The sequence below is a fragment of the Microbacterium sp. MYb64 genome (assembly GCF_002979495.1).
In the GTDB taxonomy this organism is placed as follows: Bacteria; Actinomycetota; Actinomycetes; order Actinomycetales; family Microbacteriaceae; genus Microbacterium; species Microbacterium azadirachtae_A.
Genome location: NZ_PCOW01000006.1, coordinates 111,021 through 168,691, shown reverse-complemented (window position 1 = coordinate 168,691; position 57,671 = coordinate 111,021). Strand labels below are relative to the sequence as shown.

Below are 57,671 nucleotides of genomic sequence, written 5' to 3'. Positions count from 1 at the left end.
ATCGGCTCGGGCAGCGTGCGAATCAGGCCTCGGGCGTGCAGAACAAGAAGTTCACGCACATCAACGAGCAGCTGTTCGGCAATGACGATCCAGGGCATACGCAACTCGATTGGATCCGCGGGCGCAGCCGTCATCAGGTCCTCCTCGTCGATCAACTCCAAACCGTGCGGCCTCATGACCTGGCACCCGCGGTGCTGGAGCAGGTTGTCCACGCGGCGGCGGATCGCGGCCACCACTTCCATCTCATGACGCAGATGCGCGTGAAAGCGGAGGCCGACTACGTCGGATTCATCCGAGCAGCACTTCGCGGCGAAGATCCAGCTCGGCCCGATCTCGGCGACTACGACCTCCACTTCTTCGACGATCTGAGCGAGATGCGCACAGCGATCCGCGCCGCCGACAACCGCTTCGGGTTGTCCCGACTGGTCGCCGGATACGCCTGGGACTGGGTCACAAAACCTGGGAAGAACAAGAAGCGTGTTGCCGACTTCGACATCGAGATCGACGGCGAGCAGATGCGTTGGAATACGGCTGACAAGGATTGGATCAACTCCCCCGGCGCCCCGAACGAGGTCGGCTCGATCCACACCGTGCAGGGCTACGACCTCAACTACGCCGGAGTGATCATCGGCCCCGACTTGCGGCTGGATCCCGCGACCGGGCAGATCATCGCGGACCGCGAGAACTACCGAGATAAGAAGGGCAAGGAGAACACTGGATCCTTCGCCGGCGGGTTCTCCGATGACCAGTTGCTGACGTTCATCCGGAACATCTACGGAGTGCTGCTGACGCGCGGCATGCGCGGGACTTACGTCTACGTATGCGATCCGGCCCTGCGCGAGAGACTCCGGCCGGTCTTCGAGGGCTGATTGGGCGCGACCTCAGCGCCCCGCACCCGATGCGCAAGTATGGATCCATGACCACCCAGCGAACCGTCGTACTGCACGTGTCGGATCGGCCGGAGGACGTCACCCGGGCCATCGGCATGGCCGGCATCCTGCACGGGCATCGCCCGGAGACCCGGATCCGGATCATCGTGAACGGCCCGGCGATCCCCGGCGTCGCCGCCGATGCCGCTCCGCTTCCGGCGACGGACGTCGCCACGGTCGAGGCGTGCGAAGGCGGCCTGCGCAGCCATCGCATCTCCGTCGAGGCGCTCCAGCCCGGCATCATCACGGTGCCGGCCGCCGTCGTCGCGCTGAGCGACGCCCAGTTCGAGGGTGCTGCCTACGTGCGTGTCTGACGCACACCTCGACCGCGCACGCAGAGCAGCGGCGGCACAAACGGCCCCAGCCGCAGAACGACCCGACAGATCGGAGATCGTGTGGACGATGACGAGGTGATCGACGGCGTCGGCGTCCGGCTGCGCGGATTCCGCACCGCCCGCAACCTCACGCTGGCCGAGCTGTCCGCGCAGACCGGGCTGACCCCCAGCACGATCTCCCGCCTCGAACGCGGTCACATCCGACCGACCCTGGAGCAGCTACTCCCCCTCGCACGCGTCTACGCGGTCCCGCTCGACGAGCTCGTCGCGGCGCCCCGGGTCGGAGATCCCCGCGTCCACCTGCGACCGGTGCGACGGCACGGGCTCACCTACATCCCCCTCGGCGTCCACGCCGGCGGCCTCCAGGCGTTCAAGGTGATCTACCCGCCGCAGTCCTCGACCCGGCCGCCGCGTGACAACACGCACCCCGGACGCGAGTGGTTCTACGTCCTCAGCGGCACCGTGAACCTGTCGCTCGCGGGCCAGCTCTCCACGCTCGCGGCCGGGGAAGCTGCCGAGTTCGAAACCCTCACACCGCACTGGATCGCGAACGCCCGAGACGACATCCCGGCGGAGATCATCGCCATCTACGGGCAGCAGGGCGAGCGGGTGCACCTCACTGACGTCTAGTCAGCCAAAATTGCAGATCTGCAACAGGGCTCGCCCAAATCGCATCCCGCGTGGTTCCTTGTCGGAATGAACACCGAATACGACGCGATCATCGTGGGGGCCGGCCCGGCAGGGCTCAGCGCCGCGCACATGCTCGGCAGAGCCCGCCGCTCCGTCCTCGTCATCGATGGCGCAGAGCCGCGCAACAGATTCGCGAGCGCCATGCACGGAGTCCTCGGCATCGACAACCTGCCACCCGCCGAGCTGCGCTCCCGCGGACGCACCGAACTCGATCCGTACGACGTCACGTTCATCGATGGTCAGGTCGACCAGGTCACCGCATCGGACGACGCCGTCACCGCGCACCTGGACGCGCAGACGTTCACCGCTCGCGCGCTCGTCGCGGCCACGGGCGTGACCGATTCCCTCCCCGACGTCCCCGGCCTCGCCGAGCACTGGGGAACCCGCGTGCTGCACTGCCCCTACTGCCACGGCTGGGAGGTGCGGGGGCAGCGTCTCGCGGTCATCGCGACGAGCACGATGAGCCCGTTCCAGGCGCAGCTCGTCCGGCAGTGGAGCGATCGGATCACGGCATTCACCGCCGCCGCCGAACCCCTCGACACGGAGACGAGGCAGCGACTCAGCGCCCGCGGAACCACGATCATCCCTTCGCCTGTCACGTCCGTGACGGTGGCTGCCGACGGCGCGCTCCTCCTCCGCACCGAGGACGGCGTCACGACCCCCGCGGACGCGATCTTCCTCGGAACGGCACTCCACCCGCGCGACGAATTCCTCCCCGAGGATCTTGTCCGCATCGACACCGAGCACGGCCCTCTCCTGCGCACTGACCCGTCGGGCCGCACCAGTCACCCGCGGATCTGGGCCGCCGGCAACATCACCAACCTCGCCGCCAATGTCCCGATGTCCATGGGCGCAGGCTCCGCGATCGGCGGAGCCGTCAACGCCTCGCTCATGTTCGAGGACACCGACCGCGCCATCGCCGAGATGCGCTGACGATCGGAATATCGGATCCGTCCGGCGCGCAGTCGGTTGCCGGGAAAAGTCGGCCGTGCCTGATTGGCTGGACGGATGGAGACATCCACGCTCGCTCTGATCGTCACCGCCGCGGTCTTGTTCATCGCCCTCGTCGCCATCGCGTGGGTGATGAGCCGGCGCACCCGGCGCGCCAAGGAGGAGCTCGCCGCGGCGCAGCAGGCGCATTCCTCGGAGGAGAGCGCGCTCGCCGCTCGGCACGCGGGCGAGAAGCGGGAGCTCCAGCAGCAGCACGACTCGACGCTCGCCGAGCTGGCCGTCCGGAACGATTCGCAGACGCAGCAGCGCCTCGCGGAGCACGAGACCGAGATCACCCGCCTGCAGGCCGAGCGCGATGCCGCGGTCAAGGCCGGGACCGAGTCCCAGCAGCTCGCAGGGCAGGGCATGCGGTGGGAACTCGCCTCACGGGAGCTGCTCGTCGACGCGTGCACTGCCGCAGGACTCGACGCGATCATCGCGACGAACATCGTGTTCTCTCCGCACGACGACGAGGCCACCGCGCCGTACTGCGTGCAGCTCGACCACCTGGTGATCACCGAGAAGGCCGTGGTCCTCGTCGACAGCAAGAACTGGAAGGGGCTCATCTTCGACGGGAAGAAGCCTTCGTCGATGGCCGGTGCGTTGTCCATCCTGTTCGACGAGGCCGCGCTGCCGACGTCGTACGCGATCTCGTTGAAGCGCGACAGCGCCGGATCCGTGATGGTGCGTTCGAAGCTCGAGCACGAGTCGCCGGCGTTCCAGTTGCGGCGGCAGGCCCGGCGGTTCCACGGCCACCTCGCGGCCCGGCACGGCTCCGCCCCGTACCTGCAGACGTGCGTCTTCTACTCGCATCCGGACGCGCGGGTCTGGACGGACGGACTGGATGAGGGCGAGCGCGGCCGGGCGACCCGGATCGCCTCGGCCCGCACGATCCAGAAGGCGCTCATCGACGTGCAGGCGGACGGATCCGCGGCGCCGACGTCGCATCAGCTGACCCAACTGGTCGCGACCGTCCGCGAGCTCGGCGCCGACCTGCACGGCACCGGCCGATTCGCCTCCGAGTTCGCCAGCCCGGTGCCGCTCACGTTCCGTGTCCCCGCGCGCGCCGCGCGGACGACCGCTTCCGCGCCGACGGCGACGCAGGACGGACCGCGGATGGCGACCCGACGGCGCGCGGTGGCCTGACCCGCCGCCGGGGCTTACAGCCCGTCGTCGAAGACCTGCTGCGCCGACGTGTCCTTGGTGGCGTCGGTCTGGGCGAGCCGTTCGCCGCGGAAGAACGCCGGATCCGCCTTGGCCTGCACGAACATCAGGATCACGCCGATCCCGAGCACGGTCACGCCGATGATCCCGACCAGGCCCACCCCGGCGATGTTGCTGCCGGATCCGGCCGACGGGTCCATCGCGTCGATCGTCGTCTTCACGAACACGATGAGCAGCAGGATCCCGCCGATGCCCGGGAGCACGACCTTCGAGATCACGGATCCGAGGCCCTCGCGGAACGCGGACTTGCGGAAGTACCAGGGGCTCGCGAGGGCCGTGATGCCGTAGTAGAAGCAGACCATCATGCCGAGTGCGGTGATGGTGTCCCACAGCACGTCTTCGCTGATGAAGCGCATGACCGCATAGAACACGGAGGCGACGAGCGAGGAGAGCAGCAGCGCCACGTGCGGAGACTTGTACTTCGGGTGCACCTTCTTGATCGCTGCCGGCAGCGCGCCGTAGTGCGACATCGCGAGCAGCGTGCGCGCGGGCGAGATCGCCGTGGAGTTGATCGACGCCATGGCGCTCACCAGGATCGCGAGCGAGAGCAGGATCGCCGCCGGCCCCATGACCGGGTGGGCGAGCGCTGCGAAGACGTTCTCGATGATCTCGGGGTTGCCGAGGCCGGTCGGCCCATCGCCGAGACCCGCAAAGGCGACGGTCGCGGTCGCAGTGCCGACGTAGAGGACGACGAGGATCCCGACCAGGATCATGGCCGCCTTGCTCTCGGTCGACAGGCGACCCTTGGACGGCTTCGTCTCCTCCCCCATGGTCAGCACGGTATCCCAGCCCCAGTACACGAAGATCGAGACCGCGATGCCTGCCGCGAAGGCGCTGAAGCTCGACACCTCGAACGGGTTGAACCAGCTCAGCTCTGGCATCTTCGCCTGCTTGTTGGCGGGGTCGCCCGCGCCCACGAACATCGCGACGACGAACCAGACCATGACGGCCATCTGGAAGATGACGGTGATGTACTGGAAGATCTTCGTCGACGTCATGCCGCGGTACGAGATGTAGGTCGCGAGCGCCATGAAGGCGAGGCACACGAGGATGTTGATGAACTTGTTCGCCGCCAGATCGGCGATCGACGGATCCCCGACGAGGATGCTGATCGACTGGAACAGGAACTCCACCGCGATGCCGGCGAGGTTCGACAGCACGAGGACTGTCGCCGCGACGAGGCCCCATCCCGCCATCCAGCCGATCCAGGGGCCGAACGCGCGCGTCGCCCAGGTGAAGGACGTGCCGGAGTCGGGCATCGCAGAGTTGAGCGCGCGGTAGCCGAGCGCGACGAGCAGCATCGGAATGAAGCCCATGAGGAAAATGGCGGGCGTCTGGTAACCGACCTCGCTCGCCGCCGGGCCGACGGCGGCCGTCAGCGTGTAGGCGGGCGCGCACGTCGAAATGCCGATCACCAGGGCGCCGAGCACGCCGACGGTTCCCGTCGGAAGGCCCTTCTTGCTGATCCCGGTGACCGAGTCGAGGGTTCGCGTCGCCGGATCCGATGTGGCCTGGTCGTACTTCTCTACCATGAGAGTCCTGCTTTCCTGCGTGGGTAGCGCGTGTGCGGCGGCGATGAGCGGATCGGGAGCTCGTGACCGCGTGCCGCGATGTTACGACCTTATGGGTTGGCTGAATGGTTGCGGAATCCCCTTTCAGCAGCCGGGAGCCGACGGGCGCTCATGACAGGTGCCGAGCACGAGAGCCGTATGCGCCTTGACGACACGGATCTCCTGCGCTGCGGGTGGGCCGTTCAAGGTGCCGCGGATCGGGATCCAGCCGCTGCCGAGGTCGACGTCCGCGGTGTAGGTGACAGTGACCGTGGCGGTGTACCGACCGGCTTCCTTGTAGACGTGGCTCGTATTCGTCGGGGTGAACTGCGCCTGGCGGTTGGCATCCCACGCAGTGCCGGGCCCTGCGCTGTCTCGGCGTTCTCCGTCGCCGTAGTCGAAGGCGTAGTTCACCGGAGTGAAGCGGATACTCAGCGCCCGGCCGAGGATCGTGCCAGGGATGGTCTCGGTCTTCGCACTGCTGAGGAAGTTCGCCGGCAGGCCGACGACCGCGACGTTGCCGGGCTCACTGCCGACCGTGGCGGCGGACGGGACGAATCGGGCGAGATCGGTGATGGTGACGCTCCAGCTGCGGCCGCCGGGTATCCGTACGGCGTCCACTCCGCCCACGGGCCTGAGTGAGCGGCAATAGGCGCTCGGCGGCCCTGGGGTTGCCGCGCAGGCTTCCTGCGGGGACGGGGTTGGGGTGTTGCTACCCGGGTTGGGGCCGCCGCCCCCGTTCGTTTGGGGCTCGCTGTCGTCAGTCTCGGAACCTCCGACGATGACATCGCCTCCGCCAGCGACACAATCACCGTGGAGGATCTCCTCGTACGTGCAGACCCGATCCTGCACGACAAAAGGGACATCGACGGTGCAAATTGCTAGGACGGACAACACACTGAAGAGCGCCCCTACATGCGCCGTGCTCGACTTGATGGTCCGACCGAATGTCATGTGCATGGCACAGCACCCGGGGACATCGCGATGATCTTCAGATCGATCCCCTCGGAGAGGAACCGGACATCGAGACTGACAAGAGCAGGCCTGGAGCCGGGTGTGATGTCCTCCCCCTGAGAGCTAAGAATCTTGGTTGTCGAAACGTCTAGACACACCGCAGCACGAACAGACCCGTTGGCGGGTCCAGCACTTTCGCCAGTGAATCTGGCTAGCTTCGTTGCGCCTTCAACCCTGGTTCCGTTGGCCTTTGAGGCGCGCTTCGACTCGATGTCTCGACTGAGGGCGTCGCCAGTCAGATACAGCTCGGGCTTCGCGGACTGGTCGCCGCCCTGCAGCGCATTCTCGGCTGTGACGTAGTCGCGAAACACCCGCTCCGCCGCCTTGAACGCTTCCGCTTCGCTTGCGAACAGCGGGGTGGGTGTCGGTTCGGGAGTCGGGACGGGCGTGCAGGCTGAGAGCCCGATCACGCCCGCGACGACGGCCGTGGTGAGGAGAGCACTGCGCCAGGGAATCATCCCGACACCGTAGCCAGATCCGCCGGAGCGCCGCAGAAGTTATCCACAGGCCCGGCGAAGGACGGGACTCAGCGCACCGCGAGCCCGTGCATCACCAGGTCCACGAGTGCATCCAAGCGGTCCGCCGAGAGCGGGCGGCCGAGCAGCGCCGCGTACGACGTCGCCGCGACGAACTGGTCCGCCACGGCGGCGGGGTCGGCGTCTGCCCGCACCGCGCCTTCCTCCTGAGCACGGAGGATCCGGGCGACGATCCACGACACGATCGGATCCGCGAATCGATGGTTCAGGGCAGCGCCCAGCTCCGGATCCGTCGCGGTCACGGCGATGAGCGCGCGGGCGAGCTCCACGTTCTCTGAGCGGGACAGGTGCTCGCCCGCGGTGGCGAACCACGCCCGCAGGTCCGCCGCCAGGTCCCGCGAGAACGGCAGGGCGACGTCCGCGCCCGGAAGCGAGCCCTCGAGCAGCGCCTCGCCGAGGATCGCCGCCTTCGAGCCCCACCATCGGTAGATCGTCTGCTTCGAGACCCCCGCCTCTGCGGCCAGTCCCTCGATCGTCACGGCGTCGTAGCCGTCTGCGGCGAGCGCACGGCGCATCGCCGCCAGCACGGACTGGCGGGCATTCTCACTGCGCGGACGAGGCACCCTCCGAGGGTAGCGAGGTGTACGCTCTTGAATAAGTGGACGCGCCGTTGCGAAATTCGATCGCAGCCGAACCTACCGGATCCACAAGCGAACGAAGGAGACACCCATGGCCCTGACCGCGAATTCCTCCATCGGCGACTGGCTGGCAGATGCGACCGGCGGCGAGCTGATCCGCGGGCTGCTGGCGCAGTCCGGCGCGAGCGCCGACTCTCTCACCCCCGTGCTCGGCCTTCCGCTGCAGCAGCTCGTCGTGATGAGCCAGGGCGCCATGCCGCAGTCCGTCGTCGACGACCTCGTGCGCGCGGCGAACGGCGGAGTGATCCCCGCGGATGCCGCCCCGCAGGGCTGGACCGAGCAGGTTACGCCCGGACGCTTCGCTGGGAAGACCGTGATCGTGACGGGCGCCGCATCGGGCATCGGCAAGGCCACCGCCTCGCGCATCGCCCGCGAGGGCGGTCGCGTCATCGCGTGCGACATCGCGGCGGACAAGCTCGACGCCCTCGCCGCGGAGCTCCCCGGCATCGTGACCGTCGCCGGCGACCTCACCCAGCAGGGCGCGATCGACCGCGTCGTCGCCGCAGCGGGCGACCGCATCGACGCCCTCGCCAACGTCGCCGGCATCAACGACGACTTCTCCCCCGCCGGCGAGACGCCCGACGCCGTCTGGGACCGCGTGATCGCGATCAACCTCACCGCGCCGTTCAAGCTCATGCGCGCGGTGCTGCCCCTCATGGAGGCGGCGGGACGCGGATCCATCCTCAACGTCTCGAGCGAGGCCGGCCTGCGCGGCAACGCGTCCGGCAACGCCTACACGGCCAGCAAGCACGGCATCATCGGCGTCACCAAGTCGGCGGCCTTCATGTACGGCCCGAAGGGGATCCGCGTGAACTCCGTCGCTCCCGGCGGTGTCGCGACCGGTATCCCGATGCCGCCGCACATGTCCGAGTACGGATCCGCCCGGCTCGCGCCGTTCCAGCAGGCGATCCCCACGGTGGCCACGGCCGAGCACCTCGCCGCGTCGATCACGTTCCTGCTCTCGGACGACGCCGTGAACATCAACGGCGCGATCCTCGCCTCGGACGGCGGGTGGTCGGTGCAGTAGCGAGTCGCCGCACGCGCCCGACAGCGGGACACCTGCACGACGCGGGACCGTCTGCACGACGCGATCGCCGGATCCGTCGTGCAGGCGTGCCGAAGTCGTGCAGACGTGCCACGCGGAGGGAGCAGCCCGGGCTACTTGCGGCGCCGCACCACGAGCACGATGAACAGCGCGACGAAGACGGCGACGAGCGCTCCTGCGGTGATTCCCACGGTTCCTCCCCAGCGGCGCGGCCCGACATGGGCGGCGGGCTTGGATTGTCGCACACGGAGTTCGGCACAGGCATCGCGCGGCACGGCACGGGCGCGGCACTCGCGCCCCACGAGCGCAGACGTCTACCCCGATCTCCACAGCCGGTCAACCCCCTGTGCACAGCACCGGATCGTGCCTACCGTCGTCCTCGTCACCGGGAGATGGATACGGGAGATCCCGGCGCATGCGGGGCTTCTCTGGGCTTCAAGTCCTCGCCAAGCCGCGGAACTCCCAGGGTCCGGGCCGGATCACCACCGGCCCGGGTCCTCTCCCGTCGGCGCCGAGCGGATCGCCACACAGAAGAGCGGTGTTCGCATGCAGGATCCGGTGGAAAGGCGTAGCGTCCGGACCATGGCCATCCTCTACTACGGCGGCGCCGAGCACTCGATAGAGATCGAGGACATCGCCCTCGCCCATCTGAAGATCGTGATCGCGACGAAGCTCCGACGCAATGAGAGCTTCACCCTGTCCTGGCGCCATGACAGCGACCAGCCCCGCGGGCGCTCGACGATCTGGCTGCACCCCTCCATCCCGCTGCGGTTCGAGTTCGACGATCCGACGCCGCCGGAGATCGACCCGCGGCGCATCCAGGCCTATGCGAACTCCGCCAACACCTCCGGCGGGATCCTGCTCCCCGACGAGGCCACCCTGGCACTCTGAGCACCCCTGAGCCCTTCGAGTGCGAGGACGAGCGGCCCCGAACGGGGCGGCGGACCGACCAGCCCCGCCGCAAGTAGACTGGGTCCTGCCCCGCCTCCCCTCGCTCCAGGAGCCCGCGTGACCTCTCCGAACACCCCCACCGACCACGTCCCCGACTCGGTCGCCAACGCTGAAGCGACTCCGGAGAAGGAGCAGCCGTACGCGGCGCTCGGCCTCAAGGACGACGAGTACGCGCGGATCCGCGAGATCCTGGGCCGCCGCCCCACGTCGGGCGAGCTGGCGATGTACTCGGTCATGTGGAGCGAGCACTGCTCCTACAAGTCCTCGAAGAACTACCTGCGCCGGTTCGGGCAGAAGGTCTCGGATGAGATGAAGAAGCGCCTCATGGTGGGCATGGGCCAGAACGCGGGCGTCATCGACGTCGGCGAGGGCTGGGCCGTCACGTTCAAGGCCGAGTCGCACAACCACCCCTCCTTCATCGAGCCGTTCCAGGGCGCGGCGACCGGCGTCGGCGGCATCGTCCGCGACATCATCTCGATGGGCGCCCGCCCTGTCGCTGTCATGGACGCGCTGCGCTTCGGGGCGATCGACGACCCCGACACGGCCCGCGTCGTGCACGGCGTGACCGCCGGCATCAGCTTCTACGGCAACTGCCTCGGCCTGCCGAACATCGGCGGCGAGACGGTGTTCGACGCCGTCTACCAGGCCAACCCGCTCGTGAACGCGCTCGCGGTCGGCGTGCTCCGCCACGAGGACCTCAAGCTCGCGAACGCCACCGGCGTCGGCAACAAGGTCGTGCTGTTCGGCGCCCGCACCGGCGGCGACGGCATCGGCGGCGCGTCGATCCTGGCCTCCGACTCCTTCGACTCGACGGGCCCGACCAAGCGTCCCGCCGTGCAGGTCGGCGACCCGTTCGCCGAGAAGGTGCTCATCGAGTGCTGCCTCGAGCTGTACCGCGATGAGCTCGTCGAGGCGATCCAGGATCTCGGTGCCGCGGGCATCTCCTGCGCCACGAGCGAGCTGGCCGCGAACGGCAACTCCGGCATGCACGTGTCGCTCGACAACGTGCTGCTGCGCGACCCCACCCTGACCGCTGAGGAGATCCTCATGTCGGAGTCGCAGGAGCGCATGATGGCGATCGTCGCCCCCGAGAAGCTCGACGCGTTCCTCGCCGTCGTGAAGAAGTGGGACGTGGAGACCTCCGTCCTCGGCGAGGTCACCGGCGACGGCCGCCTCATCATCGACTGGCAGGGCGAGCGCATCGTCGACGTGGATCCCTCCACGGTCGCCGTCGATGGCCCGGTCTACGACCGCCCGGTCGCCTACCCGACCTGGATCGACGCGCTGCAGGCCGACGCCGCCGAGCTGCTCCCCCGCGACAACACCCCCGAGGCGCTCGAGCAGCAGTTCCTCGCGCTGCTGGAGAGCCCGAACCTCGCCGACACCCGCTGGATCACCAACCAGTACGACTACTACGTGCTCGGCAACACCGCCCTCGCCTTCCCCGACGACGCCGGCATGATCCGCGTCGACGAGGAGTCGGGCCTCGGCTTCTCGATCGCGACCGACGCGAACGGCCGCTACAGCCAGCTCGACCCGTACGCGGGCGCGCAGCTCGCCCTCGCCGAGGCGTACCGCAACGTCGCCGTCACGGGCGCGGAGCCGACGGCCATCACCGATTGCCTGAACTTCGGATCCCCCGAGAACCCCGAGGTCATGTGGCAGTTCGGCCAGACGGTCGACGGCCTCGCGGACGGCTGCTTCGAGCTCGGCACCCCGGTCACCGGCGGCAACGTCTCGTTCTACAACCAGACCGGCGACGTGCCGATCCACCCGACCCCGCTGGTCGGCGTGCTCGGCATCATCGACGACGTCTCGCGCCGGATCCCCTCCGGCTGGCAGGACGAGGGCCAGAACATCTACCTGCTCGGCACCACCTCGACCGAGCTGTCCGGATCCGCCTGGGCCGATGTCGTCCACGGTCACCTCGGCGGTCTGCCGCCCAAGGTCGACCTCGCCGGCGAGAAGCGCCTGGCGGGCCTGATCGGCGCGGCGCGCGACGAGTGGCTGATCTCCTCCGCACACGACCTGAGCGAGGGCGGCCTCGGCCAGGCTCTCGCCGAGGGCGTCATGCGCTTCGGCGTCGGCGCCCGCGTGTGGCTGACCGAGCTCATGGAGCGCGACGGCGTGGACGCCGCGACGGCGCTGTTCTCCGAGTCGGCCGGCCGCGTGATCGTGACCGTCCCCCGCGAGGACGACGTGAAGTTCCAGGGCCTCTGCGAGGGACGCGGATACCCGGTGCTGCGCATCGGCGTGACCGACAGCGCCCCGCAGCTCGAGGTGCAGGACGTCTTCACGGTCTCGGTCGACGAACTGCGCGCGACCTCCCAGGCGACCCTGCCGGCCGCGTTCGGCCCGACCGTCGCGGACACTTCGACGGGCTCAGTGGTCGAGGCCTGACGGCCCGCGAGGAAGCTCATGAACAGCACCCCCGACCCTTCGGCTGGCTCAGGGACCGACGAGGACCTCTCGATCTACAGCACCCGGCGGCAGCGCCGGATCCGCATCACCGCGTGGGTCGTGATCGTCGCGCTCATCCTGGTGGGCGGCGGATCCACCGTGCTCGCCGTGCTGCTCGGCTGAGACGCCGGAACCATTCAGGGCGCCGGGGTTCATCTCCGGCGCCCTGCGGCGTACCCTCGGGCAGGGAACGGAGGCGCCATGACCGTCCAGCCCATCGACGTCGCCCTCGACGCGAGCATCGAGGGATTCCTCATCGGATCTCCGGTGAGCATCATCCGCGAGTACGCATCGACGCCGGGATCCGGACCGCGACTGCACCGGCATCCCTACGTCGAGACGTTCGTGATCCACCGCGGTCGCGCCCTGTTCACGGTCGGCGAAGAGCAGGTCGTCGGCGCGGGCGGGCAGATCCTCGTGGTGCCGGCACTCGTCGCGCACCGGTTCGAGGTACTCGACGGCGGCACGTACGAGGCCACGCACGTGCACGCGAACGATCGGTTCGTGACGGAGTGGCTCGAGTAGAGGTCCGCGGATGTCGGATCCGGCCGCTACCGTGTCGGCATGACCCCCGACGCCCGCGTGCTGCTCGAGGAGCTCCGCGTGCGCGCCGCGGCGCGGGCCGCCTCGGCATCGCATGCGCTCGACGAGCTCGTGCACGACAGGGAGAGCTCGAACGACGACGACGAGCACGACCCGGAGGGCGTGACCCTGTCGTCCGAGTGGTCGCGGCTGTCCGCGTTGCAGGCCGATGCCGCCGCTCAGCTGCAGCAGGTCGACGACGCCCTCACCCGTCTGGCGGCGGGCGTCTACGGGGTCTGCACGTCCTGCGGGCGACCGATCCCGCCCGCCCGGCTCGAAGCGCGCCCGTTCGCCGAGCACTGCGTCGCCTGCGCCGAGCGCCTGGGACGTTGAGGGCGGCGATCGTGGGAGTGCGCGTCACCCAGGGGTGCGGCCGTGCGGCGACCAGCGGCCGGGTCGTCAGAGCTCGCCGTCGCGCAGGAGGCCGCGACCTCGGGCGACGGCGATCGCATCTTCCCTGTTGGTCACTCCGAGCTTGCGGTAGAGACTCCTGACCTGCGACTTGACCGTGTTCGACGAGACGTAGAGGGTCGACGCCACGGCTTTGATCGATGAGGTGCGGACGAGTTCGCCGAGCACGACGGCTTCGCGCTCGGTCAGGTTCGCCTCGTCTTCCCCGTGCAGCAGGAGCGATCGCGCCGGGAGGTCCTGAGCGATGTCGGCGCGACCGGCGTCCGCGAGCGCTCTTCGCACCCGTTCCAGGTCGGAGGGCGGGATCAGCACGAGTGCCAGACGCTGACCGCTGTGCACCAGCACGGCGGCGAGCTGGAGAGCGAGCCTTGCGCTCCGCACCGACGGCGCGGACCGCAGCAGGGCGGCCAGTTCGATCGTCAGCCGTTCCGCCTCCGAGCGGGAGGAGAGTCCCGTGCCGGCGGCGCGCCGCGACTCGCTGAGAGCCGTGTCGATGCGCCCGAGGACCAGAGCGACCCGCGCCCGCTGGACGTGCGCGTCCGCGTCGGAGCCCGGATCGTGACGGAGGGCGACCGAGGCGGCATCGGGGTCGCCGAGGGCGAGATGGATCACTCCGCGTATGCCGGCGAGCCGATGCCGGGACGCGACGGATCGTCCCTCGGCGCCTCGCCTCGCGACGAAGGCGTCGAGCCGCGCGATCGCTTCGCCCGCTCTCCCGTCGACGAGCTCCGTCCAAGCCTCGACGATCGCGATCTCCACCCAGAACTCGATCGTGTCTGGGTCGTTGACCATGCTCGCCAGATGCTCGCGCGCCGTGGCGGTGTCGAAGCGCTCGAGGGCGATCATCGCTTCGGCCAGGCGGTAGAAGGTGCCGGGATACATCGACCTCTGGACGTCCGTCCAGGAGTCTTCACGCGCGAGCGCGGTGTATCGCGCGGCCAGCCCCATGTCGCCGCGGAAGGCGTGGATGCCCGCCAGCATCGAGATGTTCGAGAACCCGTTCTGCGGGCGCTCCGGCGCCGCTTCGGCGTAGCCCTTCTCCAGGGTCCCGAGCGCTTCGTCGACGTTTCCCGCGCGGTAGAAAGACGTCCCGATCTGGCTGTAGATCCGGGGGACGTCACCGACCTCCTCGCGCTCGGCGTCGCTCAGGCCGTCGAGCGCGCGCACGGCCGCCCGCGCAGAGCGGAGCCCGAGGCGGGGACGGCCGAGGAGGCGATACGCGACCGCTTCGCTGGCGCGGATGAGAGCGCGATCGATGGCAGGGAGCTCGCGCTTCCTGCCATGCGCCGCCCGCAGGACGGAGAGGAGGAGGCGGGCGGACCGGAGGCGGTGGTGCGGGAGGCCGTAGAACGACAGGCCGTACACGAATCCGAGAAGCGGACGGCTCTGGAGATCGGACGGCGGCAGGTCGCGGAGAAGTTCGCGAAGATCGTCCGAATGGGCAGCGATCAGCGCGAACCACTCGGCCCGGAGCAGATCCATGACGGCGTCGTAGTCCTCGATCGCGACGGCGTCCGAGATCTGGTGCACGGTCGCCGGCACGGCCAAGCCGGAGTGGTGCCGGACAGGATCCTCCGTGCTACTCGTGTCGCTCGTCTGTCCGTCTCCCAGAGCCGGCGTGCTCTCCATATCCGATATTCTGCCGGAGTCGCCGCACCCCGACCGACAGCGGGCGCGGCGCCATGCTCCGCGCGCCGATGCGCCCGCCCGACCATGCCGCCCAGGCCAGAGGTGGCACGCCGCACGAGAGGCTGTCATGACGCATGTCGCGGGAGAACCGCTACCCCGTGATCGCCAGGAAGCACCGGCCGACGAGTCGCGGATGCTCGGCCTGCAGGCGAACCTCGCGAAGTTCTTCCTGCTGGCCGCCCTCGTTCCTCCGGCGACCGTGGCGATCGCGCGACGAGCGTCGGAGCTCGAGGGAACGGACGCCGCCGCAGGCTGGACGGCGGCCACCATCGCCGTCGGCTCCGGCAGCGCGATCGTGGGCGCGCTGCTCGCAGGGCGGGCCGCCGACCTCGGAACGCGCTCGGCCCGTAGCCGCTGGTGGGTGCTCTTCGGCGGAACGGCGCTCGGGGTTCTCGCGCTCGCGTGGATGAGCCTCTCCCGTTCCGGATGGGAGCTCGCCGCCGGCTGGGGTCTGGCACAGGCAGGTCTGTCAGGAGCGATCGCCGTATCGCGTGCTCTGCTGACGCACGTGCCGGGCGTTCGGCGAGAGCGCAGTGCGGTGGTCATGATCGCGGTGTCGTCGGTGGGGCTGTTCATCCCCATCGCGTTGCTGATACTGCTGCCCGGATCTGCGTGGGCTACGTCGATCTGCCTCGCGCTGTGCGCCGTGGCCGTGGCCGCGATCGCACTGGTGCGGACCCCTGCGCCGGCAGCTGTCCAGCATCGCCCGAGGGCCTCCGCGCCCGCCCCCGAGGCGGAGTCATCGGGGGCGCCGCAGATGTCCTGGGGCGCCGTTCTCGTGCTCGGCTTCAGCTCGCAGGTCGCCTTGTCGGCGTACCTGACCTACCACCCGCTGGATATCGTGACGCGTCTCGGTCTCGAATGGGATCAGGCGACGCAGGCGGGGACCCTCGTCCTGGCCGTGGCACTCCTCGGCCTCGTCGGAGCGTCCGTCGTCATGCTGATCTTCCCCCGCGTGCTGAGACGCACGCTGCCCCTCCTGACGATCGCGGGTGTGCTGCTCGTGTCGGGATTGGTCCTCCGGGCGATGACGACCTCCCTCGTGCTGCTGGCGATCGCGGGCCTTCTCAGCGGGATCGCGATCGGCATCAGCACGACATTGCTCTTCACCGCAGCGTTGGCGCTCACGACATCGGAACGGGCGGGCTGGAGGCTGGGCGTGTACAGCGCCGTCACCGGCATCGGCTCGCTCATCGGTCCGTCGCTCGTGCTCGGGGCCGTGATCGCGATCAGGGGCGTTCCGGACTACTCCGCACTGTTCCTGCTGCTCGCCCTCATCCCGTCGAGTTGGATCGCCGTCGCACTCACGGCGATCCTCCGCCCGCGACGCACAGAAGCACGGTGATCCGGCCCGTCGCCGAGGCACGGTGACCCCTTTTCACCCCCGTTTCACCCCGGAATCCGTCGCTTCCTCCGAGCCGCTCGGACAGTCTGTTCAGTATCCGATACCTGCCGAGCGCGGGGAGTGCGGCAGCTCCGCCGGCGTGAGCGGAAGACGTTCATGCCTGATTGCGGGATGCGATCCTCGCGCCTGCTGTCCGCGCCGTGAATCCGGATTCCAGAGCGCAAAAACGAAGGAGACATGCCGAGATGGTGCAAGGACGTGCAGGCGAATCGCTGGAGGCCACGGACGACGGCGGCGCCGTTCGGGACGGCCGGGTCAGTCGGCGCACGGTGGTCCGGGGCGCGGCGTGGAGTCTCCCCATCATCGCCACGGCTGCGGCGATGCCGCTGGCTGCGGCGTCCGTGGCCGCACCGGCCCTGAAGTTCGTCAACGGCCCTTACACGGCGACCGGGTGCGGGCCTCTGGGTGACGTTGTTCTGAATCTGACGTCGAACGGCGCGACGCCCGACGCCGGAAAGACCGTGACGGTCACGCTCCCGGCTGGGCTGCGGTGGGCGGATGGGTCGACCGCCCCTAGATCCTTCTCTCCGACGGACGCGACCGGCAGCATCACCATCCCCTCCGGACAGATCCTCGGCGCATCCGCAACCAACGCTGTGCTCACCGCGACGTCCAGCACCGGCGCCACGGCAACCGCCCCAGCGACCGTCACCCCGAATCTCGTAGCCCGGGACTGGCGTGCCGGTGATGGGACGATCGTGACGTTCGCGAACCCGGCCGCGACGTCGGCCGGGTGGAACTTCTTCTTCGGCCCCGGCGGAAAGCTGTATCACGGTGACACGCTGATCGCATCGAACGTCTCCAGCGCCGTCGGCGACACCCAGGGCGACGCGACCAACGGGGTGTTGGACGGCGTCGCATACGTCGACGAGAACGGCGTCGCACACATCTGGAGCTGGGATCCGGCGACCAACGCGATCAGTGCAACCGCCCTCACCGGCGTTCCCACGGGGGCGCGCGCGGTGGGCTGGAACTTCTTCCTCACCCCGGCCGGTGCGCTCTACCACGGCAACGACCTCATCGACACGGGCGTCACGAGCGCCGTCGGCGAGCAGATCGTCGGCGCCGAGTCCGTGACCTATGTGACGAACGGCCAGGCGCGGATCTACTTCATCAACCCCGCAGACCCGTCCAGCGCGATCCAGCGCGACTTCCCGGCCGTCCCCAACGGCGCAGGAGTGAAGGCGGTGGGCCACAACTTCGTCCTCACCGCCGGTGGAGACCTGTACCACAGCTCAGGTGAGCTGGTCGGGACCGGCATCAGCGCCGCCGTCGGCGACCAGCTGGGCGACCTGACCACCGGAGCCAGCGACGGGGTCTCCTACGTCGAAGGAGGAGTCGCCAAGTCGTACCAGTGGTTCCCCGACGGGTCGACTCCGATCACAACCACGTTCGCCACCGTGCCGGCAGGCGCCACCCCGGTCGGCTGGAGCTTCTTCCTCGCCCCCGACGGCGGGCTCTTCCACGGCAACGACCTCGCGGCGTCGAACGTGGTCAGCGCGGTCGGCGGCGAGTTCACCGCCGGCGTCGACGGCGTCACCTACGTCGAGGCCGTCGCGTGCTGATGCCCGCAAGGCGAAGCCAAGAGATCACAGCGAAAGGAAGCATCACGATGGTGCAAGGACGTGCAGCGGGAAAGAACCAGGAGCCGAGCGCGCCTGGGGGTGGGCCGTCGACTGCCACGGCGGGACGGATCAGCCGGCGTACGATCGTTCGCGGTGTGGCCTGGAGCGTCCCCGTGATCGCGACCGCCGCCGCCATGCCGCTGGCTGCAGCGTCGGTGGGCGCTCCGACCTTGAAGTTCATCAACGGCCCCTACTCCGTGGGCGGCTGCAGCAACCTGACCGACGTGACGCTCGCGGCGACCACGAACGGCACGACTCCCGCAGCGAGCACGACGGTGAGCGTCGTCCTGCCGAGCGGCCTCACCTGGGCGGACGGGTTCACCGGCCCCCGCAGCTTCACCACCGACCAGAACGGCAAGGTCGTCCTGCCCGCGATCACCGCGAAGCCCAACGCGGCCTCCGTTCCGACGATGGGCGCGTCGATGACCGGGGCGAACGCGACCGCGCCGGTGGCGGTGACGGCTCAGGTCGGCGCGAAGATCTACGACGTCGTATCGAGCGGGAACCCGCCCGCGACCGGGATCCCGCTCGGTTCCGTCGCCGTCGGCCACGGAACCTTCCTCAACCCCGACGGCAGCCTCGTGTACTTCAACACCGTCGCAGGGAAGGCGATGCCGCTCGCGACGAACGTCACCAGCGGCACGACCGTTCTCATCGGCGGCACCCAGTCCTACTCCACGTACGTGTCGGGCGGGGTCGCCATGGTGCAGGACGTGGCGACGGGCACCACGATCACCGCGGCCGGTGTGCCGAACGGATCCACCGCCGTCGGTCACGCGACGTTCCTCGCCGCCAACGGCGACCTGTACTACTTCAACTCGGCCACCAACACGTCCGTCCTCGTCGCGTCCGGGGTGTCGGGCGCGAAAGTGTCGCTCTTCGCCGGCACGCAGCCCGTGCTGACGTTCGTCGCGGGCGGCGCCGCGAGGGCGTACAACGCCACCACCGGGAGCTACGTCACCGCGATCGGAGTCCCGGCCGGAACCACCGCGGTCGGCCACTCCACGTACCTCGCACCCGACGGGCTCCTGTACTACTACCGGGCCGCGACCGGCACCGCGATCGTGGTCAGCTCCGGGGTGTCCAGCGCGACGACGGCGCTCCACGGCGGCACCGATCCCTACGTGACGTACGTGACCACCGGCATCCCCGCGGTCTACAGCGTCACCAACGGCACGTACCAGACGGCGACGGGCGTCCCCGCGAACTCCGTCGTCGTCGGGCACGCGACCTACCTCGCCCCCGACGGCCGGCTGGTCTACTACAACGCCGGAGCCAACGCCCCGATCGTCCTCGACACGGGCGTGACGAGCGCCGTCGTGCACCTCTACGGCGGCACCGACCCGATCGCGACCTACACGCACAACCTCGCCTGCTGACGCGGCGACGGAATGGCGGCAGCGCGTATGCCGCCATTCCGGCCGGCGCCGCGAACGGGCGGCGGAGCGCCTCGCCGACCGTCTGGGGAACGGCCAGCCGTCTGGGGAACGGCCACTGAAGGTCGAGGCGCCCCACCCGGCCCGAGTCCCGCTGGGCCGATCGGGGTCGTGCACAACCCCGTCCGATGATGATGCAGCCGATATACCAGTTAGGCAACCCCACCGCGCCGCGTCATCGATCTCGAACGGTGCGCGGCAGTGCCCGGCAGAATGGATCCATGACCGCCGACGCCGACGTCCTCGCCCGCGCCCTCTCCGCAGACGCCCCGCTCACCTGGGTGCTCACGGGAGATTCGATCACGCACGGGCTCGTGCACACCCAGGGCGGACGCACCTACGCCGAGCACCTGCACGAGATCGTCCGCGGCGAGCTCGGGCGGGTGCACGACGCGGTCATCGACACGGCGATCAGCGGCTGGCGGATCGTGCAGATCCTGGAGGACTTCGACCGACGGGTCGCGACGTGGCACCCTCAGGTGGTCACACTCATGATCGGAACGAACGACTGCTCCGACGGGGGCGTGTTCCCCGTGATCACCGCTGCGGACTTCGCCCTGTCGCTCACGGAGTTCGTACGGCGCGTGCGTGCGCTCGGCGCCATCCCGGTGCTGCAGACGCCGCCTGCGGTGGACGTGCCGAACGCTCCGGAGCGCGCCCGCATCGGCGCGTTCGCCCAGGCGGTCCGCGATGTCGCGGCGGCCGAGCACACGATCCTCGTCGACCAGTTCGCCCGCTACGCCGAGCTCGGCGGCGGCGGGGTGCCGTGGGGCCTCATGAACGACCCGTTCCACCCCAACGCCGCGGGGCACCAGGCCCTCGCCCTCGAGCTCGCCACGGTGCTCGGACTGGACCCGGCCGGATCCCGCGTGCTTCCGAAGCTCCGCGCCGACGTCGCCGCCGCGCGACTCGACTGAGCCGCGCAGCGCTCGCGGTGCGCTGTCCGATTTCCGCCAGACCCGCGGAGCGGATCCGCCGAGACTGAGGACATGGACTTCCTCACGGCGCTCGATCCGCACACCACGATCTCCCCGGCGATCCTGTACTTCGGCACGCCCGTGTCGCTGCTGTCGACCGTCGACGAGCAGGGGCACCCGAATCTCGCGCCGAACTCGTCGCTGTGGTGGCTCGGCCAGAACGCGGTGATCGGCATCGGATCCCGCAGTCAGACGGCGCAGAACCTGCTCGCGACGGGCGAGGTCGTGATCAACCTGCCCTCCGAGCACGAGGTCGACCACGTGGACCGGCTCGCGCTGACCACCGGACGCCGGGAGGTCTCGGCTCGGCGGCAGGCGGCCGGCTACCGGCACGTGCGCGACAAGTTCGCCGAGGCGCGGGTCACGCCCCTCGATTCCGAGACCGTCGCCCCGCCGCGCATCGCGGAGTTCCCGGTGCATGTCGAGGGCGTCGTCGCGAAGGTGCATCCGCTGGGCGGCGCCGCGAACGCCGCCGAGGCCGACCTGCTCGCGGTCGAGGTCGCCGTCGCGCGTGTCCACGTGCGCGAATCGCTGCGCCTCGCGGGGCATGCCAACCGCGTCGATCCGGAGCGTTGGGATCCGCTCATGCTGAGCTTCCAGCGGTTCTTCGGGCTGGGTGCGGAGACGCGGCCTTCGCGCCTGGCCACGATCGACGAGGAGTGGTACCGGGGGTCGTCGGCGCCGGTGGCGGCCGGGTGACGGACGCACCGGTCCTGACGAGGCTGCTGTGACCTGTGCCGCGCCGATGACGGGGCGGATCCGACCGGCATAGGCTGTGGATCATCATGGACGCTCTCAACCAGATCTTCGCGTGGTTCGGTGGCCACTGGTGGATCATCTTCCCCCTCATGGGCGTGGGTGGCGCCATCGTCGGGCGGCTGCAGGGCCTCTCCCGCCAGCACCACAAACAGAAGCTGGAGACGCTGCGACTGAAGGGCGAGATCAAGGCCGCCCAGCTCGCCGCGCGGGGCCAGATCGTGCCGCAGCTCTCTCCGCGGGAGATCGCGCAGCAGCAGGCGAACTCCTCCAAAGAGCTGCTCGAGCGCCTGTTCGCCGAACACGACGAGATCACCGCCCGCTGGCTGGACTACGAGCTCGATGTCGCCAAGATGATCGCGTTCCCCGCGATGAGCGACGGGCGCCAGCCGCTGACCGCCGCCTTCCTGCGCGCGAAGAAGATCGCCGACGCGCTGCGTCCGAGCTCCTCCGACGCGAAGATCACAGAGCAGCAGGTCACCGAGTACCTCGACGCCGTCGGCAACTACGCCGTCGCGTTCGAGATCGCGGAGAAGGACGCCCGCCGCCTGCGCGACTCGACGTTCACCGACGACGAGCGCAAGCGACTCGAGCGCGCGCAGCACATGCTCAAGGTCGCCGTCGACCAGTCCGCCACGCCCGCCGAACGCCAGACCGCCTACCGTCGCGTGCGCGAGGAGCTGGACGGCCTCATCGACCTCTCCGACGCCGCCGTCGAGAATCTCGAGAAGAAGGTCGCACTGCAGCTCGAGCAGGGTCGTGCACCAGAGCCCGTGACGACGACCGATCCGATCGCCGCTGCGGATCCGCTCGCTTCGGTCCCCATGCCGGAGCCGGTCGCAGATCCGATCCCGGTGCGGGATCCTCTCGCGAAGGCCGATCCACTGCCGCAGACCGCGCCGTTGCGCAACCCGGAGCACTGACCCGGGCGGTCTCAGACCGGCGCCCAGCCGTCCTCGGCGATGGTGCTGTCGACAAGACAGGAATAGACCGCGTCCTCGCGAAAAGGGAACTCCTGCTCGATCTCGGCCGTGAGTTCGATCCCGAGTCCGGGCTTCTCGCCGAGCGAAACCAGGCCATCCTCCACGGTCACGACGCCGCGCAGCAGCTCCGCCCGCAGCCCGAAGCGCGGCAGCGGCCACTCGACGACCTCGCCGCCGCCGGCGGATGCCGCGTGGTAGTTGGCGAGGACCCCAACTCCCGCACCCCAGCAGTGCACATATACCTCGGTCGCCATCTCACGAGCAGCAGCGAAGACGTCGAGGACAGGGCCGACGCCGCCGATCACGGTGGCATCCGGCTGGACGATGTCGTATGCCCCCGCACGCACCCGGTCGCAGAGCTCGGCTTCCGTCGTGACGATCTCGCCGCCGGCGATCGGGATGTCCGTGCGCGCTCTGAGCTCTGGCAGGCGGTGGATCTGGTCGGGGCCCAGCACCTCCTCCAGGAACACGGGCACCGCTTCGCTCTCCGCGCCCAGCTGTCTCACGAAGCGGAGCACGTCCTCCACGGTCTGCGAGGGCACGACGAGATTCTGGGTCATGTCGATCGCGATGCCGACCCCCTTCTCGGCGGCGGCGACCTGCGTCCATCGCACCTTGTCCGTCCGGGTCCCGCGGGCGCGGATCTTGAACACGTCGATCCCCAACTGCGAGACCTGCTCGATCTCCGCCCGCATGGCCTGCGGAGTCCGAGAGTCGCCACCGCTGGCATACGCGCGGAGAGGCCGATCGCTCGCCCCGCCGAGGAAGCGCCAGAGCGGCACACCCGCCGATCGGGCGGCGCAGTCCTGCAGGGCGATCTCGATCGCGCTGATGACGTGCCGCGCCGCTCCCTGAAGGCTCCAATAGCCCGTCGCGGTGACGAGATCCCGGATGCGGGATCCGAGCGGCTCGGACTCCGCGCCGACGAGGATCGGCTCGAGGAGCTCGACGATGCTGCGGAAGACCTGGGGAGCGAAGACGGCGAGGTATCCTTCGCCGATTCCGACGGTGCCGTCGCTCAGCGTGATCTCGACGAATCCCGCGGTCCGTACACCACCAGGAAGATGCAGGATGTTCTCCATGCTGCTCCCCGGCTCCCCGCACGGGGCGCTCAGCAGGATCGGTCGGACTCTTCGGATGGTGGCCATCGGTCCTTCTTCTTCGTGGTCGTGGACGTACGGGTGTCTTCCGGGCGCACTCGTCAGTATCCGAGCCGCGCATCGACCTGGCCGTCGAGCGGCTCGCCCGTCTTCCACCGCGCCAGGTTCGCCAAGAAATACGCAGCCTTGTCGGCGAGCTCGTCGCGATGCCCGCCCCCGGTGTGCTGGGTGAGGACGGCGCCCGGCGCGGCCCACAGTCGACTCGTCGGGGGCAGAGGCTCCTCCTGCGTCACATCGAGCGCGCATCCTCCGATCTCGCCGGCTTCGAGAGCGTCAGCAAGGGCTTCCTCGTCGATCAGGTCCCCGCGACCGATGTTCACGATGACCGCCGATCGGGAGAGCCTCGCGAGCCGCTCACGATCGAACAACAGCCGCGTGCCCGGCGTGCTCGGCAGGCAGCTGATGATCAGATCGGCGCCGGGCAGCGCGGCGTCGAGCGATGTCAGATCGTGCAGCTCAGCCCGCGGTGAGCTGCGGGCGAAGCTCTGCACGCTGGCGCCGAACGCCTCGAGCAGATGCCGGACGTGCCCTCCGATCGCGCCCGCGCCGAGCACGAGTGCGTTGCTGCGTGCGAGGAGGGCCGTGTCGGGTCTCACCTCCAGGCTCTGCCAGCGTCGCTCGTGCTGGCCGCGGGCGAGGGCGCTCACCCCGCGCATCAGGCTCAATGCGCCGGCGAGAGCCGTCTCCGCGGCAGGCTCGGCGAACTGTCCCCGGAGGTTGGTGACGAGGATCCCGCGCTGTGAGATCTCGGCGGCACTGTCCCGGTAGTACTCGAAGCCGGTCGATTCCAGCTGCAGCCAACGCAGAGCGGTCAGGCGCGGGATCCAGGAAGCAGGAATCGTGCCGAAGACGATCTCGCAATCCCGATAGACGTCGCGCCACTCCGGCGCCTCTGCATCGGAGACTCGCCACTGGACTACCTCGTCGATCAGCCCCTCACGGCAGAGTGAGCGCGCACGATCGTCGAGATGGGCGAGCACAGCGACATTCATGGAGCTCCTCGAGGAAAGATCAGATATCTGACAACTAAGCTAGAGAGAGGGGGCATTCGAGTCAAGCGCGAACCGTTCGCGTACGCTCGCACATTTGACGAGTTATCAGATATCTGATCTACTGCTGCTCGCATCCGAACGAAGGGAAGGCGCATGAGCCGATTCGAATTCTGGGCGGCGGCCCTCGCGCCGTACGACGGCGCGGGGCGGGTGGACGTCTCACGAGTGCCCGAGCAGGCCGAGCACTTGCGCGCGATCGGCGTCAGCGGCGTGTTCGTCAACGGCACGACCGGCGAGTTCCCGCTTCTCACGATCGAGGAGCGGGTGGAGATCCTCGAGGCCTGGATCCGAGCGCGCCCGGACGGATTCTCGATCGGCGTGCAGGTGGGCGGCCTGCCGATCGAACCGACGAGAGAGCTGGCAGCCCACGCCGCGGGACTCGGCGTGGACCTGATCTCGAGCGTCGCGCCGTACTACGGGCAGGCGCCGACGGTCTCGCACACGATCCGCTGGCTTGCCGAGGTGGCGGACGCCGCAGGGGCGACACCGTTCTGCTACTACCAGATCCCTTCCATGACGGGGTCTACCCAGCGTCCGAGCGAGATCCTGACGGCGGCGAAGGCGGAGATCCCGACGCTCGATGCCGTGAAGTACACCGACGAGGACCTCATGGAGCTGGATGCGATCCAGCGGGCCCGTCCGGACGTGCGCATCTTCTTCGGACGCGACGAGCTGCTCCCCGCGGCGCTCGCCACGGGGGCGGAGTCGGCGATCGGGAGCCTCTACAACGGGCTGGCTCCTCTCGCGCACGCCGCCGTGGACGCGTTCGACAGCGGGGACGTGCAGCGCGCGCACGCGCTGCACAAGCCCTTCCGCGACATCGCGCGCGTCGCCACCGGCCCCGGCTTCGTGAAGGAGCTCATGAACGAGCTCGGCCCTGACGTCGGCCCTGCTCGGGGAGTCTGGGGCCCGGTGAGCGCCGACGACCGTGCGGTCATCGATCACCTCGTCCCCTCGCTGCGCGCCATGATCGCGGAGGCATCCGCGTCCCGGGACACGGCGGACGCCGCGTGAGCAGTACCGTCGGAGCATGAGACCAGACGGCCCGATCTATCTCGTCGCACAGCGCAGGCTGCGCGACTACATCCGCGAGCACGATCTCGCTCCGGGAGACCGGCTTCCGAGCGAGGCCGACCTCGCCGCGGAGCTGGGTGTCAGCAGGCTCACGCTGCGGGAGGCGACCCGCAGCCTGCAGACGCTCGGCGTCATCGAGGCGCAGCACGGGAACGGCCTCTTCGTCTCCGAGTTCTCGTTCCGTCCCATCATCGAACAGCTCCCCTATGGGATGGCGGGCCTGGGGTCCGCCATCCAAGAAGTGCTCGTGGCTCGCGAGTCGATGGAGGTCGGCCTGATGTCGGCCGTCGTGCGCGCCGGCCTCAGGGAGGAACTCGAACGCTGCGCGCTCATCGCGAAGGAGATGGTGGCGCGCGATGAACGGGGCGAGGACTTCCGTGATCTGGACGAGGAGTTCCATCGCACGCTGTACTCGGGGCTGAAGAACTCCCTCGTGGACAATCTCATCGACATGTTCTGGCATCTCTTCGGCGAACTCCGGCGCGAGATGGGGGACCGGATGCCCGCACCGTCCCCGGGACGTGGCGCGGTGCACGCCCGCATCGTGGAGGCGCTGATCGCAGGAGACGAGGCTCTTGCGATTCGGCGGATGAGCGAGCATTTCGAGGACCTGCGCCGACGAGTCGGCGAGTTCGACGCCGCCTGAGGCACCGCCGAAGCTCGGGTCGCCTGCGACGTCAGTCCAGCTGCAGCACCGCAGCACCGCGTCGCCGCACATCACCGTCGCCGTCGAACTCGACATGGTTGAACACGACGGCCGTCCCGTCGGGGACGAAGGACGGGTGCGGGTGGTACGGGTGCGCGATGAATCCGGTCTCCGCCAGCACCCGACGCCGACCCGTGAGCGCGTCGATCATCACGATCGAGCTCGCCCTCCCCGCATCGGACCACCCGCGGCCCCGGGCGAGAGCGGACCCGGTGGTATCGACGATGATCGCACTGCCGTCCCGCGAGATGCCGCAGTGCCAGTCCCGATCGCCGGGAGACACGAGACGAGGTGCGCGACCATCGACGTACGTCTCGTACACCCCGCGCGGGCCGGCCGGCGACTCGCCGTAGGCGATCACGACCGCACCGACATCGTGGAACTTCCAGCGCTCGTGGCCGATCGCGACCGCGGCCCCTGGAGTATCGGAGATCTGACGCTGATCGACGACCTGGCGACCCGACGGCGCGTGCTGCGCGTGCCAGGCCCACATCCGATCGTCGACCGAGGTCGACGCGCCCTCGTGCGAGTAGCCGACCCACGACTCGTCCGCCGGCGCGACGTGGAAGTGGTTCGCATGCCAGGGGTGCCGCAGGATCTCTCTCGTGTCGCCTCCCGCGAGATCGAGCAGGAGCGCACGGTAATCGCCCTCGCACGACTCGCTGATCAGCGCCGTCCGCCCATCGGCGCTGACACTTGTCAAGCCATCGAGCTTCCACCCCTCGGAGACTCGATAGGCCACGCGAGGCCTGGGGGTCGCGGCGGAGAGCTCGACCTGGAAGACCGCACCCCCTCGCGCGCACACCATGGTCTGCGCCTGCAGGGCGATGTCGAACCAGGGGACGGAACGGTGCGGCGAGTCCTCCGTCCACGGCTCCACGACCTGATCCGACTCGGACGCGAAGAACTCCGCGGAGAGCAGCACCTCGGGCCCGCCCTCACCGTCCCATCGCACTCCGATGATCTCCTCAGTGCCGTCGGCCCTTCCGAGCGCGACGCGTCTTCCCTCGTCGTAATAGCCGTTGCTGTGCGGATAGGTGGCGTACGTGTCCTCGAGCAGCACTCGCGGCGTGGTCATCGGTTCTCCTCGTGCGGTTGTACGGCGTTCTGCGGTTGTACGGCGTTGTCCGGTTGTACGGCGTTCTGCGGCTGCGCGCGTCGATGCGTCACGGCTCGTGCGGGCACATCGCGGGAGACGAAGGATTGCGCGCCGATGGTCGCGCCCGCTCCGACGCGGACGGCTCCGGCGACGATGCTCTGGGGGAAGATCCTGACGTGCTCGGCGATCACGGGATAGCGACCCGCTTGATTGGCTCCCAGTGTCACCCCCTGATAGATCGTGACGCGATCGCCGATCACGACGCCGATCCCGATCGTCACGCCGTGCGGGTGCGGCAGATGCAGCGCCCCCAGGAACCGGGCCCCCGGCGACACATCGCATCCGTGCCAGCTCAGGAGAAGATTGCGCGCGACCCTCCCCATGGCCCCGCCTCCGGACGCCACTCGGAACAGCCATCCGGCGCGCAAGGACGGATGGGCGAGCCCTTGGAGAAGCGACGGGCTGCGCGCAACCTGCCCGCCGGCGAGCTCGCTCAGAAACCGGGCGTCGTCGTCGAGACCGCGCCGCGCATCCCGCAAGCGCCGGCGAATGCCGGGAGTCGTCATCGCACGCTCCATGATCCGCATCCCTAGTAGGGGTGCGCGCCGTCCTGCCAGTGCCGCTCGACTCCGGCGGCCTCGAGCTCACGAAGGTAGTCCGCCCGCAGCGCGCCGGCCTCGTGCACGGCGTGCGCAGGCGATCCCGTCGCGAGACAGTAGGCCGCCAGATGACCGGCGGCCTCGCCGATGTTCCACTCCACGGGATGCAGCCGATAGCAGCCGTTGGTCAGATGCGTCGTGCCGATGTTCTTGTTGGCTGCGAGCAGATTCGTCGTGCGCTCGGGGATCAGTGCACCCAACGGAATCTCGAACGGAGTCGAGGCGACGTCGATGTACGTGTCGCCGCCGGTCGACGGGTGGAGGTCGATCCGGTACATGCCCACCCCGACGGACTCCTCGTAGCGCGTGGCGCCGCGGTCGCCGCGCACCGCGTACGAGACGTCGTTCTCGGTGATGCGGGTCAGCGGACGGATGCGGCGCGACTCGCGGTGATACGGCGCCTGGGCCAGTCCGTCGGCGGATCCCATCACGTCGGGGCGGAGTCGCAGCCCTGGATAGCCGGTGCCGCCGTCGGCCCGCGGCGCCTCGGTCTGCATCCAGTACAGCATCGAGAGGCTCAGCTGCCGGGCGTCCGCGTACCGCTGCAGCTCCACATCGCGCGGGACGTCGAGCACCGGCGCCAGGAAGTAATCGATGCTCGGCCAGTTCACGAGGCAGAGGTCGCTGGAATAGAAGCCGGGTGCGAAGAGGTCTCGCGCGGCGATGCGCCGGAAGATCCAGAGGTTGTCGTCACCGGCGTTGCGCGATTGATCGGCGTCGACGGCGAGCGCGTCGTCCGCGGGGTTGGGTCCGAAGTCGCGAGCGCCCATCTGCAGCGTCCGCGGATTGGGAGCCGACCACGACAGCATCGGCTCCCCCTGCCACGCCGGAGGAGTGAAGGACCGCCAGAAGTCGTACCGCGCGGGCCGGTCGATCGTGTGGTCCCCGTCGACATGCTCCATCGCGAAGCACACGCTGAGCGCCTGCACGTTGTCCGGCTGCGCCTGGTCGGGAGCGCTGGGCTCTCCGGTGTCGTCCCGGGATTCGAAGCCGGTGACGTACTCGGTGCCGGTCAGCGGCAGGAGCTCTCCGGTCTCGGTGGCGTCGATCACGAATCGGGCGGTGACGACGCTCTGTACCCCGTCGATCTCCGAGGCGACCGTCACCGAGACGATCCGATCTCCGTCGACGGAAGCCGCCACCGGCCTCACCCGCTCCAGCAGCCGGATCCGTCCGGTCGATCGGTAGGGGGCGAGCATCTCCTCGAGCACGCCGTGCGCGACCCGGGGCTCGACGCAGAGCTTCGACACCCATCCGGCTCCGGGGTTCAGGGCGACGCGCTCCCGTGCCGCCCCGACCAGCGGGTAGCGCCGGCGATAGACGTCGCGGATCCCATCGCGAAGCGCGCGGTATCGAGCGGTGATCCCGAACGACTCCACCCAGGGGTGCTCGTCGGGAGGGACGGCCTGCGAGGTCAACTGACCTCCGATCCAGGGAAACTCCTCGGTGAGGATCACCATCGCCCCCCGTTCGGCCGCGGCGAGCGCTGCCGCGACCCCGCCGAGGCCTGCCCCGACGACGAGGACCTCGGTATCCAGATCTTGAACGGTCATGTCGTCCCCTTCGGTGGCGGAAAGCGCGTGAGAACCAACACTAGACTAATTCCATTAAATTGAAATAGGCTGATTCCAACACCTGTCGACCGCAGAAGGGGCGAGGACGTGGCACCCATGGCCGTCATCGATGACGGAAGGATCCGGGCATGACCGGCCGGCTGGCTCTGACCTTCGACGACCGCCATGTCGACAGCTGGGTGTCGGCGCGGCCGCTCCTCGATGCCGTCGGCGCACGAGCGACCTTCTTCCTCGTCGAGGCCGACCTGCTCGACCGTCGCGAGCAGTCCGGCATCCGCACCCTCCTCGCCGACGGACACTCGATCGGCTCGCACGGCGCCCGGCACCGCAACGCCGACGAGACGATCGCCCGCGCCGGCGCGGCCTCCTACCTCGCCGACGAGATCGATCCGAGCGTGCAGGCGCTGCGCGCCCTCGGCGCATCCGCCCAGACGTTCGCGTACCCGAACTCGCGCCGCGACGAGGCGAGCGACGACATCCTGCTCGCACGATTCGACCATCTGCGCACCGGTGGCCCGCGTACCGACGACCCCGCCGTGGCAGCCCGCGCGATCAGCGCGCCCGGTTCATCGGTGCGCGTGCATCCCGGCCGCGGCATCGACACCGCGCGCGGTGAGCACGCGCACCCTGCCGACGCCGACGTCTTGAGCGGGATGATGCGTCACCTCGCCGACCGCGGCGGGACCCTGGTGCTCTATGCGCACGACATCGCCGCGTCGTCACCGGCGAACCACATTCATCCCGATCGACTCCGCCGCATCCTGATCGAGGCCTCCGGCCTCGGCCTGGACCTCGTCGGCATGGACGCCCTCCCCGATATCGAAGGACATCGTGAACACTGACCCCCTCGCACTCGACGCTGCCCGACGCGGCGGCGACGCCGGCTACGACCCGAAGCGCGACCTGATCCTCGCCGACGCGACCCCGAATCCGATCCACACCAGGATCGTGAGCGGACGCGCACACCGCATTCGCGACAGCCTCGCCTACGTGCTCGCGCTCTGGGAGCTCCATCGCACGGGCGACACCGTCATCGACGGCGAGGCGCGCATCGTGCGCGCGGCGCGCGTGCTCGACGAGGTGCTGGCGCTGCAGGACACAGATCCCGCCAGCGCGACGTACGGGCTCTGGTCGTACTGGGCCGAGGAGCCGCTGAGCGAGATGTCGCCGCCGGACTGGAACTGGGCGGACTTCCTCGGCGAGTTCCTCGCGCTGCTCCTCCTCCGTCACGGCGACGACCTCGATCCCGCGCTCAGCGGTCGCGCCCGCGCGGCTCTGGGCCATGCCGCAGCCTCGATCGTCCGCCGCGACGTCGACCTCGACTACACGAACATCGCGGTGAAGGGCGCCTTCGTCATGCTCGCGACCGGGAGCCTCCTCGATGACGAGAGCATGACCGCGCGCGGGCGAGACCGTCTGCGTCGTCTGCATGCCTCCCTCACCGAGAGCCGGAGCTTCGCCGAGTACAACTCCCCCACGTACTGGCACGTCGTGATGGCCGCGTTCACCGGCATCCGGCAGTACATCGCCGACGCCGAGCTCGTCGGTCTCGCCGAGGACCTCGAACACGTCGCCTGGGAACACTTCCTCGCACGCTGGCACCCTCCGACGGGTCAGCTCGCCGGCCCCATGGCGCGCTGCTACGCCACCGATCTGCACCGGCGGCCAGGTCCCCTCCTCGTCGTGCAGCGCGTGGCCTCCGACACCTGGCGCTTCTTCGATGAGAGCACATTGCCCGCCGATGTCCAGGCCTCCCACGACGCCGTGCTCGACTACCGCATCCCCGACCGGCTTCGGCCGCTCCTGCACCGTCCGGCCGGGACGTCCACCGTGACGGAGACGTTCGCCGAGACGCACTACATCCCCGGACAGGTCGCCGGGATCTCCGCCGCGGCGGCGGCGGGGCACCCTCCGATCGCGGTGCCGACCATCGGCACCAGCTGGCGCGAGGGCAGCGTCACCCTCGGCAGCGTGAACTTCGGCGACACGTGGGTCCAGCGACGGCCGTTGCTCGGCTACTGGGCAGAGCCGGGCGACGATCCCTCCGACGTCGAGGCGGTCGCCCGGTACGTGTCGGTCGAGGTGCTGCGCGACGGGCACGGGTTCGCGGGCGGCTCTTTCAGCTCGGCGCAGGACGGCGGCGACGTCCTCTGGGCCTTCAGCTGCGCAACCCCCTCGGGTGATGCGCACATCCACCTGGACACGATCCCGGCGGGCGAACCCATCCGCACCACGACCCTCACCGTGCGGTTCTCGATCAGGGGGCTCGACGGCGCCGAGGTGCTGGTCGACGATCTCCCGCTGGGCGACGCCCCTCGCGACGGCGTGCGCCTCGTCCGCGTGCTGACGCGCTCCGTCCGGCTGGAGTGGCAGCTGGCCGCCGCACGATTCGACGGATCCGAGCGCTCCGCGCGCGTATCGAGGGTCGAGGGAGGGATCGACATCGACATCGACTGGATCGACGGCGACGAAGCGCAGGATCTCGTCTTCTCCGACCTCGCCGACGTCTTCGCCTCCGGGCTGCTGCGGCTCCGCAATGGCGCACTGGACGAGGCCCGCGTCAGCGTCGAGCACGCCGACGGCGTCGTCCGGCTCCGCACTTCCACCGATGGCGGAGACCTCGCGCTGCTGGCCCCCGCCATTGCGGGCTCACGCCTCGATCACGCACTCATCGCCTCGCGCAACCTCCGCTGACGACCCGACCCGACGCCCGAGACCAAGGACAGCACCATGGCACAGTTCGACCTCCCCCTCGATCAGCTCCAGAGCTACCAACCGCCGCGCGAGGAGCCCGCCGACTTCGACGGCTTCTGGACCGAGACGCTGCGCGCATCGCGTGGCCACGGCGGCGCGCGATTCACCGCAGCACCATCGCCCCTGCGCAGCATCCTCGTAGAAGACGTCACGTTCCCCGGCTTCGCGGGCCAGCCGATCAAGGGCTGGATGCTGCGGCCTGCGGACGGCGACATCCGCGGGACGGTGGTGCAGTACATCGGCTATTCCGGAGGACGCGGAGTGCCGGAGCAATGGACGCTGCTGCCGAGCGCCGGCTACGCGGTGCTCGTCATGGACAGCAGAGGACAGGGCAACAGCGGTGCGGCGGGCGACACCGCCGACCCGGTCGGCAGCGGCCCCCAGATCGCCGGCCGGCTCAGTGCCGGCATCGAGGATCCACAGGACTACTACTATCGGCGGATCTTCACGGACGCCGCGTGCGCCGTCGACGCCGCCCGCAGTCACGCCATGGTCGACCCGGATCGCGTGGTCGTCGCCGGCGGGAGCCAGGGCGGCGGCATCGCTCTCGCGGCGGCCGGGCTCTCCGACGGCCTCGCCGGGGCGATGATCGACGTGCCGTTCCTCAGCCACTTCCGGCGCGCACTGAGGATCACCGACGCGGCCCCTTACAACGAACTCACCCGCTACATGCAGACCCGACGGGGTGAAGAGGACGACGTCTTCCGCGTGCTGTCCTACTTCGACGGGGTGAACTTCGCCGCGCGCGCCACCGCGAGGGCGCTGTTCTCCGTCGCGCTGTGCGACACGGTGTGCCCGCCCTCCACCGTCTACGCCGCGTTCAACACGTACGCGACCGACGACAAGGAGATGGCCGTGTACCCGTACAACGGCCACGAGGGCGGCCAGTGGAACCAGACTCTCCGCCACCTCGCCTTCCTCGACGACGTGTTCTCCTGAGGGGCACTGTGACTCTGCACTGGACTCCGGGCCGTCTGGCTCTCGAGTTCTCCGGAACGTCGCCGGGCGCCGAGGCGCCGGTCGGTCTCTCTGGACTCGCTCTCGGCGCCGGCCCCTCCGCGGTGCGAGATCACCCGCTCGTCGACCTGTTCACGGCCGGCGAGCAGCACGGGCGCACCAGCCAGGCGTTCGTCCTGTCCGCGGTCGGGCAGCATCTGCGCTACGTCGACCACACCGCGCAGGCGGAGATCCTGCGCATCCGCCAGCGTGATGCCGCGACCGGCCTCGAGGTCGTCAGCGAATTCCGGGTGCGAGAGGGAGCGGATGCCGTGCAGTGGTCGCACACGGTGCGCAACGGCGGCGAGCGCGCGGTCACCGTCACCGCCGTGAGTTCGCTCGTGATCGAGCTCGCCGACCGCGACGAGGTCACGGCGTTGTGGGCCGAGAGCGAATGGCTCGCGGAGAACCGCTGGCAGGAACAGGCTCTCGCCGAGGCCCTTCCCGAGCTCGGACTCGTCGACCACGGCCAGGACGGTCGGGGTCGCTTCGCGCGCTCCAGCCACGGCTCCTGGTCGACCGGGGAGCACCTCCCCGTCGGGGTGCTCGCCCGCGAGGGAGGCCCCTCGCTCGCCTGGCAGATCGAGACGAGTGCCGGGTGGAGCTGGGAACTCGGCCAGACGCAGAGCTCGGTGGTGCTCACCGCGAGCGGACCGGGGGACCTCGAGCACCAGTTCGCCGAGCGCCTGGAACCGGGGGCGGAGCTCCATTCCGTACCGGCCGGCCTGGCCATCGCAGCGGGCGGGCGCGACGACGCCTTCGCGGCCCTCACCCGGTATCGACGTGCGCTGCGCGTGCTCCGCCCGATCGACGAGGCACTCCCGGTGATCTACAACGACTACATGAACACGCTCGACGGTCAACCGTCGACGCCCGCGCTGCTGCCGCTGATCGCGTCCGCCGCCCAGGCCGGTGCGGAGTACTTCTGCGTCGATGCCGGGTGGTTCACGGATGCCACCGACTACTGGTCGTCGATCGGCGTCTGGGAGGAGGCGCCGAGCCGGTTCGCGGGAGGCCTCGTCGAAGTGATCGACGCCATCCGCGCTCACGGGATGAGCCCTGGTCTCTGGCTCGAACCCGAGATCGTCGGCGTCGACTCCCCCGCGTCGCGCAGCCTCCCGCATGACGCGTTCTTCCAGCGCTTCGGCGAGCGCGTGATCGAGGCGCAGAGGTACCACCTCGATCTGCGGCATCCTGCCGCCAGGGCGCACCTCGACGAAGCCGTCGATCGGCTCGTCCAAGAGTTCGGGATCTCCTACTTCAAGCTCGATTACAACATCAACCCGGGGGTCGGCACCGACCGTGACGTCGCGGGCGCGGGCGCCGGCCTCCTCGGCCACACCCGCGCCCTGCGGGAGTGGCTCCTCGCCGCCCAGGAGCGGCATCCCGAGGTGCTGTTCGAGAACTGCGCGTCCGGGGCGATGCGAATGGACTACGCCCTGCTGTCCGTCGCGCATCTGCAGTCCACCAGCGACCAGCAGGATTTCCGGCTCTATCCGGCGATCGCCGCGGCCGCGCCGGCCGGAGTGCTCCCGGAACAGGCCGCGAACTGGGCCTATCCGGCGACCTCGATGACGCTCGCCGAGACTGCGTTCGCCCTGCTCGGCGGTCTGGCCGGTCGCATGATGCTGTCGGGATTCCTCTCCGACCTGCGCCCGGAGCAGCGAGAGCTGGTGCACGAAGCCGTCGCCGTCCAGAAGCGGTGGCGGCGGCGGATGGCGACCGCCGTGCCGCTCTGGCCGCTGGGCCTTCCCGGCTGGGACGACGAGGTGATCGCGCTCGCTCTGCGCTCGGACGACAGGGAACCGGACGGGGCCGAGACGCTGCTCATCGTCTGGTCGCGCGGCCAGGCCCGCCGCATCGCCCTCCCCGGTCTGGGGTCGGCGTCCGTCACGTGCGCGTTCCCTGCGGCATCCGACGCCTGGTCCGTCACGAGCGACGGGGACGACCTGGTGATCGACGTCCCCGCCGGATACACCGGCCGTGCATTCGCCCTCCACTCCACCCCTGAAAGCAGAGGCTGACCATGTCCCCCTCCCCCTTCCGCGCCGTCCTTGTCGGAGCAGGCGGCATCGCCGATGCCGTGCACATGCCGTCGATCCATGAGATCGGCCCTGAGGAGCTGATCGTGGACTCGGTCGTCGAGATCGACGATGATCGCCGAGCTGCGTTCGCCGCTCGCTGGGGGATCCCCCACCACACCGCGTCGCTCGACGAGGCGCTCGGACGGCGTCCCGACCTCGTGATCCTGTGCACTCCGCCGTCCTTGCACCGGGAACAGGTGATCGCCTGTCTGGAAGCCGGTGTGACCGTCTGGTGCGAGAAGCCGCCGGCGCTGAGCCTCGCCGACTACGACGCGATGACGGCCGGCGAACGCGACGGCGGTCCATGGGCGCCGATCGTTTTCCAGCAGCGCTACGGCTCCGGCGCACGGCATGCCCGCGAGCTGCTCGCATCCGGCGCGCTCGGGCGGCCGTTGCTCGCCCACTGCCAGACCACCTGGTTCCGCGGCGACGACTACTTCGCACAGCCCTGGCGTGGCAGCTTCTCCGGCGATGGCGGGCTGATCATGGCGCTCGGCATCCACCAGATCGACCTGATGCTCATGCTGCTGGGGGACTGGGAGGAGATCTCCGCGCAGGTCGCCCGGCGCCTGCGGGACATCGAGACCGACGACATCGCGACCGCATGGGTGCGATTCGCCGACGGAACCCTCGCGACGATCGCCAACAGTGCGGTGTCGCCCGCGCAGACGAGCCGCATCCGGCTCGACACCGAGAAGGCGACCGTCGAGCTCAGCCATCTCTACGGCTACGACAACGACGACTGGCGCTACACTCCCGCGCCCGACGCGAGCGCGGAGCTGGCGGCATCCTGGGCGAACCCTCTGCCGAACGAGCGCAGCACGCACACTCCGCAACTGAGGCGCCTCGTGGCCGATCTGCGTGCCGGCCGTCGCCCGGAGGCCAGCGGCGAAGACGGCCGTCGCGCTCTGGAGCTCGTCACGGCCCTGTACAAATCGGCGCTCACCGGAGAGACGGTGGCCCGCGGGAGCATTCGCCCCGGCGACCCCTTCTACTCCGCCCTGAACGGCGGCATCGGCATCAGAGCGGAGCACGCATGAACATCGTGGACCACGGAGATCTCGTCGTCGTCGAGCACGACGATGTGGACCTGGCGCGCTACGTCGTGGTGTCCGATGCCCCGGCGTTCGAGGCGCCCAAGCCGTACCTGCATCCGCTGCGCACGCTCGCCGGCGACGTGGTCACGAACTTCCGTCCGCACGACCACCGCTGGCACAAGGGATTGCAGCTGACGTGCACCGACCTGTCGGGTCATAACCTGTGGGGCGGCCACACCTGGGTCGACGGCACCGGCTACACCGCGCTCGACAATGTCGGCCGGATGGATCCGGCCGGGCCGGTCACAGTGACGAACGACGAGATCGCTCATGAACTCGTCTGGCGTTCGGCCCGCGGAGAGGGTCTCATCGGCGAGCACCGATCGCTGCGATTCGAGCTCCTCGACGACAAGACCTGGGCGCTGACGTGGACGGGAGAGCTGCGCAACCTCACCGATGAGAGTCTCTCGTTCGGGAGTCCCGCCACCCGGGGACTCGCCGGCTCCGGATACAGCGGGCTGTGGTGGCGGGGACCTCGGAGCTTCACGGGCGGCCAGGTGCTGCTGCCGACCGGCTCGACCCCGGCGTCCGAGGCCAGGGGTTCGGATGCGGAATGGCTCGCCTTCATCGGCGCACACGACGGCGTCGACCGCTCGTCGACCCTCGTATTCGAGCAGGCCACGCCGACCGAGAGATTCCGCACTCGGTGGTTCATCCGCTCGGAGGAATTCGCGGCGGTCAATCCCTCGTGGGCCTTCGAACGCACCTTTCCGCTCGAGCCCGATGAGACGGTGCGCATCGGCTATCGGGTGACGATCGCCGATGGCGCCCTCTCGCTCGAGGACATCGAGCACCTTCGGAGCCTTCGGTGACCGACCTGTTCCCCGGTGCGGTCGGCATCAGCCGACTGCGGGTGTACACGGACCGCGCGATCGACGGCCTGCGGGGCGGCAGCCCGCACCTGCACACGGTCTGCTCGGAGGGCTATCTCGTCACGAGCGGAACCGGACGGGTGCAGACACTCACCCTCGGCGAGGGTTTTCGGGAGACGGCGCTCGCCCCGGGTGCGCTCCTCTGGTTCGGCCCCGGCACCATCCATCGCCTCGTGAACGACGGTGATCTCGAACTCGTCGTGATCATGCAGAACTCCGGCCTGCCGGAGGCCGGAGACGCCGTCCTCACCTTTCCCGACGTGCACATATCGGCCGCCACGGCCTACTCGGCCGCCGCGCGCATCGACGGGCCGGATGCCGCTTCTCGCCTCACCGCGGCGATGATTCGCCGAGACCGCGCCGTCGAAGGCTTCTCGGCGCTGCGGGATGCCGCGGCATCCGGAGATCTCGATCCGCTGCGCCGATTCCACGCCCGCGCCGCCGCGCTCGTCGCCGATCACGCCGACACCTGGCGCGAACGCTGGCGCACCGGCGCCTGGACGGCCGCCGCGGCGACCTCCCGCCAACTGGACGCGCTCGCAGCCGCCGACACCGCCCACTTCGCGGATGCATCCACGCACCGAGCCGAGCCGGTCGAGCGGTTGGGCATGTGCGGCTGGTTGCGCGCATACTGAGCCGGGCCCGCGATCCGCCTGCGCCGCTCAGCCCTTGATGGCGCCGGCCTGTCCCGCGCTCTTCAGGAACTGCTTCTGGAAGATGAGGAAGAGCACGATCGGCAGCACCACCGAGATGAACATGCCTGCCATCAGCAGACTCATCTCCGCACTCGCGGTCACCTTGTACAGCCCGACGGACAGCGGCTGCAGATCGGGCTTGGGGAGGACGAGCAACGGCCAGAGGAATTCCTTCCACGCGCCGATGATCGTGATCAGCGACGTGACGCCGATGATCGGCTTCGACATCGGCAGCACGATCCGCCAGAAGATCTGGAACGGCCCTGCGCCGTCGATCTTCGCCGCCTCGAAGACGTCCTTGGGCAGACTGTCGAAGAACCGGGACACCAGCAGCACGTTGAACGCGTTCGCCGCGCCTGGCAGCCAGACCGCCCAGAACGTATTGATGAGATTCCAGTGCAGCAGCGGCATGTCCAGCACGGTCACGTACTGCGCGATCAGTGAGACGATCCCCGGGATGAACAGCGTCGCCAGCACTGCGCCGTTGATGATCTTCGCGTAGCGGGGCTTGAGGATCGAAAGACCGTATGCGCCGGTGAGCGCCACCAGCATCCCGAAGAACCAGACCCCGACAGCGAGGAGCACGGTGTTGACGAGGTACTTGCCGATGTCGATCTTGAACCACGCGTCGACCAGGTTGTGCCACTGAACCCCGCTCGGCCACCACGCGAAGGGCTCACGCAGGATGTCCTGGGTGGTCGACAGCGCGGCCTTGGCGAGCCACAGCAGCGGGCCGGCGGAGATGATCACCAGCAGCACGATCAGGATGACGTTGAGGATCCCGAGGCCCACGCGCACCCGCCTGCTGCGGCGGTCGAGCTCGGAGACGTTGGTCCGGTCCTGGGGCTCCTGCGTCCTCCTGCGCCGACGACGGGGCTGCAGGATCGCTCCGGATTCGCTGGCCACGCCGGTGACGACCGCCTCGGTCGTGGGAGCACCGGATTCGATGGTGGTCATGACTTGCTCCAGCTCCGAGTGAGACGCAGGTAGATCGCGGAGACGATCGTGAGGACCACGGCGAGCAGCAGGCTGAGCGCCGTCGCCTTGCCGTAGTCGCCCTGCATGAAGGCGTAGTTGTAGATGAGCATCAGCACGGTCGTGGTGCGGTTCACGGGTCCGCCGCCTGTCATGACGAACGGCTCCGTGAAGACCTGCATGGTGCCGATGACCTGCAGCAGCAGCATGAGCAGCATGATGCTGCGCATCTGCGGAAGGGTGATGTGCCAGAACCTGCGCACGACCTTCGCGCCGTCCATCTCGGCCGCCTCGTACAGCTCGGACTGGATCGACATGAGCGCGGCGAGGTAGATGATGGTCGACTGACCGAATCCCGCCCACGTGGCTTGGACCACGATCGCGGGCATCGCCATGTTGCCGTCCTGGAGCCACGGCAGCGGACCGACGCCGACGGCGCCGAGGAGGGTGTTGAACAGGCCGTTCGCCGAGGGGTCGTAGAACTGCTTCCACAGCAGCACGGACACCACAGGGGGGATGATCACCGGCAGGTACACCAGCACGCTCGCGACCTGACGGGTGCGCCGCATCTCGGCCATGAAGGTCGCGAACAGGATGGGCACGGGGAAGCCGATCAGCAGCGCCAGGCCGGCGAACAGCAGCGTGTTCGCGACGGCCGTGCCGAGCAGCGGGTCGGCGAGGACGCGCTCGAAGTTGTTCAGACCGACCCACGTCGGCTCGGTGACCAGATTCGTCTTCTGCAGCGACAACACGAGGCTGCGCAGGATCGGCCACCAGGCGAAGTAGCCGAAGGTGAACAGCAGGGGCACGAAGAACAAGAACGTGCTGATCCCGCCTCCGCGCACCCACGTGATGAAGCGTGCGCCGACGGGCTTCGCGCGTCTGCGCTGCGCGGCGGTGACCTCGGCCATCGATCGGTCCTCTCTGAAGGGGTGGACGGGTGCGGGGGCGCGTCTGCCCCCGCACCCGCGAGTGCGTCAGCCGGCGTCGATGACGCCCTGCACCGATGTCTGCGCCGCACTCAGCAGCTTGTCGATGTCGGCGTTCTGATCGGTCAGAACCGCCTGGACGATCGGATCGAGAGCGGCGTACAGCTCCTGAGCCTTGACAGCCGGCTCGGCGTTGACCTTGAGCGTGGAGCTCAGATAGTCGGAGTAGAGCGAACGATCGACATTGACCGAATCCTTGATCCAGCCCAGGTACGTGTCGTACTGCTTGTCGCTCACCAACGGCAGTTCGGGGGCTCCCACCGGCTTCTTGTCGGTGGCCGCCGCGGAGGCGAGAGCGACGGCGTTGTCCTTGTCGAAGTACCTGTCGAGCCAGTAGAACTCCGTCCACTTGAGCGCCGCGGCCAGTTCGTTCACGTCCGCCTTCGGGTTGAACCACTGAATCGCACCGCCGCCCAGGGTGCCCAGACCGTCCTTGCCCTGCGGCATCGGAGCGATGCCGATGTCGGCGCCGTTCATGCCGCGGTTGACGACGACATCGGCGTAGATCGGCCCGTTGATGGTCTGGGCGACCGTTCCGGCCGCGTACTGATTGCGGATGTCATCGCCGTTGAGGAGGAAGTTGGCGCCGGCCGCGTTGGCGTCCCATCTCAGGTCGTGCAGGAACTGCAACGACTTCTTCATCGCGGCCGTGTCGACCGAGACCTTCGGCTTGCCGTCCTTGACCGACTCGACAAGAGAGCCGTTCGAGTACGACATCGCGGCAAGCAGCCAACCGCCCTGGTTGCTCGTGGTCGGGATGATGAATCCGGTCTTGCCGGTCTTCTCGGCGATGGTCTTCGCGTTCTTCAGCACGCCCTCCCAGTCCGTCGGCGGGGAGTTCGGGTCGAGTCCCGCCTCGGCGTAGAGGGCTCGGTTGTACATCAGCGCCATCTCGTAGGCCTGCCGGACGACGCCGTACTCCTTGCCATCCTTCGTCACGGCTTTGACCAGGTCGGGGTTCAGTCCGGACAGCACGGAGCTCTCCTTCGCCAGCTGCGTGATGTCTGCCGCCTGACCGCGCGCGATCAGCGCCTGCATGTCGGTGAACGGGATGGCGAGGGTGCTCGGCGCCGTACCTCCGACGAGCAGCGCGTTGAAGCTCGACGGGTCGTAGCGGGTCTCCTCGCCCTTGACGGTGATGTTCGGGTACTTCTTCTCGAACTGGGCCACCCGGTCGTTGAACGTCTTGAGGGCGGCGGGCTGGTCCGCGGTGGGCATCTCGCCTACGGTGATGGTCACCTTGGCCTTCGGGTCGGCCGTCGGGCCCTTCTCGGGTGCTGTGCTCGAGCATCCGGCGAGGGTGAGGCCGGCGATCGCGGCCACGGCCGCGATCGCGAGTGCGCGGGGGGAACGTACCTGCATTGCTGCTACTCCTTCGTAGTGGGCGCATGTTCGCCCTGGGTTGGTGCTTCCGGGTGGTCCGCCGCGACGAGCCGATCGTGCCGCGACGCGATCCTCACGTGTCCTGCGGCGCCTCCTTCGAGACGCGCGCAGCCTGCTTGACACGCAGAGTGAGGAGCTGGAAAGGCCGGAGGGTGATCCGCACTCCGGCCGCGGTCATCGTGGCCCCCGCCGGCGATTCGATCTCCCGCTCCAACAGGTCGACGAAGCCGACGGATCCGGCCTGGTCGATCTCGACGTCGGCGACGGCGCGGGCGCCCTCGGATTCGTACAGCCGCACGATCAGATCGCCGCTGCGGTCTTCCGCGAGCTTGATCGATTCGATCCGCACGGCAGGATGCGAGACGCGCACGAGCGGAGCGACATCACGGGCCCCGTCGACCGTACGCAGAGGCAGGTTCATTCGGTACCCCTCGTCGACCGCCTCGCGGATGCCCGCCCCGGGTCGCACCGACACTCGCAGGTGATGGTGGCCGAGATCCGCATCGGGATCGGGGAAGACCGGAGCGCGCAGCAACGAGAGCCGAACCGTGGTCGTCGTGCCGCCGTCCTCGCGAGTCACCCTGCCCACATCGTGTCCGTAGGTCGACTCGTTCGCGATCGCGACGCCGTATCCGGGCTCCGCGACATGGATCCAGCGATGTGCGCTGATCTCGAAGCGTGCGGCGTCCCAGGACGTGTTGACGTGCGTGGGCCGGAACACATGACCGAACTGGGTCTCGGCGGCGGAGCGATCGGCGTGCACAGCGAACGGGAACGCGAGTTTGAGCAGATGCCGGGTCTCCTGCCAGTCGATCTCGAAGTCGAGGTCGAGAGCGGCGGATCCCGCACGCAGGCGCATCGTCTCGACGAGGCGGGATGTGCCGAAGGCCCGCACCACGATGATCGCGGCGCCTTCCGCGTCGACGACGGATCGTACGGATTCCACGTCGACGAGGTCCTCGCCGACCCGGCGGTAGTGCTCGTCGATGTCCCACGCGTCCCACTTGTTCGGGATGTCACGGAACAGCTGCAGCAGGTTCCCGGCCGATCCGGGTGCGATCGCCTCACGGCCGGATGCGCTGTCGATCAGGGAGGTCACCAGACCCCTGCGATCCACCACGACCCGGACGAGGCCGTTGTCGAGCACGAGATCCTCACCCCGGGTGCGGACCGTGGGAGTCCCCTCGGCCGGCTCCGCCGCAGCGATTCCGAGGGCGGGCACGTCGCCCGCCGCCTGCGGACGGGCGTTGACGCTCAGGACTCGATCGCCTGTACCGGCCAGCGCCTCGAGCGATCCTGCGACGATCCGCTCGGCGGTCGCCTCGATCTCGGCGTACATCCGCTGGACGTCCTGATACACCCAGGCGATCGAACAGCCGGGGAGCACATCGTGGAACTGGTTGAGCAGCACGTCGTGCCAACTGCGTTCGAGGTCGTCGTAGGGATACTCGGCGCCCTCGCGCCATGCCGCGGTCGCGGCCCACAGCTCGGCCTCGCGCAGCAGGTGTTCGCTGCGGCGATTGCCCTGCTTGGTGCGATGCTGCGAGGTCAGCGATCCGCGGTGCAGTTCCAGGTACAACTCGCCCGACCACACCGGCGGGTTCGGATACTCCCGCTCGACCCTCTCGAAGAAGGCCTGCGGGGTGTCGATCTCCACCTTCGGCGAACCCTCCAGAGACCGCACCCTGGCTGCTGCGGCGATCATCTCGCGCGTCGGTCCGCCACCGCCGTCGCCCCAGCCGAACGGGATCAGCGAGACGGACGACCCGCCGACCTCGCGGAAGCTGCGCTCGGCGTGCGCGAGCTCAGCTCCGGACAGCTCGGAGATGTAGGTGTCGGCGGAGGGGAAATGAGTGAGGATGCGCGTGCCGTCGATGCCTTCCCAGAGGAAGGTGTGGTGCGGCATCTGATTGGTCTGATTCCAGGAGATCTTCTGCGTGACGAACCACTTCGATCCACTGGCCGCGATGATCTGCGGCAGCGCCGCCGAGTAGCCGAACGTGTCGGGCACCCACACCTCGAGCGTGTCGACGCCGAACTCCTCGAGGAAGAACCGCTTGCCGGTGACGAACTGGCGGGCCATCGCCTCACCGCCGGGCATGTTGATGTCCGGCTCGACCCACATGCCGCCGACGGGGACGAACTGCCCCGTGACGACCTTCGCCTTGATGCGGGCGAACAGCTCGGGATAGAAGTCCTTGACCCATTTCAACTGCTGCGCCGAGGAGCACGCGAACCGGAACTCCGGGTGCTCGTCCATCAGGGCGACGACATTGGAGAAGGTTCGTGCGCACTTGCGGATGGTCTCGCGGAACGGCCAGAGCCATGCCGAGTCGATGTGCGCGTGACCGATCGCGACGATGTCGTGGCTCGAGGGATGGGCCGGGCTGGTCAGCACGTCGGCGATCTCCGCGCGAGCGGCCGCAGCGGTGCCGGCGATGTCGTGAGGGTCGGCGATGTCCATCATGCGCTCGAGGGCGCGCAGGATGTGGTGCCGCCGTGGGTTGTCGGCACTGAGCTCGCGCATCAGCCCGTCGAGGGTCCAGACGTCCCGGGTCAACTCCCACACCGTCTCGTCCAGCAGCGCGACCGAGAAGGCACGCATCGTGTAGAGAGGAGCATCCGGAGCGGTCTCGCGCGTGCCGAACGGCGTCGGCAGGAAGTCGTACTCGCCGGCGACATCGGGGTTGGCCGCGGCTTCGACGTAGACATCGATCGGACTCCCCGCAGCCCCCTGCCAGGGCAGGTAGGAGGCTCGAGGCGAGACGGCTTTGAGGATGGTGCCGTCCGGCAGATAGCCCAGTCCCTCGGCCTGGAAGCCGGGCCGGTCGCCGAAGAAGCCGAGGTCGACGACGAGCTCGATGCGCGTGCCGTCGGGCAGGCTGCCCGAGGTGTCGAACCACTCGGCCGGCACGAACCCCGATCCCCGGAACCACACCGTCGACCACGGACGACCCCAACGGTGCGGCAGAGCGATCGCGTGATACTCGGCGCCGATCGCCGCGGCGGCGGGGATGGGCTCTCCGTCCACCTCGAAGGCGGACACGTCGAGCGCACTCACCCTGCGATACAGCGCGGGCGAGAGGAACTCCGCCACGAACCGGTCGAGACGCGCCTCGGTGATCAGCCTGTTGTCGTGCACGGATGTCCTCTTCGTCATACCTGCGTCAGCCTCCGGACCGGCTTCGACCCGTCGGCTGTTCTTGTTCCGGAGCTTAATTCAACTTGATGGACTTTGTCAATCGAAGAGTCCTCGCGACCGTGGCTCTCGGATCGGAAGGACGCCGGCCGCCAGGAACAGCTCACCCATCACTCCGGGCCGTCGGCGACGACTCGAACGAGTCCGCCGCCGACGGCATCGACGTGATGGGTGAGCTGGCGAGGATGCGCCTCCTACTCGGCGCCGACCAGCTGCACCGATTTGAACAGCGCCGGGTTCTTCGGCGCCGCGCCGACGCCGGATCCCCACTCCAGGTACCCAGAGCGCGAGTCCGCGCCTGCGACGTCGCCGTCGGCGTCGTTCACCAGGAACGACAGCCCCCACACGCCGGTCGGCGCGGCGGCATAGCCCAGCGATGACCAGGGGACGGAGACCTCGTAGGTGGTCGTCCCCGCAGCATCGTCACGAACGATCGTCGCATCCGCGCCCGGCGTCAGGCCGGGCGATTGTCCGGCGGGCGGTGCGAACGTGTAGACCACAGGCCCGGTGTTCAGCAGCGCCGCCGCGATCTCCACCCGCTCGCCGCCGAGCACGGTCGGGAACTGGTTGTAGGTGTTGAACTGGATCGAGTCCGCCTGCCAGCTCAGTGCCGGATCTGTGCGGTCCGCGAGGTGGACGTCATCGGTGATGACCGCCCTGAGCTCCAGCGCGTCCGCAGTGGCCGTGTACTGCAGAGTGCCACCGAGGTCGGCCGGACCGGTGCGCGTTCCGCCACGGATCGGAACCCACTTGCCGAGAGCGTTGAGATCGATCGGCGCGAGTGCCGCCTGGCCGTCCGGCTCGATCGGCGAGAAGCTCAACGGGCCGCTCGAGGATCGGGACAGGTCTCCGGACCTCGCCGTCACCGTGTAGTTCTGCGTCGCGTAGGCCTTCGGATCGGCGATCGGCACCGAGACCGTCGCCGTGTCGCCCCCCGCCACCGTGAACGCGTCCGTCAGCGCCCCCGAGGCGGTGCCGAGCTTCCAATCCACTCGGTCGATGTCGACCGCGAGATCCGGCGCATTGTTCTGCACCGTCACGTCGACGGAGTAGGCGTAGTCGCCCGCCGCTCCGGTGATGTGGGGCCGCGCGGAGACGACATAGGGGTCGACGACGCTGCTCGCTCCGCGCACCTGCCCGAGCAGGTTCCCCTTCTTGTCGTCGACGCTGACCGTGACCTGGCGCTGACCCAGCCGGGTGACGCCGGGAAGGTCCAGCGCGACCGAGCCGTCCTTCTTGAGTGCGACCTTCTTGGTGACGCCGTCCGCCGAGACGGTGAGCTCGGTGCCGTTCAGTTTCGCCCCGGGCGCCGTCTTCAGGGTCACGGGCAGGGAGTGCGTGAGCACGGAGGACGCCGGCACGTCGAGGACGAAGAGCGGATCGGTTGCCTGCACGTCGACCTCACCGCGGACGAAGACCGGTGATCCGGTCAGCTCGAGCATGGTGGTGCCCTTGGCGATCTGACGCTCGCGGCCGAACTCGTCCGTCAGGGTGAAGCCCTTCTTCGAGCTTACGGAAACGGTGTCGGTGCTCGTGCTCCACATCGCGCGGGTGGTCTGATCCGCAGCGGATCCCGTGTACTTCAGGCTGTACAGCGAGTCGCCGCCGATGCTCTCCCGCCCGGCGAGCGCGAGCCCGGTCGTCTTGCGGATCGCGACGGCCTGGGTCACGAAGCCGGGCTTCGGCGAGATGCCGTGCACGGCCCCGTAGGTGTAGTTGTCGCCGGGGCACTTCCAGAGGAAGCATGCGGTGTCGTCGGCCCGATTGATCAGGCCGAACCTGTCCTCCCGCTCGCCGCCGTTGAATCCGTCGTCGTACAGGTCGTACCAGAGGTACTCGTCTGCGCCGGCGAGCTGGGCGAGAAGGGGTCCGCGGATCGCGTAGTCGGCCTGCTGCGCCTGCGTGGATCCTGCGATGTGCGTCGGCCAGCCGTTCTCGGTGATGCGGACGGGGATGTCGCGGCTCCCATCGGCCTGATCGATCAGGGTGGTGAGCTGCTTCAGGTTCGCGAGTTCCGTCGTCGCCTCGGGAGGAGTGCCCGCCCCGTTCTGCGCATAGCCATAGAAGTTGGTCGCGTAGGTGTCGAGATGGTCGAGCCCGCCCTGGGCGATGAAGTCCTTCGCCCAGTCGAGCTGCACGCCCGCGGTGATCGGTCCGATCACGTTGGCATGGGCATCCGCACCGTGCGCCGCCTGATAGGTCGGACGCAGGATGTCCAGGTAGCACGCCGCGGTCAGGCCGCAGCTGCCGTTGTTGAAGCCGGTGGAGTTGTACTCGTTGAGGACGCCGATGTCGTGGGACGCACCCTGAGCGCTGTAGTGCGCCGCGGTGGCGCCGACGTACGCCGCGAAACCGGCGATCGCCTCGGGACTCGCCGGCGTGTGATCGTTGTCGTAGAGCGGGCTCGTGAGGCCCGCGTTCCACATCACCTTCTGTCCGCGGCTTGCGAGCTCCTTCACGACGCGCACGCCTTCGCCGGTGAAGTCGTAGGAGCCCTTCTGCTTCTCGACCTCTCCCCAGGTCGTCTCGATGCGGCTCTTGCCATAGCCGGCGAGCGTCATCGCGTCGATCAGCGCTGCGGTGCTCTGTGCCGGCTGATGTCCTCGATGGATCTGCGTCCCCCAGAACGCGTTCGCGTCATTCCAGCCCGCGGGCGGCGGATCCAGCACGGCGAGCGATGTCGTACGCGTGACGGGGGCGCCCACGTCGGCGGTGACGTTCAGCGTGTAGTAGCCGAACGGCAGATCCTTGAGGTCGATCGCGGCCTCCCCGCCGCTCACGGTGGTCGTGCCGGTGCGCAATTGCACGTCGTCGGCGTCGCCGAGCCGCCAGGTGACCTCGTCGGCCGGAGTCGCGACCTTCACCGAGGTCTCGCCCTGCGCGAAGATCAACGAGGGACTCATGATCGCCAGGGAATCGAGTGCAGCGACCGGCTGATCGGTGAACGTCACCGCGATCTTCGAGAAGCAGACGGGCGGCATCTCCCCTTGCGCCGCCTTGACGTTGAGCCGGAAGTCGTAGCCGTTCGCGCGGTTCGCGAAGTTGATGTCGGTCAGCTCGAAAGTCGTGTGCTTCCAGTTGTCACCGGCCGTCAACTGCTGATTGCGCGATCCGCTCCAGGGGCTGCTCTTGGAGTCGTAGTGGATGTCGAAGCCCTTGTCGCCCGCGTCGTAGTAGTCCACGGTGACCAGAGCGCGCTTGGCGCCCTGAGGGATGCGGCTCTGATCGACGTCGACGTAGAGGTAGCGCACATAGGGATCGTTCTTCATCTGCCAGCACTCGACGCCGTCCACGGTGGTGGACACGGCGGCGGGATCCTTGCCCGCATCGCCGGGTCGCACCTTCACGATGCCGTCGAGTTGAGGGGTGGCCGTGAGGACGGCCGTAGCGGCGGGGGTGTCGGCCGTGGCGGTCGCCGCGGCCCCTCCCGAGACGAGGGCGGTGGCGATCAGGCCGACCGCGGCGACAGCGCCGAGCGATCGTGATCTGTAGGGGGATGTTGAGGGCATAACTCCTGCTCCGGTTCAGCGGACATCATCGTCATGACTTACTAACTCAAATGTATGGAGTAACTTGAAGGGCCCGCAAGCCCAAACGGAAGATCGATTCCCGCCCGGTTCTTCAAGACGCGGGATAAAGTATCCAGTCAGGGTCGAACAATATGAACGAGGAGGATGCGTGGCACAGGCGCCGCCGGAACATCCGAGCCAGCATCGCGGCACCAACATGCCGCGCGTCGCCGACTTCAACGAAGGCGTGGTGCTCAACTCGATCCGCCGCTCGGCAGGTGGCCGCAGCCGCGTCGAGCTGACGACCGAGACCGGGCTCTCGGCGCAGACCGTCTCCAACATCTGCCGCCGCCTGCTCGATCAGGGACTGATCCTCGAGACGGGCAAGCAGGCCGTCGCCTTCGGCAAGCCGCGGACCATGCTGGAGCTCAATCCGGCCGGCAGCTATGCGGTCGGCGTGCACATCGATCCCGCGGCGATCACCTACGTGCTCCTGGACTTCACCGGAGCCGTCGTCGTCGACGCCTCCCACCCGACGCCCGCGGCGCAGGATCCCGACTCGGTGCTCGCTCTGATGAGCGAGCAGATCGAGGCGCTGATCAGCCGTGCGCCCATCGACCGCAACCGGATCCTCGGTGTCGGCATCGCCTCGCCCGGTCCGGTCGACGTCGAACGAGGTCTGGTCCTCGATCCGCCTCATCTGCCGAACTGGCATCGCGTCCCGCTGTGCGATCATCTCCGCGCCGCGACCGGTCTGCCCGTGCTCCTCGACAAGGACGTCATCGCGGGCGCCGTCGCCGAGCTGTGGGCCGGCGGCGGCGAGGGCCCGAGCGACTTCCTGTTCCTCTACTTCGGCACCGGAGTGGGTGCGGGAATCGTGATGGACGACGTCGTGGTGCGCGGAATCTCCAGCAACGCGGGAGATGTCGGTCTCCTCCCGGTGACGGCTGTGGAGTTCGGCGACCACTACCGGCATCCGTTCCGCGCATTCTGGGAGACCGGGTCCCCACACATGCTCGCCACCGAGGCCGTGTCCGCCGGCGTGCTCCCTCCCGATACGGATCTGGAGACACCGGCGGCCGTCGTCACGGCGTTCGAACGGCTGAGCAGCCTCGCCGATGACGGCGACGAGGGCGCAGTGGCCATCGTCGAGCGGGCGGCCCGTTTCACGGCATCCGCCATCCTCACCGTGACGAATCTGCTCGATGTCGGCAACGTCGTCATCGGCGGCGCGACATGGGAGGCGATCGCACCCCATTTCCTGAGAGTGATACCCCCGATCGTCTCCGGCGGTTCGATCTCGCACCAGCTTCACGGGATCACGATCACCGGGACGACGCTGGGCTCCGACGTGGCTGCGATCGGTGCGGCCTGCCTCGTGCTCGACGACCGGTTCTCTCCTCGCCCCTCCACACTGCAGGTGGGGCGCTGACCAGCGCCCCAGGACGGAGGTCATCAACCCATGAACCCGGGCAGACCGGCACGACCTCGGCAGACCCCGCGCGTCGGGCTGATCGGCGCGGGCGCCATCGCCGCCGCGCACCTCGACGCCTGGCAGGCGCTCGGCGCGGAATGCGTGATCTCCTCGCGCACCCGGCCGACCGCGCTCGCGGAGCGCTTCGGCGTGGAGATCGCGGACGACGCGGACGCGCTCATCGACCTGGTCGACATCGTGGGCATCCTCGCCCCCACCCCGACGCACCTCGACCTCGCCCTGCGCGCGATGGCCCGCGGACGGCACGTCGTGTGCGAGAAGCCGCTCGCCCTGACCTCGGCCGAGGCGCAGCACCTGGCCGAAGCTGCGGATGCGGCGGGCGTGCGGCTGCTCCCCGCGCACGTCGTGCGGTACTTCGCGGCGTACCGACAGATCCAGCAGGCCGTCGCCTCCGGCGGGATCGGGGCGCTGCAGACCCTGCGTCTGAGCCGTGCGGGCGCGGGTCCGACGACCGCGTGGTTCTACGACGAGAACGCCGGCGGCGGGCTTATCCGCGACCTGCTCATCCACGACATCGACCAGGCACTGTGGCTCGCCGGGCCCGTGACGTCGGTGAGCGCGAGGCAGGATCCGCCCAGCGTCGACGGACGCCTGTCCTCCCCGGTGACGGCGACGGTCGAGCTGACGCACGCGAACGGCGTCGCCTCCCGGATCGACGGCGGCTGGCTGGGCGAGGGCGTGCCGTTCCGCACCACGATCGAGGCCGTCGGCGCCACCGGCGCACTCGCGCACGACAGCGCCGGGGAGACCGGCGACGCTGCGCGCGCCTCCTCGGTCGACACCGATCCCGGATACCTCCCGCCGCAGACCGAGGACCACCCCTACCGCGCCCAGATCGCGGACTTCGCGGAGGCGATCCGCACCGGGCGCCCTGCACGGGTGACCCCGGCCGACGGCGTCGCGGCGGTGGCGATCGTGGACGCCGCGTACGCCTCGCTCGCGGCAGGCGGCGCAATCGTGCCCGTCCCGGCGTAGCGCGGCGCGGCGATCAGGGGATCAGGACCCCCACGGGGTCCGATAGTCGAACCACCAGCCACCGCGGAACGGGAAGCAGGAGCGGTGTACCTTCGTCCACGACGAGTTGTAGGTCCGTTCCGCCGCCTTGCATTTCGCGTAGGTCGAGTACGGTCCCATCGAGGTGACGGCGTACGCGTTCGCCGGGACGACCGTCCCCAGGACCAGCGCGCCCGACAGCGCACCGGCGAGAAGCAGCTTCTTCCCGAGTCCGAACTTCTTCATGATCTCCTCCGATCCTCCGGACGGACGCGTTCCGCGTCCTGCGCAGAAGCCTGGCCCCCGGAAGCGGGACGTTCAATGGGGAGGATTCCCCATCTCCGTCTAGGGCACGGCGATCACGCCGTCGGGGCCGACGCGCGCCGCGGCGCCGCGGAAGTCGCGGTGCCCGCGCTGATCCATGAGCCGCGCGGCCCCGCCCTCGGGATCCGGCTCGGGGATCCCCTCGGGATAGTCGAATCGTACGGACTGCACGCGGCCGGCGATCACGATCCCGTCGGCGCGCAGGCGGACGGAGAGGTAGGCCCCGTAGCGCGTGGCCGGATCCTTGCCGAAGACGCCCCCGCCGCCGAAGTTGCCGAGGCTGTAGGCGATGAGCCGGCCGTGGTACCACTCCATCCCGCGCAGCACGTGCGGCCCGTGGCCGAGCACCAGATCCGCCCCCGCATCGATCGCCGCATGGGAGAACGCGACAGGATCCCCGCGGTCCTCCCCGTACATGGTCTCGGTCCCCGGTGTGACCGCATCCGCGTTCGCCCCTTCCGCGCCCATGTGCGCCTGCACGATCACGACATCCGCATGCGCGGCGGCGGTGCGGACGATGGCGCGCACTCGCCGCAGGTCGGTGACCCGGTTGAACTCGCCGTAGGGCGCGAAGCCGATCATCGCCACGGTGACCTCGCCGATCCGCGTGTAGACGACCTCGTCCCGCCCGCCCACCGCGTGGATTCCCGCACCGGCGAGAGCCGCTCTCGTGTCGTCGTAGCCGGCCTGCCCGAAGTCGCGGCTGTGGTTGTTCGCGAGGTTGAGGACGTCGAAGCCGGCGAGGCCCGCGACGGAGTCGGGATCGCTGCGGAACGCGAGGCACTCGGCGTCCGTGCCACACTTGTCCTCTCCCGTGTCACGGGAGATCGCCTGCTCGAGGTTGCCGGTGACGAGATCCTGCGTGAACCAGGGGCGCACCCGGTCGAAGTGGCCGGCGCCGTGATCCGCCGGCACCGTCCCGCTCGCGTCGTAGAGCAGGATGTCGCCGGTCGCACCGATGCTGACCTCCCCGGCGTGCTGGGCGGACTGCTGCGGGATCCGCGCCGGCGTCGCGGGGAGCGCCGCCGCCCCCGTGGCGGCGAGGCCGATGGCCGCCAGCGCGACCACGGCGACGGGCGTGCGCCACGGGAGACGGCGGCGATGCCCGATCTCGGCGCGGGCGCGCCGTCGCGGCAGGTCGAACAGCCAGGACAGGCGGTCGCGGGTGATGAGGTCACCGATCACCAGGCTGGCCGCGATCACGACGGCCGTGAGGACGACGGGGAGGACGACGGCCGCGACCAGCTGCACGGCCTTCCCCGCGTCCGACACCCACCCCGCCACGAGCGCGTCGGCGAGCGCGAGCACCGGCATGTGGATCACGTAGATCTGCAGTGTGCGCGTCCCGAGCCGGCTCAGTCCGGTGCCGAGCCGCCGCGACCTCGCCAGAAGCGGCGCCACGGCCATCCCCGCGCCGAGTCCGATGAGGGCGACGGCGGGCCACACCCCAGGGATCTCCTCCGCCCCGGTGACCCTCACGGCGGCGAAGGCCGCCAGATAGAGCACGACACCCACGGCCGCGAGCACAGGGCGCGGTCGGGCGGCGAATCCGATGATCTGCCGGGAGAAGGAGGTGCCGATGAGGAAGTAGAGCAGGTTCGCGAGCAGCGATCCGCGGTTGCTCACGACATCGATGAGCCCCGCTCCCACGGCGGTCGTCAGCGCCGCGGCCGCGGCCAAGGGGATCCAGACGGGCAGCCGGCGCAGTCCCTTGACCACGAGGAAGTAGAGCGCGAGGGCATAGAGGTACCAGGCGTTCGGCGGGCTGATCGTGATCGCTTCGATGAACTCCGCGACGGATCTCGGGACCAGCGTCGGGAAGTCGGGGAACGCCCACATCGTGGCCATGTGGATGAGCGTCCAGAGCAGATACAGGTAGAGGAAGCGCAGGACGCGGCTTCGGAACACGGCGGCCCACGGCCGGGCGACCGCGTTGGCGGCGAAGCAGCCGGAGATGAGGAAGAACAGCGGCATCCGCACCGGGTAGGCGATGTCGGAGATCAGGCCCCAGGCGCCGGGGATCGGCAGGCCGATGCGCCAGTCGATCGTGAGATAGCTCTTCATCACGACGTGCCAGAACACGACGAGGACGATCAGCAGCCCCTTGGCGGTGTCCGCCCAGGCCAGTCGGGGTTTCGGAGCGAGTTCGGCGGCCGTCACGCGGTCGCCCCGGCCCGCTGCGGCGCCTCCCCCTGGTTCGGCGACGGCACGGCGTCGAGGAACACCGCGTCGAGGAGCTCGGCGATCAATCCGGTGTAGTCGAGGCCGGTCGCCGCGTACATCAGCGGAACCTGCGAGCGCTCGGTCATGCCCGGCGCCGTGTTCACCTCGTTGAGCACGGGGCCGTCGGCGGTCACGAAGAAGTCGAAGCGCGCGACCCCGGCGCACCCGAGCGCCTCGTAGAGCCGCGCCGCCGCCGACCGGACTGCCGCCTCCTCGACGTCGCCGATCGGGGCGGGCACCGTGAACCGGGCGCTGCCGTCGTACTTCTCGGCCGCGCCGAAGACGCCGCCGGACGACACTCCGATCTCGAGGGCGGCGCCGAGCCGCAGCGCTCCGTGCCGATCCCGGAAGACGGCGACGTCCACCTCCCGCCCCGCGACGTACTCCTCGATCAGGACCGGATCCCCGAACGCCCTCGCCCGATCGACCGCGTCGGCGACGCCCTCGGGATCAGCCACGACGAAGACCCCGTTGCTGGATCCGCCGCTCGCGGGCTTCACGACGAAGGGCGGTGTCAGACCGGCGACCATCGCCGCGGATCCGGGCTCGATGAGACGCCCGTTCGCCGTCGCGATGCCCAAGGATGCCGCGACCAGCTTCGTGGCCTGCTTGTCCATCCCCAGCGCGCCCGCGCGGACCGGCGAGCCCGCCGAGGGCACACCGCAGAGCTCCAGCAGACCCGCGATCGCACCGTCCTCGCCCCGCACGCCGTGCAGCATCGGGATCGCCGCATCGCACCCGGTCAGCAGCTCGATCGCGCGATGGGCGGGCAGCACCGTGTCCTGCTCGTCCCGCCACGCGCCGTCCTCGCCGATCGTGAGCGGGACCGCGGTGTGCCTCAGCGCCCGGACAGCGCGTGTGACGGCGGCCGCCGAGGCGAGGGAGACCGTGTGCTCGTCGTTCGCGCCGCCTCCGATGACGGCGATCCGGCGGGTGTGCTGAGGCATGCGGTCTCTCCAGGGAGCGAGGTCGTGGGGTGGTTCGAGGTGTCGAGGGTGCGGCGGATCCGGGAGGTCCGGGAGCCCACCGCGGTCACGATCTCGTGCTCGATCGTGTGCGACCAGGCGGCCCATTCGGCGACCGTCGGTTCGCCGTCCCGGCCGGGGCCGAAGACCGTGACGCGCTCCCCCGGTCGCAGGAGCATGTCGCCGGTGTCGACGACGACCATGTCCATCGAGAACCTGCCCACCAGCGGCCGGCGCTCTCCGCGTACGAGCACCTCTGCCTGCCCGGACGCCGCGCGGGGGAGCCCGTCGGCGTAGCCGAGCGGCAGCAGCGCGAGGTGGGTGCGCTCCGGGGTGACGAAGTCGTGACCGTATCCGACGCCGGTGCCCGCCGGTGCCTCGCGGGACGACACGACGGTCGAGGTCAGGGTCAGCGCGGGCCGCAGGACATCGCTCGTGCGCGACGGGTCGATGCCGAACAGTCCTGCGCCGATGCGGTGCGGGCCGTATCCCGCTCCTGCGCCCGTGATCGTCGCGGCCGTGGCGGCGAGGTGCAGGACGTGCGGGCGCAGAGCGCGACGACGCGCGGTGCGGATCGCGTTCTCGAACACCAGGCGCTCGCGCACGTTCTGCCCGCTCAGGGGGTCGTCGGCGCAGGACATGTGCCCCATCACCCCGACCACGCGGATCGCGCCCGCCGCCTCCTGCTCGCGGGCGAGGGCGCACAGCGTCGCCCAGTCGCGCGGCGGGCAGCCGTCCCGGCCGGTGCCGACGTCGATGTGCAGGTGCACGCGGGCCGCCGTGCCCGCGGCCCGCGCGGCGCGTGCGATCTCGAAGAGCAGCTCGAGACCGGGGACGGCGAGGTCGATGCGCTCGCGCACCGCCGTCTCGAAGTCGGCGCCCGGCGGGTTGAGCCAGCTCAGGATCGGCACGCCGACATCCGCCTGCCGGAAGGCGAGCGCCTCGTCGACGCTCGTCACGCCGATCGAATCGGCACCCGCCTCGAGCACCGCGGAGGCGACGTCCCCGTGACCGAACGCGTCCGCCTTGAGGACGGCCATGAGCCTTCCTCCGGACAGCGCCCGCAGGCGAGCGGTGTTCTCGCGGAGCGCGTCCTCGTGGACGACGAGCTCCGAGGCGGATGTTCGCATGGATCGAGTCAAGCGAGCGGCGGGTTGCCGGAGCGTATCCGGATTTCGATACAGGCACGATATGGCGGCGGGGGCGCGTTGCTCGGCCAAGGACGCAGCGGCGGTCGCCTTCTTTGCCAGGATGGGATCCATGGCCCCGAACCCGCTACGCCGCACCGGGGTGCCGGTCGAGAACGTCACCGGCCCCGTCGCGCACCATGCCGAGGGCCCCGTCTGGTGGCCGGGGTGGGGCGGTCTGCGCTGGGTCGACGGCGAGGCGGGCGACCTGCTGACGCTGACCGACGACGGCGTCGACCGGATGCACCTGGACGACGCGTATCTCGCCTTCGCACGCCCGCGGAGGAACGGAGGATACGTCGCCGTCGGCGCGCACGACCTCTACCTGGCCGCGGCTCCCGACGAGATCCCGCATCGTGCCGCGCGACTCGTCGACGACCCTGCGGTGCGGATGAACGACGGAGGCTGCGACCCGCAAGGACGCCTGCTCGCCGGGTCCATGGCGTACGACGCCTCCGCTGGAGCAGGCGCCCTGCTCCGCGTCGGCGCCGACCTCGCGGTCACGCCGCTGCTGCCCTCCGTGAGCGTCTCCAACGGCATCGCGTTCTCCCCCGGCGGAGAGCGCGCCTACTACGTGGACAGCATGTCCCACCGGGTCGACGTTCTCGAGTTCGCGGACGGGGAGCTGGTCGAGCGTCGCGTGTTCGCCGAGGTGCCGGCCGCGGAAGGTGTTCCCGACGGCCTCACGGTGGCCGCCGACGGCAGCGTCTGGGTGGCGGTCTGGGGCGCAGGACGGGTGATCGGCCTCGACCCTTCCGGCGCCGAGATCGCCCGCATCGCCCTCCCCGTGCCGCAGGTGAGCGCGTGCACGTTCGGCGGGGACGACCTCGGCACCCTCTTCATCACGACCTCGGCCCAGGGGCTGCCCTCGGGCCACGGGACCGAGGCGGGAAGCCTCTACGCCGTGCGCCCCGGCGTGCGCGGACTTCCGGTCCTCCCGTTCGCGGGATGACCGGAAGCGGATCCGCTCAGTCCTCTCGCGCCCGCCGCACGCGCTGCCGCTGGGAGCCGAGCCCGTCGATCTCGATCCTCATCTCGTCGCCCTCGCACAGGTAGGGGAACCGTCCGGACAGCGCCACGCCCTGAGGGGTGCCGGTGTTGATCACGTCCCCGGGCTCCAGGACCATGAACCGGCTGATCTCGTGGACGAGCTGCAGTACCGGGAAGATCATGTCGGCCGTGGACGAATCCTGCCGGGGCTCGCCGTTCACGAACGAACGGAGACGGAGACCCTGGGGGTCGATCTCGTCGGCGGGCACGAGCACCGGCCCCAGCGGGTTGAACGTCTCCGCGCACTTGCCCTTCGACCACTGCCCGCCCGACACCTCGAGTTGATAGGCGCGCTCGGAGACGTCGTTCGAGACCGTGTATCCGGCGATCACGGCACGTGCGCCCTCCGGAGACGACAGGTATCGTGCCGTGCGCCCGATCACGACGGCGAGCTCGACCTCCCAGTCGACCTTCTCGGCGCCCGGCGGAAGCAGCACCACGTCGTCGGGCCCGATGATCGTGTTCGGGTGCTTGAAGAAGAGCACCGGCTCCGACGGCGGGGCAGACCCCGACTCCGCGGCGTGCGCGGCGTAGTTCTGCCCGACGCAGATCACCGCGGTCGGCCGCGCGACCGGCGCACCGACGCGAAGGCCCGTCGCATCCACCGCGGCGAGCGTTCCCGCGGCGAGCGCGGCGCGCACCCGGGGGATCCCGTCCGCGGCGAGGAACGCGCCGTCGATGTCATCGGTGAGCGAGGCGAGGTCGCGCACGACGCCCTCGTCATCGCGGACGAACGGCCGCTCGGCTCCCGGCTCTCCCAGGCGCATCAGTTCCATGAGGATCCCTCCGTTCCCGCGCGTCAGCGCGCCGCGTACGCGCGGTTGACGATCGCGGGCACGTCGTCACCGGCGAGGAAACGCACGACGTTGTCGGCGGCGTGCACCGGAAGATCCTCCAGCGCCTCGGGCGAATACCAGGCGGCGTGCGGGCTGAGCAGCACATTCGGCGCGATGCGCAGGGGCGAGTCGACGCCCAGGGGCTCGGTCTCGAAGACGTCGAGCGCTGCGGCTCCGAGGTGCCCCGACGTCAGCGCGTCGACGAGCGCCATCTCGTCGATCAGCGCCCCACGACAGGTGTTCACCACGACCGCTCCCCGCTTCATGCGCGCGAGCGCGGCGGCATCGATCAGGTGCCTCGTCTCCTCCGTGAGCGGCACGTGCAGTGTCAGGATGTCGGCCGCGGCGATCGCGTCGGCGAGCGAGGCCGGTTCGCAGCCCGCCTGCCGGACCGCGTCCTCCGAGGCGTACGGGTCTGCCACCACGACGCGGAACCCGAGACCGCGCAGGCCCCTCGCCACGAGTGATCCGATCCTGCCGAAGCCGAGCACCGAC

The 57,671-nt window shown here is 69.4% G+C and carries 51 protein-coding genes (2 of these 51 cut by a window edge); 29 read left to right on the top strand and 22 right to left on the bottom strand.

The annotated features are described in order from the left end of the window. The 5 genes from CQ044_RS08195 to CQ044_RS08175 all read left to right on the top strand — a co-directional run. Positions 1–869: the 3' end of a DUF2075 domain-containing protein gene (locus tag CQ044_RS08195; RefSeq protein ID WP_105688010.1), read on the top strand. 886 nt of this gene lie to the left of the window's left edge; 869 of the gene's 1,755 nt are visible here — the last part of the coding sequence; its start codon lies off the left edge, out of view; it ends in the stop codon at positions 867–869. Between the two features lie 47 nt (positions 870–916). After that, complete coding sequence (locus CQ044_RS08190) at positions 917–1,243, top strand: hypothetical protein (protein ID WP_105688009.1); 327 nt, start codon at positions 917–919, stop codon at positions 1,241–1,243. A gap of 81 nt (positions 1,244–1,324) precedes the next feature. Then, positions 1,325–1,894 (top strand): helix-turn-helix domain-containing protein, encoded by a 570-nt coding sequence (locus CQ044_RS08185; protein ID WP_105688008.1) that lies wholly within the window; start codon positions 1,325–1,327, stop codon positions 1,892–1,894. A 66-nt stretch (positions 1,895–1,960) separates the two neighbouring features. Continuing rightward, the gene (locus CQ044_RS08180) at positions 1,961–2,887 is read left to right on the top strand and encodes an NAD(P)/FAD-dependent oxidoreductase (RefSeq protein ID WP_105688007.1); all 927 of its coding nucleotides are present in this window, start codon (positions 1,961–1,963) and stop codon (positions 2,885–2,887) included. 75 nt (positions 2,888–2,962) lie between these two features. Next, complete coding sequence (locus CQ044_RS08175) at positions 2,963–4,090, top strand: nuclease-related domain-containing protein (protein ID WP_105688006.1); 1,128 nt, start codon at positions 2,963–2,965, stop codon at positions 4,088–4,090. 14 nt (positions 4,091–4,104) lie between these two features. On the opposite strand, the gene CQ044_RS08170 is transcribed toward CQ044_RS08175, so the two are convergent. From CQ044_RS08170 to CQ044_RS08160, 4 genes are all read right to left on the bottom strand, one after another. Then, positions 4,105–5,700, bottom strand: a complete 1,596-nt coding sequence (locus CQ044_RS08170) for an APC family permease (protein ID WP_105688005.1) — start codon at positions 5,698–5,700, stop codon at positions 4,105–4,107. 123 nt (positions 5,701–5,823) lie between these two features. Further along, positions 5,824–6,348 carry a hypothetical protein gene (locus CQ044_RS08165; protein ID WP_146116760.1) on the bottom strand — a complete coding sequence of 175 codons (525 nt, stop codon included), beginning with the start codon at positions 6,346–6,348 and terminating at the stop codon, positions 5,824–5,826. A 320-nt stretch (positions 6,349–6,668) separates the two neighbouring features. Continuing rightward, positions 6,669–7,190, bottom strand: a complete 522-nt coding sequence (locus CQ044_RS19400; protein WP_146116759.1) for a hypothetical protein — start codon at positions 7,188–7,190, stop codon at positions 6,669–6,671. Between the two features lie 68 nt (positions 7,191–7,258). Continuing rightward, positions 7,259–7,831, bottom strand: coding sequence for a TetR/AcrR family transcriptional regulator (locus tag CQ044_RS08160; protein ID WP_258133210.1), 573 nt, complete (start codon positions 7,829–7,831; stop codon positions 7,259–7,261). 106 nt (positions 7,832–7,937) lie between these two features. Here CQ044_RS08160 and CQ044_RS08155 point away from each other — a divergent pair, with 106 nt between their 5' ends. Then, entirely contained in the window at positions 7,938–8,933 is a 996-nt protein-coding gene (locus CQ044_RS08155; protein ID WP_105688003.1) for an SDR family NAD(P)-dependent oxidoreductase, read from the top strand. 131 nt (positions 8,934–9,064) lie between these two features. On the opposite strand, the gene CQ044_RS19805 is transcribed toward CQ044_RS08155, so the two are convergent. Beyond that, on the bottom strand, positions 9,065–9,196 hold the full coding sequence (locus CQ044_RS19805) for a hypothetical protein (RefSeq protein WP_258133209.1): 132 nt from the start codon (positions 9,194–9,196) through the stop codon (positions 9,065–9,067). A gap of 337 nt (positions 9,197–9,533) precedes the next feature. Here CQ044_RS19805 and CQ044_RS08150 point away from each other — a divergent pair, with 337 nt between their 5' ends. The 5 genes from CQ044_RS08150 to CQ044_RS08135 all read left to right on the top strand — a co-directional run bounded on the left by CQ044_RS08150 (position 9,534) and on the right by CQ044_RS08135 (position 13,277). After that, positions 9,534–9,842, top strand: coding sequence for a hypothetical protein (locus CQ044_RS08150; RefSeq protein ID WP_105688002.1), 309 nt, complete (start codon positions 9,534–9,536; stop codon positions 9,840–9,842). A gap of 117 nt (positions 9,843–9,959) precedes the next feature. Further along, a complete protein-coding gene (gene purL, locus CQ044_RS08145) occupies positions 9,960–12,302 on the top strand; it encodes a phosphoribosylformylglycinamidine synthase subunit PurL (RefSeq protein ID WP_105688001.1) in 2,343 nt (780 codons plus the stop codon). Between the two features lie 18 nt (positions 12,303–12,320). Next, on the top strand, positions 12,321–12,485 hold the full coding sequence (locus CQ044_RS19525; protein ID WP_181158231.1) for a hypothetical protein: 165 nt from the start codon (positions 12,321–12,323) through the stop codon (positions 12,483–12,485). A gap of 78 nt (positions 12,486–12,563) precedes the next feature. Beyond that, positions 12,564–12,887 (top strand): cupin domain-containing protein, encoded by a 324-nt coding sequence (locus tag CQ044_RS08140; protein ID WP_045271644.1) that lies wholly within the window; start codon positions 12,564–12,566, stop codon positions 12,885–12,887. A 39-nt stretch (positions 12,888–12,926) separates the two neighbouring features. Continuing rightward, positions 12,927–13,277 carry a TraR/DksA C4-type zinc finger protein gene (locus CQ044_RS08135; protein ID WP_105688000.1) on the top strand — a complete coding sequence of 117 codons (351 nt, stop codon included), beginning with the start codon at positions 12,927–12,929 and terminating at the stop codon, positions 13,275–13,277. A gap of 66 nt (positions 13,278–13,343) precedes the next feature. Here CQ044_RS08135 and CQ044_RS19800 read toward each other — a convergent pair whose 3' ends face one another. Then, a complete protein-coding gene (locus tag CQ044_RS19800; RefSeq protein ID WP_105687999.1) occupies positions 13,344–14,984 on the bottom strand; it encodes a LuxR C-terminal-related transcriptional regulator in 1,641 nt (546 codons plus the stop codon). Between the two features lie 193 nt (positions 14,985–15,177). On the opposite strand from CQ044_RS19800, the gene CQ044_RS08125 reads away from it, so the two are divergent. The 6 genes from CQ044_RS08125 (at position 15,178) to CQ044_RS08100 (ending at position 22,166) form a co-directional block, all read left to right on the top strand. Beyond that, on the top strand, positions 15,178–16,389 hold the full coding sequence (locus tag CQ044_RS08125; RefSeq protein WP_105687998.1) for an MFS transporter: 1,212 nt from the start codon (positions 15,178–15,180) through the stop codon (positions 16,387–16,389). Positions 16,390–16,634: 245 nt separating this feature from the next. Further along, positions 16,635–18,014, top strand: a complete 1,380-nt coding sequence (locus tag CQ044_RS08120) for a hypothetical protein (protein WP_105687997.1) — start codon at positions 16,635–16,637, stop codon at positions 18,012–18,014. A gap of 155 nt (positions 18,015–18,169) precedes the next feature. Then, entirely contained in the window at positions 18,170–19,453 is a 1,284-nt protein-coding gene (locus tag CQ044_RS08115) for a hypothetical protein (RefSeq protein WP_105687996.1), read from the top strand. 278 nt (positions 19,454–19,731) lie between these two features. After that, complete coding sequence (locus CQ044_RS08110; protein ID WP_105687995.1) at positions 19,732–20,427, top strand: SGNH/GDSL hydrolase family protein; 696 nt, start codon at positions 19,732–19,734, stop codon at positions 20,425–20,427. Between the two features lie 72 nt (positions 20,428–20,499). Beyond that, complete coding sequence (locus tag CQ044_RS08105; protein WP_105687994.1) at positions 20,500–21,186, top strand: flavin reductase family protein; 687 nt, start codon at positions 20,500–20,502, stop codon at positions 21,184–21,186. A gap of 86 nt (positions 21,187–21,272) precedes the next feature. Continuing rightward, entirely contained in the window at positions 21,273–22,166 is an 894-nt protein-coding gene (locus tag CQ044_RS08100) for a phage tail tape measure protein (protein ID WP_105687993.1), read from the top strand. An 11-nt stretch (positions 22,167–22,177) separates the two neighbouring features. On the opposite strand, the gene CQ044_RS08095 is transcribed toward CQ044_RS08100, so the two are convergent. Both CQ044_RS08095 and CQ044_RS08090 read right to left on the bottom strand, forming a co-directional pair. Beyond that, entirely contained in the window at positions 22,178–23,374 is a 1,197-nt protein-coding gene (locus tag CQ044_RS08095) for a mandelate racemase/muconate lactonizing enzyme family protein (RefSeq protein WP_181158226.1), read from the bottom strand. 53 nt (positions 23,375–23,427) lie between these two features. Next, positions 23,428–24,378, bottom strand: coding sequence for a D-2-hydroxyacid dehydrogenase (locus CQ044_RS08090; protein ID WP_105687991.1), 951 nt, complete (start codon positions 24,376–24,378; stop codon positions 23,428–23,430). A gap of 153 nt (positions 24,379–24,531) precedes the next feature. Between CQ044_RS08090 and CQ044_RS08085 the strand changes: the two genes are divergently transcribed. Both CQ044_RS08085 and CQ044_RS08080 read left to right on the top strand, forming a co-directional pair. Further along, entirely contained in the window at positions 24,532–25,452 is a 921-nt protein-coding gene (locus tag CQ044_RS08085; protein ID WP_105687990.1) for a dihydrodipicolinate synthase family protein, read from the top strand. Between the two features lie 16 nt (positions 25,453–25,468). Then, positions 25,469–26,158, top strand: a complete 690-nt coding sequence (locus CQ044_RS08080; protein WP_105687989.1) for a FadR/GntR family transcriptional regulator — start codon at positions 25,469–25,471, stop codon at positions 26,156–26,158. 31 nt (positions 26,159–26,189) lie between these two features. On the opposite strand, the gene CQ044_RS08075 is transcribed toward CQ044_RS08080, so the two are convergent. From CQ044_RS08075 to CQ044_RS08065, 3 genes are read right to left on the bottom strand one after another with little or no spacing between them, the layout of a single operon-like run. Further along, positions 26,190–27,296, bottom strand: coding sequence for a hypothetical protein (locus CQ044_RS08075; protein ID WP_105687988.1), 1,107 nt, complete (start codon positions 27,294–27,296; stop codon positions 26,190–26,192). Beyond that, positions 27,293–27,883 carry a serine O-acetyltransferase gene (locus tag CQ044_RS08070; RefSeq protein ID WP_181158225.1) on the bottom strand — a complete coding sequence of 197 codons (591 nt, stop codon included), beginning with the start codon at positions 27,881–27,883 and terminating at the stop codon, positions 27,293–27,295. The genes CQ044_RS08075 and CQ044_RS08070 overlap by 4 nt, the downstream gene beginning before the upstream one ends. Before the next feature lie 23 nt (positions 27,884–27,906). Then, positions 27,907–29,529 (bottom strand): FAD-dependent oxidoreductase, encoded by a 1,623-nt coding sequence (locus CQ044_RS08065; RefSeq protein WP_219844936.1) that lies wholly within the window; start codon positions 29,527–29,529, stop codon positions 27,907–27,909. Positions 29,530–29,678: 149 nt separating this feature from the next. Here CQ044_RS08065 and CQ044_RS08060 point away from each other — a divergent pair, with 149 nt between their 5' ends. Genes CQ044_RS08060 through CQ044_RS08030 form a run of 7 tightly spaced genes read left to right on the top strand, consistent with a single transcriptional unit; the run spans position 29,679 to position 37,988 of the window. Next, complete coding sequence (locus CQ044_RS08060) at positions 29,679–30,392, top strand: polysaccharide deacetylase family protein (protein WP_105687986.1); 714 nt, start codon at positions 29,679–29,681, stop codon at positions 30,390–30,392. Next, on the top strand, positions 30,382–32,244 hold the full coding sequence (locus tag CQ044_RS08055; RefSeq protein WP_105687985.1) for a hypothetical protein: 1,863 nt from the start codon (positions 30,382–30,384) through the stop codon (positions 32,242–32,244). The genes CQ044_RS08060 and CQ044_RS08055 overlap by 11 nt, the downstream gene beginning before the upstream one ends. A 36-nt stretch (positions 32,245–32,280) precedes the next feature. Next, positions 32,281–33,243 (top strand): alpha/beta fold hydrolase, encoded by a 963-nt coding sequence (locus CQ044_RS08050; protein WP_105687984.1) that lies wholly within the window; start codon positions 32,281–32,283, stop codon positions 33,241–33,243. A gap of 8 nt (positions 33,244–33,251) precedes the next feature. Beyond that, positions 33,252–35,324: a glycoside hydrolase family 36 protein gene (locus CQ044_RS08045; RefSeq protein WP_219844935.1), complete on the top strand. Its 2,073-nt coding sequence runs from the start codon at positions 33,252–33,254 to the stop codon at positions 35,322–35,324. 2 nt (positions 35,325–35,326) lie between these two features. After that, complete coding sequence (locus CQ044_RS08040) at positions 35,327–36,424, top strand: Gfo/Idh/MocA family protein (RefSeq protein ID WP_105687983.1); 1,098 nt, start codon at positions 35,327–35,329, stop codon at positions 36,422–36,424. Further along, entirely contained in the window at positions 36,421–37,293 is an 873-nt protein-coding gene (locus tag CQ044_RS08035) for a PmoA family protein (protein WP_105687982.1), read from the top strand. Before CQ044_RS08040 ends, CQ044_RS08035 begins: the two co-directional genes overlap by 4 nt. After that, positions 37,290–37,988 (top strand): cupin domain-containing protein, encoded by a 699-nt coding sequence (locus CQ044_RS08030; RefSeq protein WP_105687981.1) that lies wholly within the window; start codon positions 37,290–37,292, stop codon positions 37,986–37,988. The genes CQ044_RS08035 and CQ044_RS08030 overlap by 4 nt, the downstream gene beginning before the upstream one ends. 27 nt (positions 37,989–38,015) lie before the next feature. Here the strand turns inward: CQ044_RS08030 and CQ044_RS08025 are convergent, their stop codons facing one another. From CQ044_RS08025 to CQ044_RS08005, 5 genes are all read right to left on the bottom strand, one after another. After that, entirely contained in the window at positions 38,016–39,005 is a 990-nt protein-coding gene (locus CQ044_RS08025; protein WP_105687980.1) for a carbohydrate ABC transporter permease, read from the bottom strand. Next, positions 39,002–39,934 (bottom strand): carbohydrate ABC transporter permease, encoded by a 933-nt coding sequence (locus CQ044_RS08020; protein WP_105687979.1) that lies wholly within the window; start codon positions 39,932–39,934, stop codon positions 39,002–39,004. The genes CQ044_RS08025 and CQ044_RS08020 overlap by 4 nt, the downstream gene beginning before the upstream one ends. 66 nt (positions 39,935–40,000) lie before the next feature. After that, positions 40,001–41,374 (bottom strand): ABC transporter substrate-binding protein, encoded by a 1,374-nt coding sequence (locus tag CQ044_RS08015; RefSeq protein WP_105687978.1) that lies wholly within the window; start codon positions 41,372–41,374, stop codon positions 40,001–40,003. A 94-nt stretch (positions 41,375–41,468) separates the two neighbouring features. Continuing rightward, positions 41,469–44,537, bottom strand: coding sequence for a glycoside hydrolase family 38 C-terminal domain-containing protein (locus CQ044_RS08010; RefSeq protein WP_105688028.1), 3,069 nt, complete (start codon positions 44,535–44,537; stop codon positions 41,469–41,471). A gap of 251 nt (positions 44,538–44,788) precedes the next feature. Continuing rightward, positions 44,789–48,103, bottom strand: coding sequence for a sugar-binding protein (locus tag CQ044_RS08005; RefSeq protein WP_105687977.1), 3,315 nt, complete (start codon positions 48,101–48,103; stop codon positions 44,789–44,791). Between the two features lie 169 nt (positions 48,104–48,272). Between CQ044_RS08005 and CQ044_RS08000 the strand changes: the two genes are divergently transcribed. After that, positions 48,273–49,535, top strand: a complete 1,263-nt coding sequence (locus tag CQ044_RS08000; protein ID WP_105687976.1) for an ROK family transcriptional regulator — start codon at positions 48,273–48,275, stop codon at positions 49,533–49,535. Between the two features lie 30 nt (positions 49,536–49,565). Continuing rightward, entirely contained in the window at positions 49,566–50,573 is a 1,008-nt protein-coding gene (locus tag CQ044_RS07995) for a Gfo/Idh/MocA family protein (protein ID WP_105687975.1), read from the top strand. Positions 50,574–50,594: 21 nt separating this feature from the next. Here CQ044_RS07995 and CQ044_RS07990 read toward each other — a convergent pair whose 3' ends face one another. The 4 genes from CQ044_RS07990 to alr form a co-directional block, all read right to left on the bottom strand. Continuing rightward, on the bottom strand, positions 50,595–50,837 hold the full coding sequence (locus CQ044_RS07990) for a hypothetical protein (RefSeq protein WP_105687974.1): 243 nt from the start codon (positions 50,835–50,837) through the stop codon (positions 50,595–50,597). A 99-nt stretch (positions 50,838–50,936) separates the two neighbouring features. Next, the gene (locus CQ044_RS07985) at positions 50,937–53,075 is read right to left on the bottom strand and encodes a CapA family protein (RefSeq protein ID WP_181158224.1); all 2,139 of its coding nucleotides are present in this window, start codon (positions 53,073–53,075) and stop codon (positions 50,937–50,939) included. Next, a complete protein-coding gene (locus CQ044_RS07980) occupies positions 53,072–54,085 on the bottom strand; it encodes an ATP-grasp domain-containing protein (RefSeq protein WP_105687972.1) in 1,014 nt (337 codons plus the stop codon). The genes CQ044_RS07985 and CQ044_RS07980 overlap by 4 nt, the downstream gene beginning before the upstream one ends. Next, positions 53,977–55,233 carry an alanine racemase gene (gene alr / locus CQ044_RS07975; RefSeq protein WP_105687971.1) on the bottom strand — a complete coding sequence of 419 codons (1,257 nt, stop codon included), beginning with the start codon at positions 55,231–55,233 and terminating at the stop codon, positions 53,977–53,979. The genes CQ044_RS07980 and alr overlap by 109 nt, the downstream gene beginning before the upstream one ends. A 130-nt stretch (positions 55,234–55,363) precedes the next feature. Here alr and CQ044_RS07970 point away from each other — a divergent pair, with 130 nt between their 5' ends. Beyond that, complete coding sequence (locus CQ044_RS07970) at positions 55,364–56,242, top strand: SMP-30/gluconolactonase/LRE family protein (RefSeq protein ID WP_258133207.1); 879 nt, start codon at positions 55,364–55,366, stop codon at positions 56,240–56,242. Between the two features lie 16 nt (positions 56,243–56,258). Here the strand turns inward: CQ044_RS07970 and CQ044_RS07965 are convergent, their stop codons facing one another. Both CQ044_RS07965 and CQ044_RS07960 read right to left on the bottom strand, forming a co-directional pair. Then, positions 56,259–57,116 (bottom strand): fumarylacetoacetate hydrolase family protein, encoded by an 858-nt coding sequence (locus tag CQ044_RS07965; RefSeq protein ID WP_105687970.1) that lies wholly within the window; start codon positions 57,114–57,116, stop codon positions 56,259–56,261. 23 nt (positions 57,117–57,139) lie between these two features. Beyond that, positions 57,140–57,671: the 3' portion of a C-terminal binding protein gene (locus tag CQ044_RS07960; protein ID WP_105687969.1), read on the bottom strand. 443 nt of this gene lie beyond the right edge of the window; the window shows 532 of its 975 coding nt (coding positions 444–975); the start codon falls outside the window, past its right edge; it ends in the stop codon at positions 57,140–57,142.

Coding starts and splice junctions, on each gene's coding strand:
- CQ044_RS08190 (WP_105688009.1), top strand. CDS start 917: ATGACCACCCAGCGAACCGTCGTACTGCACGTGTCGGATCGGCCGGAG.
- CQ044_RS08090 (WP_105687991.1), bottom strand. CDS start 24,378: ATGAATGTCGCTGTGCTCGCCCATCTCGACGATCGTGCGCGCTCACTC.
- CQ044_RS08180 (WP_105688007.1), top strand. CDS start 1,961: ATGAACACCGAATACGACGCGATCATCGTGGGGGCCGGCCCGGCAGGG.
- CQ044_RS19525 (WP_181158231.1), top strand. CDS start 12,321: ATGAACAGCACCCCCGACCCTTCGGCTGGCTCAGGGACCGACGAGGAC.
- CQ044_RS08005 (WP_105687977.1), bottom strand. CDS start 48,103: ATGCCCTCAACATCCCCCTACAGATCACGATCGCTCGGCGCTGTCGCC.
- CQ044_RS19400 (WP_146116759.1), bottom strand. CDS start 7,190: ATGATTCCCTGGCGCAGTGCTCTCCTCACCACGGCCGTCGTCGCGGGC.
- CQ044_RS08075 (WP_105687988.1), bottom strand. CDS start 27,296: ATGACCACGCCGCGAGTGCTGCTCGAGGACACGTACGCCACCTATCCG.
- CQ044_RS08060 (WP_105687986.1), top strand. CDS start 29,679: ATGACCGGCCGGCTGGCTCTGACCTTCGACGACCGCCATGTCGACAGC.
- CQ044_RS08100 (WP_105687993.1), top strand. CDS start 21,273: ATGGACGCTCTCAACCAGATCTTCGCGTGGTTCGGTGGCCACTGGTGG.
- CQ044_RS07970 (WP_258133207.1), top strand. CDS start 55,364: ATGGCCCCGAACCCGCTACGCCGCACCGGGGTGCCGGTCGAGAACGTC.
- CQ044_RS08085 (WP_105687990.1), top strand. CDS start 24,532: ATGAGCCGATTCGAATTCTGGGCGGCGGCCCTCGCGCCGTACGACGGC.
- CQ044_RS08140 (WP_045271644.1), top strand. CDS start 12,564: ATGACCGTCCAGCCCATCGACGTCGCCCTCGACGCGAGCATCGAGGGA.
- CQ044_RS07990 (WP_105687974.1), bottom strand. CDS start 50,837: ATGAAGAAGTTCGGACTCGGGAAGAAGCTGCTTCTCGCCGGTGCGCTG.
- CQ044_RS08155 (WP_105688003.1), top strand. CDS start 7,938: ATGGCCCTGACCGCGAATTCCTCCATCGGCGACTGGCTGGCAGATGCG.
- CQ044_RS07980 (WP_105687972.1), bottom strand. CDS start 54,085: ATGCCTCAGCACACCCGCCGGATCGCCGTCATCGGAGGCGGCGCGAAC.
- alr (WP_105687971.1), bottom strand. CDS start 55,233: ATGCGAACATCCGCCTCGGAGCTCGTCGTCCACGAGGACGCGCTCCGC.
- CQ044_RS08125 (WP_105687998.1), top strand. CDS start 15,178: ATGCTCGGCCTGCAGGCGAACCTCGCGAAGTTCTTCCTGCTGGCCGCC.
- CQ044_RS08065 (WP_219844936.1), bottom strand. CDS start 29,529: ATGACCGTTCAAGATCTGGATACCGAGGTCCTCGTCGTCGGGGCAGGC.
- CQ044_RS08135 (WP_105688000.1), top strand. CDS start 12,927: ATGACCCCCGACGCCCGCGTGCTGCTCGAGGAGCTCCGCGTGCGCGCC.
- CQ044_RS08110 (WP_105687995.1), top strand. CDS start 19,732: ATGACCGCCGACGCCGACGTCCTCGCCCGCGCCCTCTCCGCAGACGCC.
- CQ044_RS08035 (WP_105687982.1), top strand. CDS start 36,421: ATGAACATCGTGGACCACGGAGATCTCGTCGTCGTCGAGCACGACGAT.
- CQ044_RS07965 (WP_105687970.1), bottom strand. CDS start 57,116: ATGGAACTGATGCGCCTGGGAGAGCCGGGAGCCGAGCGGCCGTTCGTC.
- CQ044_RS08105 (WP_105687994.1), top strand. CDS start 20,500: ATGGACTTCCTCACGGCGCTCGATCCGCACACCACGATCTCCCCGGCG.
- CQ044_RS08150 (WP_105688002.1), top strand. CDS start 9,534: ATGGCCATCCTCTACTACGGCGGCGCCGAGCACTCGATAGAGATCGAG.
- CQ044_RS08020 (WP_105687979.1), bottom strand. CDS start 39,934: ATGGCCGAGGTCACCGCCGCGCAGCGCAGACGCGCGAAGCCCGTCGGC.
- CQ044_RS08040 (WP_105687983.1), top strand. CDS start 35,327: ATGTCCCCCTCCCCCTTCCGCGCCGTCCTTGTCGGAGCAGGCGGCATC.
- CQ044_RS08015 (WP_105687978.1), bottom strand. CDS start 41,374: ATGCAGGTACGTTCCCCCCGCGCACTCGCGATCGCGGCCGTGGCCGCG.
- CQ044_RS08080 (WP_105687989.1), top strand. CDS start 25,469: ATGAGACCAGACGGCCCGATCTATCTCGTCGCACAGCGCAGGCTGCGC.
- CQ044_RS08070 (WP_181158225.1), bottom strand. CDS start 27,883: ATGACGACTCCCGGCATTCGCCGGCGCTTGCGGGATGCGCGGCGCGGT.
- CQ044_RS08175 (WP_105688006.1), top strand. CDS start 2,963: ATGGAGACATCCACGCTCGCTCTGATCGTCACCGCCGCGGTCTTGTTC.
- CQ044_RS19800 (WP_105687999.1), bottom strand. CDS start 14,984: ATGGAGAGCACGCCGGCTCTGGGAGACGGACAGACGAGCGACACGAGT.
- CQ044_RS08050 (WP_105687984.1), top strand. CDS start 32,281: ATGGCACAGTTCGACCTCCCCCTCGATCAGCTCCAGAGCTACCAACCG.
- CQ044_RS07995 (WP_105687975.1), top strand. CDS start 49,566: ATGAACCCGGGCAGACCGGCACGACCTCGGCAGACCCCGCGCGTCGGG.
- CQ044_RS08170 (WP_105688005.1), bottom strand. CDS start 5,700: ATGGTAGAGAAGTACGACCAGGCCACATCGGATCCGGCGACGCGAACC.
- CQ044_RS08095 (WP_181158226.1), bottom strand. CDS start 23,374: ATGGCCACCATCCGAAGAGTCCGACCGATCCTGCTGAGCGCCCCGTGC.
- CQ044_RS08120 (WP_105687997.1), top strand. CDS start 16,635: ATGGTGCAAGGACGTGCAGGCGAATCGCTGGAGGCCACGGACGACGGC.
- CQ044_RS08025 (WP_105687980.1), bottom strand. CDS start 39,005: ATGACCACCATCGAATCCGGTGCTCCCACGACCGAGGCGGTCGTCACC.